The 42,911-nt window shown below is 34.9% G+C and carries 25 protein-coding genes; 3 read left to right on the forward strand and 22 right to left on the reverse strand.

The window, feature by feature from the left end; all coding sequences use genetic code 11:
- Positions 1-101: 101 nt before the first annotated feature.
- From GJV77_RS10845 to GJV77_RS10895, 11 genes are all read right to left on the reverse strand, one after another.
- Positions 102-1,076, reverse strand: coding sequence for a hypothetical protein (locus tag GJV77_RS10845; RefSeq protein ID WP_155036378.1), 975 nt, complete (start codon positions 1,074-1,076; stop codon positions 102-104).
- A 150-nt stretch (positions 1,077-1,226) separates the two neighbouring features.
- On the reverse strand, positions 1,227-3,143 hold the full coding sequence (locus tag GJV77_RS10850; protein ID WP_155036379.1) for a toxin-antitoxin system YwqK family antitoxin: 1,917 nt from the start codon (positions 3,141-3,143) through the stop codon (positions 1,227-1,229).
- Between the two features lie 180 nt (positions 3,144-3,323).
- The gene (locus tag GJV77_RS10855) at positions 3,324-7,262 is read right to left on the reverse strand and encodes a DUF3859 domain-containing protein (protein ID WP_155036380.1); all 3,939 of its coding nucleotides are present in this window, start codon (positions 7,260-7,262) and stop codon (positions 3,324-3,326) included.
- Between the two features lie 75 nt (positions 7,263-7,337).
- Positions 7,338-10,583, reverse strand: a complete 3,246-nt coding sequence (locus GJV77_RS10860; protein ID WP_155036381.1) for a hypothetical protein — start codon at positions 10,581-10,583, stop codon at positions 7,338-7,340.
- 217 nt (positions 10,584-10,800) lie between these two features.
- Positions 10,801-12,594 (reverse strand): cytochrome-c peroxidase, encoded by a 1,794-nt coding sequence (locus GJV77_RS10865; protein WP_155036382.1) that lies wholly within the window; start codon positions 12,592-12,594, stop codon positions 10,801-10,803.
- Positions 12,595-12,663: 69 nt separating this feature from the next.
- A complete protein-coding gene (locus GJV77_RS10870) occupies positions 12,664-14,148 on the reverse strand; it encodes a PhoX family protein (RefSeq protein ID WP_155036383.1) in 1,485 nt (494 codons plus the stop codon).
- A gap of 712 nt (positions 14,149-14,860) precedes the next feature.
- Positions 14,861-16,960: a tetratricopeptide repeat protein gene (locus GJV77_RS10875; RefSeq protein ID WP_155036384.1), complete on the reverse strand. Its 2,100-nt coding sequence runs from the start codon at positions 16,958-16,960 to the stop codon at positions 14,861-14,863.
- 13 nt (positions 16,961-16,973) lie between these two features.
- Positions 16,974-17,630, reverse strand: coding sequence for a DUF1266 domain-containing protein (locus tag GJV77_RS10880; RefSeq protein ID WP_155036385.1), 657 nt, complete (start codon positions 17,628-17,630; stop codon positions 16,974-16,976).
- Between the two features lie 2 nt (positions 17,631-17,632).
- Positions 17,633-21,496 carry a hypothetical protein gene (locus GJV77_RS10885; RefSeq protein WP_155036386.1) on the reverse strand — a complete coding sequence of 1,288 codons (3,864 nt, stop codon included), beginning with the start codon at positions 21,494-21,496 and terminating at the stop codon, positions 17,633-17,635.
- Positions 21,497-21,514: 18 nt separating this feature from the next.
- Positions 21,515-22,084, reverse strand: coding sequence for a hypothetical protein (locus GJV77_RS10890; RefSeq protein ID WP_155036387.1), 570 nt, complete (start codon positions 22,082-22,084; stop codon positions 21,515-21,517).
- 203 nt (positions 22,085-22,287) lie between these two features.
- Positions 22,288-22,683, reverse strand: coding sequence for a hypothetical protein (locus GJV77_RS10895; RefSeq protein ID WP_155036388.1), 396 nt, complete (start codon positions 22,681-22,683; stop codon positions 22,288-22,290).
- A 152-nt stretch (positions 22,684-22,835) separates the two neighbouring features.
- Between GJV77_RS10895 and GJV77_RS10900 the strand changes: the two genes are divergently transcribed.
- Positions 22,836-23,825, forward strand: coding sequence for a hypothetical protein (locus GJV77_RS10900; protein ID WP_155036389.1), 990 nt, complete (start codon positions 22,836-22,838; stop codon positions 23,823-23,825).
- Between the two features lie 7 nt (positions 23,826-23,832).
- Here GJV77_RS10900 and GJV77_RS10905 read toward each other — a convergent pair whose 3' ends face one another.
- The gene (locus tag GJV77_RS10905; RefSeq protein ID WP_155036390.1) at positions 23,833-24,468 is read right to left on the reverse strand and encodes a response regulator transcription factor; all 636 of its coding nucleotides are present in this window, start codon (positions 24,466-24,468) and stop codon (positions 23,833-23,835) included.
- Positions 24,469-24,471: 3 nt separating this feature from the next.
- Positions 24,472-26,388 carry a tetratricopeptide repeat-containing sensor histidine kinase gene (locus GJV77_RS10910; protein WP_240142857.1) on the reverse strand — a complete coding sequence of 639 codons (1,917 nt, stop codon included), beginning with the start codon at positions 26,386-26,388 and terminating at the stop codon, positions 24,472-24,474.
- 380 nt (positions 26,389-26,768) lie between these two features.
- On the opposite strand from GJV77_RS10910, the gene GJV77_RS10915 reads away from it, so the two are divergent.
- Positions 26,769-28,784, forward strand: a complete 2,016-nt coding sequence (locus tag GJV77_RS10915) for a BCCT family transporter (protein WP_155036391.1) — start codon at positions 26,769-26,771, stop codon at positions 28,782-28,784.
- Between the two features lie 77 nt (positions 28,785-28,861).
- Here GJV77_RS10915 and GJV77_RS10920 read toward each other — a convergent pair whose 3' ends face one another.
- From GJV77_RS10920 to GJV77_RS10935, 4 genes are all read right to left on the reverse strand, one after another.
- The gene (locus GJV77_RS10920) at positions 28,862-30,016 is read right to left on the reverse strand and encodes a DUF3179 domain-containing (seleno)protein (protein WP_155036392.1); all 1,155 of its coding nucleotides are present in this window, start codon (positions 30,014-30,016) and stop codon (positions 28,862-28,864) included.
- A gap of 128 nt (positions 30,017-30,144) precedes the next feature.
- Positions 30,145-31,467 carry a DUF389 domain-containing protein gene (locus GJV77_RS10925; RefSeq protein ID WP_155036393.1) on the reverse strand — a complete coding sequence of 441 codons (1,323 nt, stop codon included), beginning with the start codon at positions 31,465-31,467 and terminating at the stop codon, positions 30,145-30,147.
- 8 nt (positions 31,468-31,475) lie between these two features.
- Positions 31,476-32,798, reverse strand: a complete 1,323-nt coding sequence (nhaA, locus tag GJV77_RS10930) for a Na+/H+ antiporter NhaA (protein WP_155036394.1) — start codon at positions 32,796-32,798, stop codon at positions 31,476-31,478.
- A gap of 167 nt (positions 32,799-32,965) precedes the next feature.
- Positions 32,966-33,475 carry a lipocalin family protein gene (locus GJV77_RS10935; RefSeq protein ID WP_240142858.1) on the reverse strand — a complete coding sequence of 170 codons (510 nt, stop codon included), beginning with the start codon at positions 33,473-33,475 and terminating at the stop codon, positions 32,966-32,968.
- A 559-nt stretch (positions 33,476-34,034) separates the two neighbouring features.
- Between GJV77_RS10935 and chrA the strand changes: the two genes are divergently transcribed.
- Positions 34,035-35,159, forward strand: a complete 1,125-nt coding sequence (gene chrA, locus GJV77_RS10940) for a chromate efflux transporter (RefSeq protein ID WP_155036396.1) — start codon at positions 34,035-34,037, stop codon at positions 35,157-35,159.
- Between the two features lie 141 nt (positions 35,160-35,300).
- Here chrA and GJV77_RS10945 read toward each other — a convergent pair whose 3' ends face one another.
- The 5 genes from GJV77_RS10945 to GJV77_RS10965 are packed head-to-tail and all read right to left on the reverse strand — an operon-like array spanning position 35,301 to position 42,747.
- Positions 35,301-36,620, reverse strand: a complete 1,320-nt coding sequence (locus tag GJV77_RS10945) for an alkaline phosphatase family protein (RefSeq protein ID WP_155036397.1) — start codon at positions 36,618-36,620, stop codon at positions 35,301-35,303.
- Positions 36,620-38,032, reverse strand: coding sequence for a tetratricopeptide repeat protein (locus tag GJV77_RS10950; protein ID WP_155036398.1), 1,413 nt, complete (start codon positions 38,030-38,032; stop codon positions 36,620-36,622). The genes GJV77_RS10945 and GJV77_RS10950 overlap by 1 nt, the downstream gene beginning before the upstream one ends.
- A gap of 15 nt (positions 38,033-38,047) precedes the next feature.
- Entirely contained in the window at positions 38,048-41,194 is a 3,147-nt protein-coding gene (locus tag GJV77_RS10955; protein ID WP_155036399.1) for a TonB-dependent receptor domain-containing protein, read from the reverse strand.
- Between the two features lie 19 nt (positions 41,195-41,213).
- Positions 41,214-41,801, reverse strand: coding sequence for a sigma-70 family RNA polymerase sigma factor (locus GJV77_RS10960; protein ID WP_155036400.1), 588 nt, complete (start codon positions 41,799-41,801; stop codon positions 41,214-41,216).
- Complete coding sequence (locus GJV77_RS10965; RefSeq protein WP_155036401.1) at positions 41,788-42,747, reverse strand: FecR family protein; 960 nt, start codon at positions 42,745-42,747, stop codon at positions 41,788-41,790. The genes GJV77_RS10960 and GJV77_RS10965 overlap by 14 nt, the downstream gene beginning before the upstream one ends.
- Between the last annotated feature and the right edge of the window lie 164 nt (positions 42,748-42,911).

Here is a 42,911-nt window from a genome sequence, read left to right on the forward strand (position 1 = left end):
TCATTTAAATTCTTATTTTAACCCTGATACTATTTTAAGACTTTTTCAGTGCCCTCCATTTCTACTCGACCTTTTTGACTTTTTTCTTCTATTACTGACAACTAAAATTCTTCTGTATCTGTTTGGTCAGAAGAAAACATAATTCCTAATACTTTTGCACTAAATGCTAAATCGTCAATTTTGTAAACTGGTGTAGAAACTCTAGTCTCTAATTCGCTATCTACAATGACCTTCTCTTCTACTTGTTCAGGCTGAAAAACCATAAAAGGCTCTTCTATTCCATCTACATACATTTCAATTTTCAGAATACCACCATCTTCCGGAAGATAAGTAGAGTGAGTAAAGTTTATCGTCTTGTCAAATAGTTCAGAAGTATAAACCAACAGCTTGTTATATCCAAATGAAAACTCACTATTTGGGTCAGTAGGCGCTTTAATTAGTGTATATTCAATCACCTCACAAGCATAATTATTTACATAAGCTATCTTATCTAATTTTCTTCTATTAAACTTCTTATAATCGATAGAGCTACCTTCCGTATAAGTCTCTCCTTTCGAAGGTGTATATACCGCATAAGCTGTTTGATTTTCAACAGGCATATCAGCTGCAGGAGCCATCGCTTTTAAATAAACAGAAGCTTTATCCTGATCTTCACTGTGAAAGTGATCCATCTGCCAAGTTAAACCTTTCGCTTTAGCTAAGACTGTACTATTCTTCACATAGTAATCTGCCTTAGTCATACTCATCATTAATGCGAAAGCAGCCATAGGTTTCTTATCAAATAAATCCCCCCAGGCTAGAAAAGGATTTTCTTCTTTTGGTAAACTTGTCATTAATGCTTGAAATTGTCCGTATACGTTGCCTTTTGAATAATCAACTTTATCCAATAATCCCCCCACATTTATTCCTTTTGAATAAATACTCATGGTCATCTTTCCTTCTACAAAAGGAGTAGTTACCACTTCACCAGGTACTTCTGGTGTTTCTATATCACCAATTACAGCACTGTTGCTGTCCGAAGAAGAACATGAGGTCATAACAAATAAGGCACATAGACCTAAAAACATTTTTTTCATATAATACTTACTTTTTACTCTCAGGTAAAAATACGATATCCAAAAATAAATCTCAAAACATCAACTAGTTTAACTATATAAGTCTCAAAATTTATCTCTTAATACGAATAAGATTTGACTAACGAAACAATTGATATAAATTACTATCAATTAATCAGCAAATAAAAAACGATATTCTGAATCAAAATATAAAAACTGCGCATCAATAGGCATAGAAAGTACAGGTACATCAGAATCAACAAGGTCCTCTGTAACAACAGTTTCTTCACTTACCCATTGGTTTTGCTCAATATCTTTTAACTTGATTGTAACTTGATTTCCATCTCTTTTGACATAAATATAATGTAAATCATCTTGACCATCTTCCTCTATATAATTATACAACACCTCACCTGATACCAAATACCCCTTCTTAAATGTAGCACTGTACTTTTTCCCTTCATTATCTGTATAACTATAACTCCCCTCTAATCGCTCAAACTGTGCTGTATAAGAAACTACCTCACTACCCGATTCGTCATAAAAAATGCGTCTAACCTTTGAATCATCAAGAAAATACTCTTTAGCAAACACCAATCCATTGTATGCTTTATATATAGTTTCAATCCTTTTGCCTTTGCGATAAACATCTTCCTGTATGTGAGTCAGTTCTTCTGTTGATTCTATGCCTTGATACGGCAGTCCATCTTTATACATAATGTATTTTTTTCCACTGCTAATCATTTCTTCCACTACACTGGGGGTATCTTCAATAGCATATTCCACTTCTTGAACCAACTCACCTTGTTCGTACCACTTCTCAAAACGCAGTACGCCACCTTTGTATATATTTCGCTGACTGATTAACGGCTCTACTTGGTAGTTTAAGAAAGTTTTCTGTTCTCCCTCTATAACACCATTTGCATAAGGGCTTTCTACTAATTTTCCTTCGTCAAATACATAGGTGATCCCTTGCCAAGGAACACCATTTTTATAAGCAACCTTTGAGATCAACTTTCCTTTAGAATCATAAAATTTACCCACCCCACGAACATAATCAACTTCACTCAGTTTATAGTAAATAACATCTTCGTACCGTTTGCCATAATCCTTCAAAAAACTGGTCTTCTTTAGCATTACACCATGGTCGTAAGTAGTAATGTGCTTAATGACTAAACCTGGATACAGAGTCACTTCTGTACCGTCTTGTGCCTTATGATCAAAAGAGCCAATATACTTACCATCATCAGCATAATAATCACTTTTTACCAATTCATGACTATATTGATTCGGTATATAGTATTCTTTTACTCTCAAGGCTCCATTGTAGTAATACATTTTTTTTTCGCTGACTACCTCATCTGTATAAAACACCTCTCTTTTGAGCAGTTGCTTATCTTTCACCTTCGTGTCATAATTGGCTTGATAGATACGTTTTCCCTTTTTATATCGCTCCATTGTGCTTATTACCCCATCATCGTATTCAAAATGCTCTCCATCAATTGGGTGTATTTTCCCATCTACGAATGTATAAGTAAACTCCCCTACTTTATTTGCCTTTTGATCAAAATAAGTTACTTTGCCTTTAGTAGTTATAGAATTAACCTTATCTGTATTTTGAAAGAAAACAACGCGTTGTTGCTCTTGTCCATCTTTGTAAGTCACTACAGCACCCAAATCATAAATATCTCCAGAGTCTGGCTTATCATCCAAAAGCGATAAAGTATACACTTGACCACTGATAGGGTGATAGGAAGTTATACTTTGACACACTCCTGCTTCGTTATAGACATAACTTCCTTGTTTGTTTCCTTCGCGATTATAAAAAGAGCGCTCACCAGTATAAATGATTTGTTCTGTTTTCTTATGAGCTCTACCTCTTGCTATTAACTGATCATTTAGTAAATAATCTTCCACAAGTACTACTTTGTCTTGTTCAGTAGGTTGTATGACTTTATAAAACCTTGCTTCTTGCTTAGCTACACTTACTACATCATCTATAGATCTCACATATAGTGTATCTCTTTGTTGTCCCATAGCTATCATCGTGATACACAATACGCAACCCGTTATTCCCTTTTTAATCATCTGCAATTATTTAAATACACATTACTAATACTATTTACAAAAAAATCAACTATATCCTTAACTACCAAAACTATTAGTAATAAAATAGTATACTACTCCTATCCTTTTTTTATCATAATAAAAGAAAAACAAGCACCATAACAGCGCTTGTTTTAATTGGTTTATGTTTGTTTGAATCCTTTAAACATATACGATGAAACTCTTTCGAGCTAATTCAACGCCATTAAGATCTTTAGCCGTAATAACATATTGCCCAGGTACTAACTCTTGTTCATTTTCAAAGTGCCAACCTAAAAATATATCTGCAGCACTATAACCATTTTGTGTCCACTGCACGGTATTGGTAATATAGTGTTGCTTTTCTTCATCCCAAACAGGATGCAGTACAGTCACTTGGTGTGTACTCACTTTTGGCGCCAAATCAGGTAGGCACGATGTAAAGCGAAGACCAATATACATGCCCAATTCTACTGTCACCTCTATCGCCTGCTCTATACAGACAGGATCAGTTGCTACTTTTAGCTCAGTCCCTTCTATCGGTTCAGTATTACCTAACATTTTGTATATTCCATAATCAACAATCTTTGTTGGAATAAAATGAGGGCTAATCAATCTGCGCTTTTCCACCAATCGATAAACATGCTCTTTAACACGTGTATTCTCGCTCGTTCCGAAAGACAAGATTAAATCTTTAAAGCGAAGGTGTTCCGATAAACTATCAAGAATCTCTATCTGTTGTTTTACTTTCAATCGACTAATAGCCTCTCTCATATCAACAGCATCTACCAACTTCTTCAACAAGAACATATCTTCCTCTTCCAGCAACCAAAACATAATAGCAGTTGGGTCTACTTTGAAATTCAATAACATCGCAAAGTATTTAACCTCATGAATATCTAAGTGAAGTTTTAATCCTTCTCTAGGAGACACTAAAGCCAACATATTAAGTAAAGCACCTTGAGATTGTATCGGCATCTTTAACAAAACATCTTCAATACTGAAGTCATAAAAACCATCGTCTTGTAAAAATTCATAATAATAAATACCAAAGCGGAAAAAACGCTCTGTCTCTGGTGTTAATACACCTGTATTTAGATACTGATAAGCCAACTCCTTACCTCTACTTACATAGTCGGAAGTAGTCAGTATATCCATATCAAACTTATATTTCTCAGCAAGCTCTCCTTCTAAAACAATAACATTACACTTGGCTTGGTTAATATCTTCTCTTTCAATGTTTTCTTTGATATATACTAAAGTATCTAACCCATAAATTGGCTTATATACTCCTGCTATCTTCTCTACGACAATATAATTCCACTCTGTAATATCGTCAAAACACTTACTAAGATATTCTTTGACCTCTGGAGAACTATAAGTACCCACCTGCCCCTGCTTAACAAAGTCACACCACTCTGGGAAGTCATTCCATTTTGTCCACTCAATATATTGATATTCAATCTTGTCATAATCCAACCAATTCTTCAAATAATCCAAAGGATATTGAATCTTCAAACGTTGACTTAATTCATCTTGTAAACGCACTTGCATAAAATCAAGGAAATAAGAACTAAAGTCTTGATCTGGATAATAACTAGCTAAATCTTTAAAGAATACCACTTGTCGCTCCGTAGAAACTAAAACAAGACCTTCTTTAAAAGCATTGACCTTTTCTTCATCTTGGGTGTTCTGTGAATCATCACCGTTGCAAAAAAACGATGAACCAAATTCCTTAGCAATAGTTTGATAAAACGGTGTCTCTTCAATAGAACACTCTGCTGTCAAACGATCAATAATTGTTCCCCAATACCCTCTATCTGATAATCCTTGTGCTTTGAAAATAGCCAGTTTTTCTACTAACTGGTCCGTAGACATTTGCTCATATCTCTCTGGCTTATATCCTTTAAGCAACATACATGAAGTACGTATAGGTGCTAAATAAAACGCTAACTCTAAAAAACGTTTTAATTGACTAGCATAGACAGACTCCGCATCAATGAGTTGCTCCTTATATGCCACCCACAATAGTTTCTGTGTATGATCACTTCGATTAGCCAGCCACTCTATTTCGGGCTGATCTTTAGATACTGGTCTATCATCAACTGTTATATACTGATCTATTAATTTATAAATATAAACCTTACTCGCTACCTCATCGAATGCTATTCCATCGACGACAATAGTTCCCTTACTAAAGTAATCTTTCAATGCATTAACCTTAGGCAAAGCCTCTTGAATCTCTGCGATATTCTGCTTGTTTAAACTATTCTCAGTCTTGTTGACGACCATATTAATAAGATAGGTCTTCGGCAACTCTGTATTATCGTAAAAATCATGAAATAACAAGTCTAGTACACAAGTCTCAACATACTGCATACAAGCCTTAGTAAGCGTATCAGAACGATTATTTTGCTTGTCCAAATACACAATATGATTCGCTAAAACAGCCATTTCTGTTGCCCCAAATTTGCGCATATTTAATAGAAAATCGTCATCATCTTCATAGTCAGTATTAGGTAATACTAGAAACTTTTCGGGTATAACCTCTACAGCAAGTGCTCTATTAACCTCTATTAACTCCGCAATAGCATCTAATTGCTCTTGGTAGACATCATCATTATACCTTCCAAATGAAGCAAGGACATTTTCTAATTCCTTATCCCATGAAATGGCATAGCGTTCTCTAAACTCAAATACAGAACACAACTTGTATTTTTTAGCGCAAAGCTTCTCCACATCATCTTCAAAAGGATTACCATCATTTAAGACAAAAAATACATCTAAAAAGCGCAACAACATCTCAGCATCAAGCTCATTTTGACCATTTGCCTCTAAGTATTTCTTATACTTCTTGAATAATTTCTTCAAAACCTGAGCCAACTCCTCCCAAAGACTTTCCATATCATATATGAAATCAAAACCTTTTAGCAACTCTTGCTTGCTATACTGCAAATGTCTATATATGTTGACTTTTTCTATTTGCGGTAATTTGTCAATGCTCTGCTTACCGACAATATAATTCCATAATACCTCTCCATTAGTTAACTGATCTTTAAAAAAAGCTTCCCAACCAAGAAATGGATTCTTCAGCTCTTTACTTTTTGGTTTTTTGAATTGATTTAGCTTCTTATCCTTGCCAATAGCTACCAGAGCTTGTTCACCTACTTTTTCGCAGACATAAGTTGTTAACTGTTCTACCTCTTGATAGGCAGGTAAACTAACAAAGGTTTGTTCCATAAAAGCATATACATCAAAGTCATCATCCCAACTATTGTATGGGTGCTCACTAGCTAATATATCCATGACAAAATCCTGAATAGGATTACTTACCTGGTCATCTGGGTGATTTGAACGCTTCAGATAAGGCATATTTTCAAAGCGCTCAACCAAAGCGTCTTTAAACGCCTGATAATTAGATTCATTTTCTCTAATATATTTTAATAACTCGAAAGAGCGTCCTTCTATTTTTTCATACGTTCCGTATTCTGTAGAATATCCAAGCATTTGCTCACGTATCTCACCGTAATCACAATAGCAAAACGCCTTGAGCAAATACGTATAATTCTCCTGCTTTTGCGTCCAACTTCTCATCAATATACGAGCCTCTGGCATGTGCTCATCATCCCAATAAGGAACATAAAAACAACCCAACAAATAACCGTATTCAGGATAAGTGCGTACAGACAAATAAATTGGTTCAAGACCAAATGGTTGCTCACAAGTAATCCACATCTCTGACGAATCATTAAGCCTTCTAGCAAAAAGCCCTATGACCTCACAAGCTTTAAGTACCTCCTGCTTTAATTCAGCAAATGTATTGGCTATAGCAAAAAACAAAGTCTCCGTCAACAGTGACTCTACTAGATTAGTCTCTTCAGCGGGACGAAAACAAGAAATAATTTCTTTGGTCAATGCCTGCTCAATCATTGGATGATCGTTAAAAATAGCTAACTCAATAGTTTCTCTATTGGGTCTAAACTGAATCACACAATAGTTTTGCACAAAACCTTTGTTATCAATCAGTAATTCACAGTATTGATTCAAAGCTTGCTTTATAGAAGCAGGATCATCAATTACGTAATCTATAATGTATTTAGGTGGAAATTCTTCGTATGCCATCTCTTTATTTTTGAAAGAAACTTATCGACTCACAATATCAAAATTGTAAACCTATAATAACTTATTTTTATTTTATTAATTTAAATATGCTCTAACTTTTCTTGATTGATCATCAGCAAAAAGCGCTAAATAAGAAGCTAATTCTTCGTGCTTTTTAATCAGAACAACAAGTTTTATGCGTTGCTTTACTCCTGAGTTCGGAAGAAATGCAGGTAATGCCCCTTGCTTGATAAACTCAACCACTTGATCTTGATACACTTCGATATCTTCATATCTCAATAAGAAACTCAACCAATGGTTCGTATCTGTCTCAAATGGCAATAAGTTCTCTAACAACATTCTAGGGGCATTTTCTTCGGCTAAGTCCATTAAGCGACTATTCATCTCATCAGAAAAAGCTAAGTAATCTTCTATACGCTCTTGCTTTGACTCAACCAAACTTCTAACGTAAGCATAGTTGAGATACTCTTCTGCTATTTCAAAACCATCAGGGCTATGATTAAGCAATAACTTCATCAAGTGCTCTTGCTTTTCTTTGTCTAACAACCAATAGTGCTGACCGATACTTGTCATTTTGTATTTAGGAGATCCTGTATCTAAGTCAAATACAGGAATATCTTTTTTCATAAGTACCAACATGTCCGCTAAAGCGAAAGTACCACTCATATAATCTGTAAATCGCTGTATCAACTCGTCAATGATCACTTGATCTCGACTACTTGAATTAATAGAGAAAAAAGTTTTCATACATCGATCAAAAGACTCCGGCTGATCAAAGGTAAAACGCGGGTGTCTCAGTGCTAGATTGACAAAAAACTTAATGCGTTCATGTTCATGAATATAATACATTCCCTTATCTAACGCAATTGCTTTTCTCTTTCTTGCCCCACCAATCATACCTCCATCTTCATCATCTATCTCATCATACAAATCTAACCAGGTTAGATACTCTGCTACATCACACGGATCAGCAATACTATGTTTTGATTGTGCTTGTGTCATTTGAAAAGCATACAGCTGGTCTACAGGTACTTTAGCTCTTTTTAAGTCCTCATAGAAGCGTTCTCCTGCTTGATAATCGTCAAAAGCTATAACCGACATATCATCTGAATATACTTTCCCTATCAGCTTAAAAATACGTTGAGGAGCTAAAGCAACCAATACTTTAAATATTCTATCTGCATGTGAGCTAATTGGAGGCATCAGACCACGCATCCAATAAGCACATAAAACAAAAGACTGAAAACTATCTCCTCTTTTAAACAAGCTATAACTCTTCTGGTGCTCAGAAATTGCATTAAATACAAACGGACCTCTATAACACTCTTCTCTATAAAGTGATTTTTCTAAAAGGGCAACTACTTGCTCTTGACTAGCCTCAGGGGTATTGGGGTTGACAAAGTAATCTTTAATAAGTTTCTTTTGTTCTTTCGTAATTCGATCAGTATCTAACGAATCCTTTAATTTTTCATACGCTTTCTCCCAAGGCCCTTCTTTCACAAACTCTAATAGAGCGCCTGTATAATCGTCGAAGTGCATACTGGCTCTATCTAATGACAAAAGATAAGCTGCTAAAGTAATAGCTCCAACCTTGTCTCTCTTCCAATCTGAGCAGTCATAAGCCTCTCTTCCTCTCTGCTTAATAACTTTGTTAATATACTTTAAAGCATCATTATCATTGGTATAACCTGTAATCCCAAAACTAGTTAACTTTAGCTTCTTTTCCTTTTTCTTATCTCCTTTAATACCTTTTTTACTATATCGCGCATAGAATTCATCTTTCGTTAATAGCACATTGTCCTCTTGATCTTCTTCTCCTGTCAAAACCACTTCTATACCCTTGCCTAGTTTTTTTACTCCTAACAATCGGAAAAAGACATCTAGTATACGTAAGAACATTTCTTCATTAGTAGTAAAACTAGTCTGTAAAGTTGCTTTTTCATTGTCTTTTTTACTAAAAATTCGAGAGATGAAGTTTCCAGTATATTGTATATCCTCTTGCTGCTGCTCATCATTTAATAAATCATAAATTACGCTATTTAAGATAGAGTCTAATGAATCATTAATCTCAGACTCTGGATCTATTTTATTGAGGTAATAAAACATCTGATAGTAGAAGTTTCTAGCGTGCTGCTTAGCGATAGGCAACAATTCTGTCTTAACGATATCCTCTAATATTTCAGGATTATCGCCTTGTTCAATAAAGTTCCAAAGCTGCTCACCACAATCCAAGGCTAAGATAAACTCTTTCAAATCTCTTACTCCATCTCCTTTATACGAGTCTTTTTTAAAGAACTCACTCATATCAATTTCTAATTGAGCACTTTCATCATATCTAACAAGTAGCCTACCTACTTTCACTTCTACATACTCCTGCAAGTCCATTGCTTCATTCTCCAAAGTATCCGTAATAAAGAAGGTCTGTAAATCTTGTTGATATTCATCTTCTTCTTCATTATAATCCTCTGAAGCCAGTAAGGTGATATACAAGTCAAGAACAGGGTTTTGTTCCTCTATACGCTCCTCACGAGAATACATCAAAACCGGCTCTTGTTTAAAGCGTTCTAAAACTTCTTCTTTGAACCATTCATATTCAGCTGGATTAGCCTTTAAGTGGCTTAATAAGCTAGGTAAGCTTGTATCCAATAATGCTGTATAATCTTCATTCCACTGATCAACAAGCGTATCCATATATATTCTGAAATGCTGGTTATCACACCATATATATGCCTTAATCATATCTCTACTCCACCCATACTTCTCAACTAAAGTATATAAAAACTTCTCATAACCTGATAGGTGCTCACTGTCCCAATATGGAATCATGTATTGCCCCACTAAGTAGGCATACTCAGGATAAGTATAAGCTACCATAAAAAGTGCCTCGACACCAAATATATTCATATCATCTACCCAAACTGCATCTGTATCATTTCGCCCTCTCATCAAAGCTACCATCGCCTTTGCCGTCTCAACTATTGAAGATTTAAGTTCTGGGTGCTCTAAAACCGAAGCGAAAAAGATAGCTTCCGAAATATATACTTCTGTCTGGTCTGTAATCTCATCTGTAAAATAAGTATCTTCTGAACCAAAACTAAGTGCCAATTTCAACAGCTCTTGATTCGCTACGTCCCATACCTGTAATCGCCTTAATCCCTCTTTAGTTTTTGCTTGAAACTCTACATCAAACATACCAAACAAACCATGGGTAAATGCAAGATTGTCATCTAACAACTGTCTATATGCATTCAATGCGATTTTCATTGATTCAACATTTGCTAATTCAAAAGGGATAATTTTACTCTTATCAAATTGATTCATCTACTTAATTTTCTTTTGAGATTTACGATTCCTTTATTAATATTATCAAAGATAAAGAAACCATTTTTTTAACACTTGGCTTACATTTGGTACTATACAATATCCCCGAATTCAGTGATAGACACTTAACAGACTATATAACAAATTATTAAACAAAAAAAGAAGAACTGCTAATAGCAATTCTCCTTCTTGTTTTAATACAACTTTAATATTTAATTTACTTATCGCTTAATGCACGCATAAAGGCTATAATATCTTGTATCTCTTGATCAGTCAAGTTCAACGGGTCTTCTGGCAGTGTCTGACTATCTACTTGTAAACCTAAGCCTAGACCTCCACCTTTGTTATAAAAGTCCATAACTTCTTCTAATGTCGCATAAACTCCATTATGCATATACGGGCCACTCTCTCCTATATTTCTTACTGTCGGAGTCTTAAAAGAATGTTTCAGTTGATCCAATTCAGGGTTTTGTACATATCTACCTAAGTCATCATCTAAGATCGTCCCCTCTTTATCCTTTGGAACACCAAGCACTTCTTGTTCTGAATTGACAAAATGAGGAGGCACAGTTCCATTAAACACTGGCATAAAGTGACATGTAGCACATTGAGCCTTACCTACAAACAAATTAAACCCTTGCTTTTCTTGAGCAGTAAGTGCTGATTTATCACCTCTCATATACCAATCAAATCGAGAATTAAAGGTTGATAGTGAACGAATATAAGTTGACAGAGCATTTTCTAATTGCCAAACCTGAATTGGCTCATCATTGTTATATACCTTTTTAAACTGTTCTCTATACTTTTCAGATTCATTCAAGTGTTCGACAATTTCATCTAAATTACCGTGCATTTCATCTTTATTGGTAATTACATCTGAAGATTGACTTTCAAGAGTTAAACTACGCATATCCCAAAACTGCCCGTGATAATAAGCCGCATAGTTTAACGAAGGCGTATTTCTTTCTAGGGGGGTTCCTCTTAAATCTAACGACGCCTTCAATCCATCTGTGAAAGCTTTGTCTTTATGATGACAATCTGCACAACTTCTAAAATTGTCTTTTGACAACTTCTTTTCAAAGAATAACTCTTTCCCTAAAGCAATCTTTTTAGTCGATGAGTAATACGTAGAATCAGGCATAAAAGCATTTAGATCAATTAAATCTTTGTCGAATAAAGACGACGCAGTCGCCTTAACAGGCTGTGTTTGTTTATTAAAAGGAATATTTAATTCGTTTTGTAGAGCAACTATTCCTTTCGTCAATGGTTCTAGATAGTCCGTAATAAACGATAAATAGTCAAAAGTAAACTTATTAGGATTCTTCTCACAGATAGCAATCGCTTTGTCAAAAAGCGGAAGTAGCTTTTGATATTCTGCTGCCTGACTCCACTGTTTATGTGTAGCAATTGCCTCTCTCACTCCATGTAGACTCACTGCCGCTTCTACAAACTGTAGTTTGCTAGCTGGAGTATCAAACCCTGTAATCCCCAAAGTAGTAATCTGAAACATCTCCATCTTTAACGCTTCTAACACCATCTGATCAGATAAAACAATCACTTCGAAATTCTTGCGCATACTATATGTAAAATTCTTAATACGCTTAGCTTGTAACAACATTGGGTCTGAGCCTTCACTATCAAATGTTGGGTATAAATACTCTTCTAGTACCTGAAACCCTTCAGCAGGAATATATTGATTTTCATTTAAGTCCAATTGATCCAAAGCAGGTCCGTTGATTGCTCTGGTAGTGTGTGGTAAAAAATACGAAACTGCCCATTCGATTTCTTTATAAGCCAGTCGGCTATCGACAAATGCCTGACGAACAGTAGTACTGTCTTTTTTACTAGAGACTACATCAACCAAGTGATTAATACGAGCATCCAATGAATCGACCTTCGTCAATAAAACGGAGTTAAAGGTAATATCTTGATAGTCTGCTTTATTGTCCTTACAACTGATCAGTAATAGAACAAATAATAGTGATAGTGCGGTTTTGATTGTGTGTTGCATAATTGATATAAAAAACCTCAAGTAGCAATAGAAACTATTGTACTTGAGGCAATTAACTTAAATTTCTATTTAATTTTGTACGTTGCGAATAAGTACTACTTGTCCACCTTCTTTGTTTGTGTTTACTCCTGCTTTGTCAGCATCTACAAACGCATCATCTTGCCAAGTATGTGAGTGGATATTTACAGAGAATGTATTTGGAATACCTACTAAATCAGACACATCTTCCATAGCTCCAAATTCCCAAGAACCGAACTTATCTAAGTTACCTGATTGATTGTATTTTGCATGCCACTCAGCATCACCTCTTTTGTGTTGCATATTCAACCACGGCTTATAAGTACCATCAGCCATTTTGTATTGCCAGATATAAGAATCGTGCTTAGACTCGTTGTAATAAGAATCTCCATCTTCTTGAATATAAACGTAGTTCTCTGTCACACATAAGTTATCAGGGTTGATTAAGTTATTTCCTGGATCACTATCACCTTCTGCCGCAACTGATAACTTACCTGTCATCATGTTATCTTTATCTAAAACTAACTTATATACACGTCCCCACATCGTAAATCCATCAACTGGAGTGGTTCTTCCTGAAGCTTGTCCTGTAGCTGTGAAATAAATCTCATTACCATTACCAGCACCTTTTCTATAATCTACATCTTCTACGCGAGAAAAACGAATAACGCCTAAATCCATGTTTGCTTGATTAATTTGAGCTCCTGTCATGTTTTTAGCTCCATCAATCTCTACGAATTCTACATCATATTCATTTCCTTTAGACATATCCATTTCTGTATATCCACCAGATTTACGTTTTAAAGCATATAACTTACCATTTTCTAAATCTCCACGCTCACCAACGTACATAACTAATTGACCAGCACTTTGGTGATTAGATCCATATCCTTGATCCTCTCCAATCATAATAATAGTCTTACCATTAGAAACATCCGTAGGTAGTGGCACAGCATTCTCCATACTTGCTTTACCTAAGGCTGGTAAAACTCTATCAGTTCTTGATTTTTCAGCAGTAGATCCCATTGGATCAATTGCATGTACCATACTTTCTTGTCCTGACTCACCCGCTGTTAAAAACATTGGTCCAAATCCATGAACTTCTGGTTTAGCTAATGTAGCAGAACACAATCTTGTAATACCACCAATACCATCAACGATATATTCTCCCTTTACAGGCTTGAATGTCTTGTCTAAATACACACGAGACACAGATTGCATCTTCTCATGGTTTGTGATCATTAAATAACCATCTGAATTAGGATCTTTCATAAATCCAGCACCGTCAGGCTGTCCACCAAATACAAACTCTGGTGACTCTTCTAATTTATCCTCACTTGAAATAAGGGTGAAAATTTCTAAATTTTCAAATCCTGGCATTGCATAAACAAATGCAGGTGTTTTAGAGTGATCTTTTAATTCCACAGCAGTCTCTTTTGGAGTTTCTCCTGTAGAGTCGTCATTGTTGCAGCTAGCCGAAACAGCTGATAATACTAAGCTTAATGCCCAAATAGATAGTTTGTTGTTAATTCTCATCGCTTTTTGAGTTATTTATTTTTAACAAACATACCACCTAGCATTAACAAGAATATTAACACCTAGTTAATTAAACGTTATCAAACTATTTCAATTCATTGACATAATCAAGAAGTAGATGATTTTAACATTAACGCATTGTTATGTAAGTATATATCTTCATAAAAACCTTAGTCAAAAAAATTCATTAACAAATACAATACATTTATAACCAACAATTTAACCCTAATAAAAAAGATCAATAAGCAACATTAACACCTTATCTTCCTTTTTCAAAAAAAAATAAAAACAATCAAGGCTATATGTACTACTAATCGCTTTATACGCTTTCTTCTTCCCTGCTTTCTTGACCTATACCTGCAGTATCGTGCACTATCCTTGCCAAGAATGTACTTCTGGGCTGGTAAACTGCAGGAATACTGCACGTATAGCAGAAGCTTGGCAACAAAAACTCTTATTTAAACATTTCGATGAGTCAAAATAGATTGTTTGGTTTTAAAAAAAGCATCCGTTCTGTTTCATTTCACATTAGTGATCATTCTTACTTTTATTATATAAGACAGATATTTATCAAAAAACACTGGTATGCGGCATCTTGCTATATAGCCTATTCTCCATCACATTGTTTTCACAAATGAAATACAATAAAAAAAGTACAACCTCCCCATTGGGAAGCTGTACTTTCTATTTAAAAAAACAACAAATCATTTAATTAGCTTGGACGAAATACACTATTGTGCATTTTTAAGTATCGGTCACATTCCGATTCATTGCCCAATTTTTCTGTATTTATTTTTTGACGTATTGCATAGTGACTTGCGCTCATGTCTTTCCGCATTGTTGTCAAAGGAAACTTCATAATTAGCTCCCTAAAACTATCATAGGCTGGCTGAGCTAGATCATTTCTAAAATAAATATTTTGTTGCCAATACAACATTTGATAATCAATACTTGCTACGGCTTCATTTTTTAACCTTTCCATTAAAGCTAATGAATACTCATACAAAGACGTATCATAAGTCGTACGCCAATACGCTCTGGCTAGATAAAAACCCTTTTCATAGCTTAAATCAGCTGCTGCTTCGAAAGCCTTAGCCGACTCTAAATTGTCACCCATAATCCAATAATACAACGCATTGGCACGATAATCTTCTATACTCTGTGGATCTTGAACAATCAATGCTTCTGTAACCTTAGGTAGTTGTATCTCAGAACTGCTTAAATACTCTGCATCCACCAAATAATACAAGATCGCTTCATTGCTTTTGGATAATTGATTAATCTGATGTAATTGAACGATTAATTTAGCACACTGTTCATATGCTTTCATTTCATAAAGAAATACCACATAATAATTACGCGTCTCCCAATGCTCTGGTCTTGAAACATGAAAACAAGAAAGTCTATATTGCAAAGCTTCAATAAACTTTTGGGTATCATTCAAATACTTATACGACGTCATTAAAAGAGAATTAACACTCAAACGGTATGGACTATCCTCCTTTAGATTCATAGCTGACTCTAATGGCTTTAAGGCTTGACCATATTGACCTAAACCAAAGTATCCTTTTCCTTGAAGATATAAAGATTCTCCTGTCGGGAGTGTGTAAGCATGATACGAATTCACTAAACTAAGAACATCGTGATAACTTCCCAACATATCATAATAATGAGCCACTTCTAAAAGGTAGTTAGGCAAACTAGCTCCTTTATAAGCTGCATCCATCAAGGTATCTAATGCTGTCTCATCTTCAGGGTTAAGCATCATCGTCAAAATACTCCCTTCTGTCAATAATATACTAGGATGTTCTTCTACAACTATCTTTGCTACATTGACATATTTTAAAGCTAACTCTAACTCATATTGATGCTTGTAATAAAGTGCTTTATAATTGTAATAACTCACAACCAACTCTCTGTCTTCACGATTATAAGATTGAAAAAACTCTTCAACATAATCCTCTGTCAGTTCTCGCATATCAACAGGTATCTCCTCTTTAAAAGCTATAGTTTCTATAACTTCCATCATCTGAGCTAACATGCCACAACTATAAAAACAATCAACTAGGTATATACCTGATTGAACACTCAATAATGTCTTACTCCACTTTTGCTCCCATAAAGAGATACACTCCTGTAAATCGAAAGAGTCTTTGGATACATACTGGGCTATCGACAATTCATTTCTTTGTTGATCAGATAAATTGCAACGATCATGATTTAGTAAATCTTCTATGACAGTATGTACCTGTGTACGTACAGCATAATCTACTAGAACATCAATTTCTCCTTCTTCAAGAATATCTTTATTTAATAGTTGTTTGCTATAATTCACCTGTAAATCCCACAAGCGAAGACGAAGATTATTTGCCTCTGGGTAGACAGATAAAGCGTGATGCAAGCATCCAATAGCTACATCATACTTTCGTATCTCTTCCATCTTATTAGCATACCCTAAAAGAAGAGCCATGCTATTAGGGTGATAATCTAAAGCACGCTCATAAAAAGCAATGTCACAATATTGTTCTAAACCTCCGATAAGCTCAAACTCTCTTACTTGATCTGCCCCATAATACTCTAAAACGGAAAGGGCAGTAATTACTTTATCATAGTCGAAATTGTCCGAACCAATAAATCGGGTAAAAAACACAATATAAAGACGGTAAAAAGAGACTTCCTCTACGCTATCTACCAATGGTTTATCTTCCTGATTAAGATATTCATATCCTTCAACCAAAGCTTGTTCACAGGATTGATAATCTCTATCACTAATACTCTGAGCAATAAAAGTAACTAACTCATTAAAATTCATTTCTCTTTTACCTTTAACTATGATTACTATTCAACTGATCGTTTTGTAACTCGCGTACTATATTCCAATAACTTCCTTTTCGAGAAAAACTAGTAGGGCAAGCTTGTAAAGAAGCCTCATAAAATTGAATCCCCAACATTATATTTTCTTGTAATTCTCTTCCATTTACAAATGCACGTGAGATATATTCAAATAACTCACAATGCCTCGTGTGCACTTCCTTCTCGGTAATATATCCCAACACCCCACCTATTCTACAAACCAAGCTATAAAGTGCATAATTAAACCCTAAAATACCATAACCTACTATAGCATAGCGCTGTGGGTATAACAAACGATATCTATTTCTGAGATAAGCCCCTTTTTGTTGCTCTACATGCTCTGTAAAAGCAACCTCATCTAAGTGATATATCTCATCGACAATATCTTTCACGTGAACATGAAAATAATCACCTTTTTTTAAATTATGTAAAAAAACACGAAACGACTTACTATTCTTAATTTTATGCATTTGCATAAACCTTTGTGCATCAAAAACATGTTCTTCATTATTGGGGTCTAAACCAAAAGGCGTGTCTAATAAAACATCTTGAAAATAATACAACAATAGTCCATTAGATATAGATTTTGGATTATCAAGAAAACTACTTAATGCTATACATTCACTCATAATTACGCTTTTAATTGATTCACTAATACATTTAATGCTTGAGAATAATCGGCTGTATAAACACCAGACTGAACCATTGCTTCTATTCCTATAGCATAAGCTCCACTATACATCGTACCGTGCAACAATTGAGCAAATACCATACGAGCCATCGCACCTACCGAAGGATAAATACCTGATGGTGCTGTCTGTGGATCTAATACAATCATATATAGTTTTTGATAAAACTCTATAGCTTGATCAACATTAGCAGCCAAAAACTCCTTCACACCAACCATATTAGTCAATATCGGAGAAAAGACAATTGGATTATCAATAGCACTACGAGTGTAATCATTAAAATGACTACTAATCATTAATAAATTTTCTTTGTCAATCGAAAAACTCATCATTAGCCCCGCTATTTCCACATCTGACAACACGGTAGATTCTCCTTGTTCTTCCTCGTCAGAAAAATACTGTTCACCTTCATCTACTACTTCATTACCGATCTCATCAATTTGCTCTTGCTGATCATCATAAAACCATTCCTCTTCCTTTTCTGCTTCTTCAAAATGATACTTCTTCAACTCTCTAACAGCCACCTGTAGACGGTCTAAATAATTAGACCAATAACTATTTTTTTGAATAAAACTATCGATGTAAATAACAAAGTCAGGATCAAATCTCTCTGGTGGTAACTCTTCTAGCATATCGCCAAGATTATCTACAACCAATCTAAATACTTTTTCTGTTTGATAACTTATATCAACCATCCAATGCTCCTTACCTAGACATCGCAATAATAAGTCTGCTAAAACACTAACTTGCTCTGAGGTCAGCTCATTGCTTTTCATTACTCTGAAGGCATCTTTTCTATAGTCTTTTAATAGTTTGCCCACCCAACGTTCATGCTCTGCTTCACTTAGCAAATAATCTTCCAATGCCATATATCCAGTATGTAAGGTAAACCAATTTATTGTTGATTTATCAATGCGCAACGCAATCTCCACTTGATCACACTCGTCATTTAAATCATCGCAACTATCATTCACTAAGGTTACGATATCAATACAATCCTCTAAATTATCCTCATAGTAAAAATCTTCTACAATCTTTAATATCTTCTTGGCGTATAATGACCTAAATTTGACTTCTTCGATAGTATCTAATGTAGATACCATTTGTTTTAAATAACCAAATAAAATACTTCTATTTTCTTTATGTTGCTCTTCAGTAGGTATTTCCAAATCTTCAGTTGTAATTCTTGGCGCTTGAATAAACGCCTCTAAATCACTTCCAAAATCAAGTAATACCAACAACATAAATTGATGAATAGGTTCACTTAAACTTCCCGTTGATGTGCGATTATCTAACCAATCTAACCATTGATCTGTATTGCGAAAAACAGTTTGTAATACTTCTCGTCCTTCTACTTCTTTGTTTGCTCCTTTAGCCGTCAATAACTTAGGTAGCTTGCGTTCGTAAGGCCCTATTTCAATACCTTTAAACATCAACTCAACTAGCTGAATTACAAAAGGCTTATATACTATGTGATCACTATAAGTAAACCATAGAGTCAACAGACATAAAGGCAATTGTCCACTTGGCTTTTGTTGAAACTGAACAATGATATTTTTTTGAAACAATTCAGACAACAACTTTTCCTCTATATCTACAGATAACCACGACACAAGTGCTGCATGCATTTTATACTCCAATGCTAAAGGTAGATTAGCTGGACGGCGACTATAATAATACGCTTGTTGATAGTTCCATTGATCATAAAAAAGAACTTCCAATAAAGGATATTTTTTATAACTATCATGAAGACCTAACAACTCCTGTCCTTGGTCTAACGCAATAAGACTCTCTAGTAGCACATCAGAAATATAGCGCGTTAACATCATATCTCCCGTTAACACATCTGCAAAATGATTACCTGATTCACGAATCCAAAGTAGGAAGATATTATAAGGTGAGCAATCATATCGATTAGCAATACCCAAACTAGTATTTAACGCTGTTATAAATACATGCCAATCTCCTTTAAAAAAATCATTGATAAAAACATTTGTTGCCGCGAAAGATCTTCTCTCAAAAGAATCATTACCTAAACGAACACAATAATGACTATTTAAAACACTATTTTTAAGCTCCTCGTTAGGCAACCATGTATTTGACGTGTCTTCATTAACCAACAACAGCTCCATAAGCTTATGAGTTACTTTAAAAGAATGCTTTGGACTCTCTTGGACTAATACGCTCAATACATTAATAACCATCAAACGTATGGCATTCTCTTCCTCACTGCTTGTATAATTTTTATAATTATCACCTATAAAAATAAGCATGTGATCTACCGCATCTACACTAGGGAAATAACCCAACTCACAGACTTTACTCCAACCTGCAATAAGGTTAAATCCGTCTAAAGTACTGTCAAACTCATTACCTATATGATATAACTCTTTGGCAAGTTCGTCTGAAAACACTAAATGGGTTGGTGCCTCTTCTAATAACTTAATTAGAGAATGACGCAGATTACGACTAATCAATAAACTTACAAAACCTGAGTAATCCAACTCCACTTCATGATTATCATAAAGACTAACAAAATCAACCCATGAACGAATTTCATTGTCAGAAAAAGTATCTGTATAACGCTCAAATACGATGTGCGAATTAAATTTTTTAAGCAATAAGCCGATGGCTTCATTTAAGACTATTTGTCCTGTATATACATCTGTATTTCCTTGGTCTTGCAAATATTTGTTATACGCTACAAATTGAAGTAAACCTTTAAATTGATAGTAATTTAAATTACTCTCTCTCAAACTTCGAAGCATCAAGTGCTCCTCACCATAATAAAGCAAATAGTGATAGCCTGTAGTAGCTGCACCTTTATTCTTAGCTGTCAATGAAGCTAAACTATCTTGATCATCAACGATTAGTGCACTACTCATAGCTAAATCGTAATCTGTATGAATCGCATAAGCTGGTATCACATCAAAAAGACGAGTCGGCTCCTCTTCTTCTATTCGATTTAGGAAAGAGTATAAATGAAGACGAGCTACATCTAAATAAGGCTTAAGTCTATTTATATCCTTAATTCGATCAGTTAACTTATCAAAAACTTCAACTAAGTCTTTCTCCGGAGTACATTGAATAAGGTGTTCAAAGGCCTGGTCCACATTAAAGTTTCCAAGGAAACTATTAGGGTGAGCAAACCATAAAAAGCCCTCTATACGAACAAATTCATATTCAAACACAGTAGTCAAATCTGTCCATTTCAAATGAATATTTCTATTGACCTGCTCATCGAGGGGATATTGTTTTAACTGAACTAGATTTACTAACTGCCTAACAATACGATGGATACCGTAAGTTTCCTCCTTTAACAAAGAATCCAGTGAAGCTGGCTCAGCTAGTAAATCTTCATATTCTTCCAGTACCTGCTTTGAATAAGGAATAAAATGTAGAAGATCAGTTTCCATAGCCATTACAGCCTCATTTATAGGTAATAACAAATAAGGTTCTAACAACTGCAACTGTTCCTTTGCATACTGTATAACACGATAGTTTTTATAAAACTCATCATTATACTTTGTAATTTCTGCCTCAGAAAGCTGTTGTATTTTTTCAGGTATTTGCTCCTGGTTATATCCTAAACTCTTTAAAATTCTTGCTACTCCAAAGTGTTTTTCTTCTACTACCTTACTTCCACATCCTCTACAAAAATTCCCCTGAGCAGGAGTAAGAGAAGCACACCATCCACAGCGTACATCTACACGAACACTACCTGCACAAGCCACACATATATCCCCTGGCTGATAATCGCCTGGTTGTGGTGTAGAGCACGATTCACAATAAGTGATAACTGCCATACTATACGAACTATTTTCCTATCTACCTTTTCTAATTTTCGCCCAAATATTTTCTTTTTGAACTGCTGTCATTTCTTTAACTAACTTACCAATAGCCGACTTAGACTCTCCTTCCAGCTTTAACTGTAAAGCTACCTCATAATCGGAAGAAGCGACAAACTCAGCTCCACAAGAACGACAAAACTGACCTGGTCCTGTACTTAAGCACCAATAACAATTGTGAACTGGTTCTGCTTGAAGTCCACAAGATAAACACAAATCACCAACTTTATAATCCTTCGGCTGCTTAGCTTGACAATGTGCACATTTTACAACATCTGCACTCTCTACGACCACTGCTTCTTGCTTAACCACTGTTTCAGTAACAGCCAAGCTTGCTGCTTGTGTACCTAAAGCCCACTGCATAATTACATGTGCTATTTCGATATCCATATCTGTAACCTCTATCAAAGTTCTCGTATCACCAATCATAACGAAATCTTCTTTAGATTGAATTCCAGCATCTGCTAATGCCTCAATATCTTCTGTCGTTGCTCCTTTTTTACGTAATATACTTTCAAGTAGCTTTGGAAAATTATCTATACTCATACTTCTAAACTATATTTATAGAACTAATTAAATACAACTATATTTAATTAGTTATTAGGTTTTACTGACTAAGATCGCAATGATTAAGAAATAAAAAGGGAGACTCATCTAATTATGAACTCCCTTTATTATCTAGTTGATATTAACTAAAGCAAAATTAAAAGTCAGACTAAAAATTTTATATAAGGACTCTGTTTATATTCCTATAACTTGCTCTCTAAATACTCTCTAATCACTAAGTCAGTAAAGAAACCACTGTGGTGTCCTCCCCAACAAGCTGTCATTGTAAAAGTTTTGCCTGTAAGGTCTAACTTCTTATTTTCCTCAGCTCCTTCATTTGGAATACAGTTTACTTCAATCTTATCAATTGACTCTTGTACTGCTTCTTTCCCAAAATTATCTTTACACACTTCTTTCATTGCATCCATTAAACGTTGAAGACATACACTTGGTACAAACTTAATATGCTCTAATTCGAAAGTATCCCAGTTGATTTGGATAGGTAATTCTTTACCTACAATCGCATTCAATTCTTTTTGATACTCAGTTACATATTGCTCCTCTATTGCTGTATAAGCTCTTTTTTCTTGTAATCCCATGATTTATATTCTTAATATTATTATTACATTTCAAAGATCTTACATCTAATAATGATTTAATAGACCTAAATTTGGTAATTATACATATCACGGAATTCCGTGATATGAAAATTCTCGAAAGTACCATACCTTGTATTCAAACTTTTCAAAAAATGCTAAAAACACTTTTAATAATTGGTCTTTGCTTTCTATCACTAGCCTTAGCTGCGAATAACTTATCTATCATTATGGGAGGGATGAGTAAGCAAAAAGCAAAGCACTTAATACAAGAATATCTTGAACGTGAATTCAACGGTCAATTAAAAACAGTTGAAATTAGACGATTTTTTAATGCCTCGAATATGAATCCTAATATGTTTTCGGTAATTGTCTATGATCACCAATTAGAAGAAGTAAGGTGGATTCTATTCTTTGACGCTAAAATATTAAAAAATGAAAATAGGATTGAACAAGGTGTTTCTTATGCTAAACCATTAAAAGCACAGTACCAAGACGCATTAGCTGATTATTATGCTAAACAAGAGATAAACCTAAAAATGAATGAGTTAGATTGTCGTGTTGACTTTAATTATAATTCATTAACCATGACATATCTTTTTAACCCAAATCCTAATGAATTTAAAACGAGAATTAAAAACCTTTTATTCTTACTCAATCAACAAAAGGATATACTAAAACTCAACAGTATTTTCACGATTACAAACCACCTTCCAACTTATAGTGAAGACATCTTCTTGATTGCTATACACAGCATAGAGAACTCATGGCAGGTAAATGAATGCTTAATAAAACAAGAAACTAATTACTTTGATACTTTAGAAAAAAAAATACTCCAAGAGCGAATGGATTATTTAAAAGGATTAAATCATCCCTATAGCTCCCATGACTTTTCTTTATTATATGTGGATACCGATTCCTTCACTAAAGGTGTGTGGGTACATCTGTTAGTAGATACAAAAGAAATAGAACAAGAAAAAAACAGCTATCACAATACGCCTGTAACAGCTGTTTTATTAGAAACAGTAAGTCTTACCAACAAGGTAGTCACTCATCGAGAAATCATACCTATTAGTGAACCAAATTCGTTTATGTCTATCTTAGAACAGATTAAGCCTCAATTAGCAATAAAATACACCTTTTAACCTCCGACTAATCAAATAATCCCGATTCTATAGCAAACTTTACTGCTCCTGTAGTTGTCTTAGACCCTGTTTTCAACAAGATATTCTTGCGATGCGTCTCTACAGTATTGACAGATATAAAGAGTTTCTCTGAGATCTCCTTAGAGGTCATTTCTTCTGCTAAAAGTTCTAAGACTTCTTTCTCTCGCTGAGTCAATTCGATATCCTCATACTTCTTCTTGTCAAATACACTTTCCATATAGCGCTGTTTGATAACTTCTGAGAAATATTGTTTATCATTAAGCAATTCTCTTACAGCTAATTGCAATTCTTCTTTATTAGTAAATTTAGGAACAAAGCCATCTGCTCCTTTTTGGATCACTTTGTGGACTACACGTGGGTTATCCAGCATACTTAACACTAATATCTTTACACCGTTCTGATCTTTTTTTACTTTAGTAAGCAACTCTACACCATCCATCTTCGGCATATTCAAATCAGTAATGACCAGTTGTATTTCAAATTGCTCTAATAACCGCAATACTTGTGTTCCCTCTGTTGCTAAATGCACTTGTTTTACTTCTTCCATATCAAGTAATATGGTATTCAACCCTTCTAAGAACATCAGGTGATCGTCTGCTATAATTATATTTACTCCACTCATTACTTATTTATTTAAAGGTATATTAATTGTTATAGAAGTTCCATATTTAGCATTACTATCTATTTCTATACTTCCTTTTAGTTTTTCTAAACGCTCTCTAATATTGCGCAACCCTATTCCTTGCTTCTTAACGCTGGTAAAACCAACGCCATTATCATTAATAACGATATTCAGATGGTCATCGTGTTTGGTCAACTGAACCTCAGCATTTGAAGCCTTAGCATGCTTAACGATATTATTGGTTAACTCTTGAACAATGCGATATACCCCTGCTAACAAATCATCTGATAATTTATTAATCTCTGTCTCTGGAAAAAAATATGCTTTGATTGTTAAGTTATTCTTCTGACTCACTGTATCGACATATTCCTTCAAAAAACTACTAAATCCAATAGAGGAAAATGCTAATGGGTGCAATTGATGTGATAGCGAACGTAGATCCTTACACGCATTGTTTATTGCCTCTTGCAAACGCTTTGTTTGCACACCTGTTTCTTGTCGAGAAAAATAATGTTCAAAGGCAATTTTAATTCCCGCTAAGTCACTTCCTATTCCGTCGTGCAATTCTCGCGCTAATCGACCTCTTTCTTCCTCTTGTCCTTTTTGATACCTCTCTATCATAGAAATTTTATGATCTTTGACCATCTCGCTAATCTTGTGATCAGCATTTTTCTCTACCTCAACCTGCAGCGCCTTTTGTACTTTCAGACGTTGTAGATAAAAATATCTCACAATAATAAGGAGAATTGACACTAAAATAAATCCAATGATAAAAGTATTTCTAAGTTGTTTCTGACGAATTACTGCTTGCTCTACTTCTCGAAGTTCTGCTTCTTTTAACCCTTGCTCCTTTTCTAACAGTTCTATCTTAGTCTGTTTTAATTCCGTTTCATATTGTTGTTGCAGGTCTGCTAAATGCTTTTCTTTCTCAATAGTGTTAAACTCTGTATTAGCGATAATACTTCGATACAAATAATTGTATGCTTTTTCATATTGCTTTTGATCTGCATAAAGGGATCCAAGATTTAAAAAAAAGTTAGCATTATAAGCTAATATAGAACGCTCTTCTGTAATACTCAATGCTTTCTCAAAGTAATTAATCGCTTTAGTTGTATTTCCCACTCTACTCTCACACACCCCTAGATCATTTAGCACAATCGCCATATCTGTGACATAATTCAATTCTTCTAGAAGCTTATAAGTACTCTCCAAATGAGGTATAGCTTCTTTAAATTTATGTTCCTCTACTAATATTTGAGCAAGATTAATCTTGACATAAACCTCAACTGTTTTGTTTCCTTCTTGTTGACGAAACTTTAAAACGGTCATATAATGCTCCCTTGCCTGATCAAACTTACGCTGTTCTTTCAATATATTCGCATAGTTAAACAATGTAGTTAATACCCCATCGGTATCCTCAATAGATTTATACAAATCATTAGCTCTTTTCAAGCTCTCTATAGCCTTATCATGTGTACCCTTTTGTATGTACAGTGTAGCGACATTCTGATACGCATTTGCCTCCTGAAGTACATCGCCTACAGCTCTAGCTTTTTCAATACATATCATAAAACTCTCCATCGCTTTAGAGTATAGCGATAGGTTCTTGTAACTCAGTGCTAATAGATTGTAAGCAGCAGGTAAACCTTGCTCCATTTTTAGCTTCTCTAAAGATTCAATAGTCTTCAATGCATATTCTACAGACTCTTTATAGTCACCATTAATAGAGTTCAAATTTCCTAAAGAATAATACGCGCGGGCTTTTTCCTTTTCTAGATTGTGCTCCTCACTTAAAGCTAACCAAGCAAACGCAGCCTTTCTAGCTTCAAGAGGTTTAGAATATACATTCTTGGAATACACTTTCGACAGTGAATCAATTACTTGTGAAACCTGTTGCTGAGCTTTAACTTGTATAAGCATAAAAAACAACATGAAACTTAATAATACACGTGTTTTGGTATAAAAGTTGATAAATCTCAAATTAGCTAATTTTTCTTTTTTATTTATTTTGACCATTGATATTTAAACGAAAAAACGGAAAAAACACACTTGTAAAAAACAAAAAATTATACGTCTGTGGTCTTTCTGAAGGGCAAAACTACGATTTTTAACTTTGAAGAACATTAATCATATTTATAATTTAAACCCTAAAATAAAAATAATTTTTCAAGACACAAACACTCAAATAAACAACAAATCATGATATAAAATTATAAAAACAACTAAATTTTACGTATATTCGCAACAAAATAAGTGTTTTCACTCAGAAAACCACATTTTAAATAATTAAAACAAAAATCATGTCTAAATTTCCTAGAATACGTACAACCTTGAGTAAAGGTGTTATTCTACCAAGTTTAATCTTTATTGTTGGGGTCAGTTTGCTTGCTGCAATCTTCCCTCAAACGACCAATGAACTATTAAATGTAATCAAAAACTTTATCTTCGTCAACCTCAATTGGATATATGTATGGTCTGTGACTATATTTATTATCTTCTTGATTTATTTAATGGCTAGCAAATACGGTAACATTCGCTTAGGAAGAAATAACAGTAAACCTGACTACTCTTTCTTTTCATGGATATCAATGTTATTTGCAGCTGGTATGGGGATTGGGTTAATGTACTTCAGTGTTGCTGAACCTATCCAACACTATTCAAATGAAGTTTTCAGTGACAATACCGCATTACAGCGCGCACAAGATGCACAAATGTATACCTTCTTTCACTGGGGGATCCACGCTTGGGCAATTTATGCTATTGTCGGTCTAGCACTATCTTATTTTGCTTATAGATACCGTTTACCTCTATCTTTAAGAAGTTGTTTTTATCCGCTTTTAAAAGATAAGATTAAAGGAAAATGGGGGAATATGATTGACGTATTCGCCCTATGTAGTACTTTCTTTGGTATTACAACAACATTAGGTTTTGGTGTTGTACAGATTAACTCTGGACTACAGACCTTAAACATTTTACCTGAAAACAGTTTCATTTATCAAGTACTTATTGTAGCTGTATTAGTTTCTCTATCTATTATTTCTGCCGTTAGTGGATTAGACAAAGGTGTAAAACTACTTAGTAGTATTAATATCATTGCTGTAGTCGTATTACTTGTTTTCGTACTTGCTTTAGGCCCTACGGTTTATTTAATTGGAAGTTTCACAGAAGGTATTGGTAATTATATATCAAACTTCTTTACTTTAACTTTTAGTACACACTCCTTTGATGATAAAACACAACCATGGTTCTATGACTGGACTATCCTGTACTGGGCATGGTGGATATCATGGTCTCCATACGTAGGATTGTTTATCGCTAAGATCTCTAAAGGACGTACTATCCGTGAGTATATTGCTGCTGTATTATTACTACCGACACTTTTCAACTTTATTTGGATGTCCGTATTTGGTAATAGCGCTATATGGTTTGATATGAACGTAGCTGACGGTGCATTGAGTGCTATTGCTAGCAACCCAGACGCTTTGATGTTTGAGTTTTTAGAGTACTTACCGCTTAGCTCTATTACTAGTTTCTTAACTATATCAATTATCATCATATTCTTTGTTACTTCAGCTGACTCAGGAATGTTTGTTATGAACAGTATCTCAACTAAGAACGCTAAAGTATCTCCTAAATGGCAAACTATCGGATGGGGGGTTTTACTAGCTGTCTTAGCTTTATTATTACTAAATGCAGGTGGATTAGGTGCTTTACAGAGTATGACCTTAATTACTGCTCTTCCATTCTCTATTATCATGTTATTGTTTATAGTCAGTCTTATCAAAGCATTGGTTATTGATAAAAATTATTATGAAACTGACTTTTCAACTACAACAGTTACTTGGACAGGAGATACATGGAAAGAACGATTGAAACAAATTGTATCCTTTGACGATAAAAAGTCTGTACACGAATTCATTGATACGACAGTCAAAGATGCCTTTGAAGAACTAGAGACCGAATTTGCTAAAAACAATATTGATGCGGTTATCAATACCTATGAAGGTCCTTATCGTTTAGAGATTGAGATCAAACACGACTTGGTAAATAACTTTATTTACGGTGTCAGAACAGAATCTAAAGTAGTTTCTGATTACTTATTATCAGAAGAAAACCTACCTGATATTGACGATAACAAAACCTTTTACCCGAAAGCTTATTTTGGCGATTATAGACAAGGTTATGATGTCCATATCTTCACTAAAAACGAATTAATTTCTGACGTATTGAAACACTACGAAAGATTCCTTGAAATTATCTCTGAAGAGAAAAATGAAATGTTTATCAGTAGTGATTCAAATCACCGTTTAAGATAATATACCACTAGTCAGCTTGTCTGTCTAGTACCCAAAAAAAGAGCCTTATTAGTTTTGAACTAATAAGGCTCTCTTTATTATAACAAATCAATAACCTCTGTAGTAGGATGAAAGCGCTTCCACGAAAACCAATACTCATCTGACAAACGAATGAGTTCTAAATCCTGCTTATCTTCTCCCGATTGATACTTTCCATTCAAGTCCCAACGTTGAGCTCCTCCTTCTGCTGTAATATATCTAGCTGATAAATCTAACGCTAATTCTTTTCTATGATCCCATCGAAAACCAATCACATTGTTTTGGTGAGCTACTAAAAAGAAATTAGCAGTTTGGTTCACAACCAATCCTTGAGCCAAAATAGCTTGTTTTAAATAAACAACACTTTTGTTATTTACTTTATCTACAATACCTATCACTTGTGTTCTAGCAGGAAAGGTCTTATCCTTATTTTTACTAGATAATCCTGGCGTCAGCTCAGAAGCTACAATCCTCTTCCACAATCCTTTAATTGGAAGTTCAAAAGGGGTTAAATCTTCTTTTTTCAATACTGGCATAACAGGTTTTTTAATCATTTTCTTTACTTCTTCCCAAGTCGCTATCTGAAAAGGGATAGCCATTAATTCACTAGGGTGTAGTTTCCCTATAAGTGACTGGAAGTTAGCCTGCTGATAAAAAGTTCCTGTCTTACGATCAGAAACTATCATATTGGCATGTTTAAACGAGCTAACATATAAAGGCCCTATATCGGTAACATCAAAGGGAATAATACTTCTACACATTGCACAATAGGTCAACGACACGGTCTTAGAGCCAAACTGATCATTGATAATGTGGTGATGGATGACATAATCTAAAGGATAGCACTTTGTCACTCCATTGTACTCTATCACGGCTAGCTCACTGTCATCAAGCAGTAAACCATCTGTTGTAACTGCTTCCACTTCTGGGAAGTCTACTGCAGCAAACATGCGCTCCTGTGTTAATCGATAAGCCAAGAACACACCCAAAACTGTTAATACAAAAGCAATACAACTCAACCAATACCTGTGGTAAGACCAATAAAATGTCAATCCCCCTGCAATTAATAAAATTATAATTGCCCATGGTAAGCGTACCCTGTTCATATAATATACCCAGCGAATCGGTACAAACTCTAACATCGTCATATAAACACCTGACAAACCTATCAATATAGATAAAACACTCAAGCAAACTAAAACTACTATTTCCATCTTTTTCCTTTTTTACAAAGGACAATTTACTTCATTTTAACAATATATTTACAGCATCTATACCAAAAAAAATAAAGCCCCCTACTCATAAATGAATAGAGGGCTTTTGATATATTTTGATTAATAAGTTACTCCTTAACGGGTACAATTGGTTGATAGGTATTTACGACCAATACAGTATCTACTTGTAAACGAGCCTTTAGCCATGTACTAATACGCAGCTTTTCAGCATTAATAGGTACTACACTATCTTTATACATCAACAACCAATCTACACGTGACTGATCCACTGCTGTATTTCGTTCTACTTTTCCTAAGGTTACTTCTTCCAGTGAAGGAAACAATACGCCAATTTCTTTCACTAGACCTGGCTCTGTAACTTTATACTTTGCCAATTCATGTTTGAGTTCATTGATGATTACATCTTTCTCTGATAGACTACTATTTTGTTTATTAATTTCCTTCATGATTTCAGACTTGATGTCTTGTTCATCTTGCTTGAAAGTCAAAGAAACATTATCTACTCCTTTATCCTGAAGTAAACGATTATACATCTCTATATTCTCCTTTGTCAACTTCTTATCTAAGAAAGCTAATTCCACCTTACGTGGTGTAGAATTATAATTAATCTTTTTGTAGATAACAGTAACCCCTCTAGCAGTAAACTCAGTATTGATAAACTCCTCAACAGTCTTCGTAAATTTTTTCTCATTAAATAAGTTATATGCCAAGTAGAAACTTGGTATAATCAATACAAGAATCAACAAACTAATACCATATCGTATGCGCTTTTCCTTTTCTGTATCTAATGTAGTTGCTGTAGGGTACTTCAAATATTTAATCACTAAGAATGTAGCTATACAAATAAAGAAACAGTTAATCATATATAGATAAAATGCTCCTAAAAAGTAGCTGAAATTGAAAGTAGCTAAACCATATCCTGCTGTACACAGAGGAGGCATCAAGGCTGTAGCAATCGCTACTCCTGGAATAGGGTTTCCTTTCTCTACACGAGTAATTGAAATCACTCCCACTAATCCACCAAAAAAGGCAATCAACACGTCATAAATCGTCGGAGCAGTACGAGCAAGTAATTCTGATTGTACATCTTTAAATGGGCTTAAATAAAAATAAACTGAAGAGACAACTAAACTTACAATTGTCGCTACTACCAAATTTTTAATAGAAATCTTCAATAATAGAAAGTTATAGGTGCCAAGTGCAAAACCTGCTCCTACAATAGGCCCCATCAATGGAGAAATCAACATGGCTCCAATTACCACCGCTGTGGAATTGACATTTAACCCTATCGATGCAATAATAATTGCACATGCCAAAATCCAAAGATTTGCCCCTTTAAAAGCTATATTAGCTCTTATACTTTCAAGGACTTTCTCCCCCTTCTCCTCTCCTTTGTGAAGATTGATGTAATCAAAAAACTTATTAGTCATTTAAATTATTATTTCGTCGACTTACTCAAAACCATATAGCCTAGTACACCACCAATGATGGATGCTACAAAAATACCTATCTTTGCTTGAGTCATGTACTCTTCATTAGTGAATGCTAGTGAAGTTACAAACAAAGACATTGTGAATCCTATAGAAGCTAGTAAACCTAGTCCTAATAGATTTTTCACATTCATTCCTTCAGGGAAAGGAGCTACTTTTAATTTTACTAAAAGCACTGTAAATCCTACTACCCCTACTACTTTTCCTACTAATAAACCAAGGGCTACACCGATAGCTACATTAGTGCTAAACAAGTGATCCATATCAATATCCAAAGATACCCCCGCATTAGCTAAAGCAAATATAGGAATAATTAAATAGGTAACCATCGGGTGCATCATATGCTCCAAACGTTGCAATGGTGGCGTAGCAGCACTACTTGTATGCTCTATTTCTTCTAAGATATGCAACTGTTCGTTTGTCAATGTAGGAATTTTGTCATTCGGATCAATCCCTCTAAACTTATCTAGCAAACTCTGCATTTTATCACCATATACTTTCTCGCTAATTCTCACATTTGCAGGAATTGTAAAGGCTGCTAATACTGCTGCAATTGTCGCGTGTACTCCTGAAAGCAAAAATGCTGTCCAAACTCCACCAATACCTAAAATTGCATAAAACAAGATATTTCTAACTCCCATTTTATTCCCTAAGTACATCACTAATAAAATAGCTGCACCTATGATTAAATGTAACGTAGAAATCTCTGATGTATAGAAGAAAGCTATCACTAGTACCGCTCCTAAATCATCTACAATTGCCAATGCTGTTAAGAAAACTTTTAATGTCAATGGAATACGACTTCCTAATAAATACAAAACTCCCAATGCAAAGGCAATATCTGTTGCCATAGGAATTCCCCATCCGCTAGAAGCCTCTCCCGAAGTGTTTAATATCACATATATTAATGCAGGAACTATCATTCCTCCCAATGCCGCTCCAATTGGAAGCATTGCTTTGCGTGGGTTTGATAATTCTCCAGCTACAATCTCTCTTTTTAATTCTAGTCCTACGACAAAGAAAAAGATAGCCATTAACCCGTCATTAATCCAGTGGTGAATGCTATATTCAAAGAAGCTATTGCCTGCCCATTGAAATCCAAATTTATACTCTAGTATGTGATGGTACTGTTCTTTAAATGATGTGTTTGCTAATATTAACGCTATAATCACACTAATACCAAGAACGATACCTCCAGATTTTTCTTGTTGCATAAATCGCTGTATCGGTGATACCATCCTCTCAATAGGTGTTTTGTCCAATTGCCTCATAGATAATTAATTTCTTTTTAAAATGTTATAATTTACTTCGTTTGCCAAAAATAAAAATTTAATTTAATTACCAAAGAAAAGTCTAGCCTTCACTTGGTTTATTAAGAAGTTTTAACAATCGCAAAATTGTGATATTCATAGTTTTGCAACGATATTAATCTTTTTTACTATTTTTCTTCATCGTGTTTTACCCACAATAATCGAGAAGTATCATATCCAACTTGTTTTGCTAAAGCTAAATATTGTTCCTTTATAGCTTCTGGAATGGTTGTCTCTCTTGACAATATCCACAAGTAGTCTAAATTTTTTCCTGCTACTAGAGCATACCTATAGTCTTCGTCTAAAGCTATCACATTGTATCCCGAATAAAAGGGACCAAAGAAACTCACCTTTAGGGCTGCAGTCTTTTGATCGTCTCTAAACTTAGCTGTTCCTTCCGCTTGTTTCCACTGTTTTGTTACATAATTATACCCTCGATTAATGACTTGAATATTCCCACTTTTGTCCAAGCTATAGGTAGCCGTCGTATTGTCTAAATCCTTTTCAAACTTAAAATCAAAACGTGCTACCTCATACCACTTTCCTAGATAACGGTCAACATCAAAGTTGGTCACCGGAACTGCTTTCTCTGGTATAACTTCTTTATTACATCCTGCAAACACAAGTGTTAAAATCATTGCTAAACCTAATTGTAAAATTGAATTGAATCTCATACTTTTTCTTGTTTGGGATCAAATATAAACAACTTTACTGCTACAATACATCTTATATAGAATTATTTTAAATAACATTTTATTTTCTACTAATAAATTCTCAATTGACTACGCTTTGGTTAATTACTCAAAAATTTACGTCTCGAATTTTATTCTCCTTTAGGTTATTTGTTGCCAACGTTGCAGAAATAGTGCAGTATACCTCCAGAATACCTCCCAAAAACGCTTCTCTTGGCAAGAAAAGGTCAAGAATACTGCACGTATACCTCAACCATCCCCCCATAAAAGAAGGAAAAAGAAACTATGTGAATATATCAAACGAAAAAAGAAAAAGAGTTACCCTCCACTTTACATATTTAATACTCCCTATTTAAAAGCGTTTGCTATTGAGATTATTCACTTATTCTTAATATTCATTCTTCGTCCTACTAAAAATACTTTAGTATCTTGCCTTGCGAAACAATAAAACAATCGCTGAGGCCTTAGTTAATCTTATTTGAAGGCTAAGCAATTCAACAGATTTATGAAAGAAACCATTTCGTTAAGAGAATTAGCCGCTGTATTTTTCAAACTGGGAGTTATTGGCTTTGGAGGACCTGCTGCTCACATAGCCATGATGCAAAGAGAAGTTGTAGAAAAACGCAATTGGATGGATCAACAAGAGTTTCTCGACTTAATCGGAATCACAAACCTTATACCTGGTCCAAATAGTACTGAACTTGCTATACATATCGGATATACGGCTAGAGGGTGGAAAGGACTATTAATAGCAGGACTCTGTTTTATATTACCTGCAGTTGGGATTACAGGAACGCTTGCTTACTTCTACACCTTATATGGAAAACTACCACAAGTCGAACTTTTCATCTATGGTTTAAAACCAGCTATTATTGTAATTATCGGACTTTTAGTATACAAACTAAGTGTCAAATTATTCACCAACATATGGCTGACTATCCTAGGAATAAGTATATTTTTTCTTTCACTATTTGGATTATCAGAGCTCACATTACTAATCACAGCTGCAGCTATAGCAGCCACTTATCACTTCATTAAAAAGAGAAAAAGCACTAATTTATACAGCCTAGTTCCTTTTGCCCTATTGACTAGCGATAGTATCAACATCAAGTTATTTTTTACTTTTCTCAAGATTGGGAGTATTTTATATGGTAGTGGGTATGTCTTATTTTCTTTTATAGAAACAGAACTAGTATCTAAAGGATTTTTGACAACTAATCAGCTCATTGATGCCATTACAGTTGGTCAAATCACACCAGGCCCTGTATTTTCCTCTGTGACTTTTGTTGGCTATCAAATAAATGGCTGGCCAGGAGCAATCTATTCTACCATTGCTATTTTCTTGCCGTCATTTCTCTTTGTCATACTTATCAAACCACTGGTTCATCGATTAAAAAATTCTGATTTGTTTCAACTTATTCTAAAAAGTGTGAATGTAGCTGCTGTTGCTTTAATTGCTACAACTTGTATTTCATTAATCAAAGAATCAATAACTGATGGTCCTAATCTATTAATAGCTTTAATCATTTTGGGTATAATGCTACTACACAAAAATATCAATACAGGATTAGTATTAGTGATCAGTATGCTTTTGGGATTTGGTATTAAACTATTTAGTGCGTTTGGATAAAAAAGTCAATGCTTCGAATAAATCCAAAGCATTGACTATCAAAATAAATAAACGATAAAATTGGTTTCCCATTTAGATTCACCTACTAAACTAGTAAATAAATGAGGAGGTTAGCGTACAAAGCAATTAAAAAGAGTTACTCTATTTTATAACACCACCCAAAACACTTGTACCATCAGCTTGAGGCAAGGCTAACTTTAAAACCTTAGCTATGCTTGGTGCTATATCTTCTAAGTGAATAATCTCTAATTGTTTGCTCTGCTTCATCACAGGAGAAAAAGCAATAAAACCTGTAAATATCTCAGGATTATTTGGGTAGTGACCGTGTTTTCCTCCCTTTGTAGCAGAAAGTATTTCCCCTTCTTTCTTGTTTGAAAAAGAATAACCTGCTCGTGCAGAAATAGCTAGAGACACCCCTTGTTTGCTTCCTCTAGCCCTTAACTGATCTTCTTCTATTAACTCAAACATATCTTGATAGCGCATAGGCAAGTCAAGCAACATTTGCTTAACCTTTCTAACAGTGTGTTTATCAGCCTTGTCTTTTAGTTCTAAAAACGCACTTCCACCTGTACTGAAGAAATACGCTTGCTCAGCTAACCCTGCATCTTCAAGCCATACATTAGGAGAAATACTCATACTAGTATTCACAAAACCGTGATCTCCTGTGATAACAATCAAGGATTGCTCATATATTTCACTGCGTTTCAAGGCATCAATTATAGAACCAATGACAAAATCAGCTCCTGCGATAGCTCGTTTAACCTCTATACCTTCCCTACCTACCGCATGTTGAGCTCCATCTGTATTTGGCAAATGAACCGTCAATAGATTAGGTTTGTATTCTTCTAAGATAAAAACTGCTGCCCGACCAAGGTTTTGATCCATAGCCAAACTACTTAAATTATACTTATCCTGATCAACCTCTCCGATAGCCTTTGTCAGAATCTCTTCAAATAAACCTTGAGGATGAGCGTATTTTAATGTAGCAGACAGACGATCCATTGGTTGCTTAAAATTCCAAATTTCAGGAATATTATAGTCAATAAAATCATTGTGTAGCGATATCGGCCACGATACAGCAGCTGTAGTTAAACCCTGCTGTTTTGCGGCTTGCCAAAGCGTTGGTGCTTTGACAGACTTGCTATCATAAATCCATTGTCCAGGATTGCCATCTTCCCCAATAGTCGTGTTGTAATATACCTTATGCTGATAAGGCAAAGTTCCTGTAATCAAAGTCGTATGTGAAGGATAAGTCACCGAAGGGAAAATAGTTTTTACACCTTTAGCATTAACTCCTTGTTCGGCTAACCATTGAATATTAGGAGTAGGCATTGTATTATCCTTATAAAACTCAGGTCTAAAACCATCAATACTGACTAAGACAACATGTTCTATTTGCTGTGCTGTAGCCGAAGCTACAGACAAGCAAATAGTGGTTATAAAATAAATAATTCTCTTCATTATTTTAAAATTGGCATTACATACGGACTTGTCTTATTAGTCACTAACACGCGATTCATATCATACGCCATAGTTACCTCTTGGGTAACAGGATCAACACTAAAATCATCCAAACCGTAATCCAAAGGAATAAAAGCAGGAATTAAAGCCTTTGTATATTCAGCTGTTACATGTGTATTATTACCTGCTTCAATTTGAGAAATGGGGTATTTAATTCCTAAATCTGCTAAACGTCTTCCTTCACTGATAAACACTTCTTGTCTCATCAAATATACTAAGTACAATACCTCATCTATTGAACTAGCCTTTGCTATTTGGTCAGTTGTTATGCTCGTGCCTGAAACAGTATATACCTTAACTTTTCCTTGTTGTCTGTCCAATACCAAACCTTCGCGAACAGGCGCCTCCGCGTCAAACTTTACACCAACAGCTGTCAATGGATAATCATCTCGCTTACCACCATTTCTCTTTTCACGACTATCATCAACCATCATTGTTGGGCGAGTTTGAATAATTTGAAGTACTTTATAGAGTTCTTCTTTAGCCAAATCCACTATTCCATCAGCAATAGCTAACTCAGCTAAAATCAAATGAGCTTCTTCAACTTTAGCTAAAGCCACAGCTTTTTGATCACTAGCTGGTACTCCTACAGAGAAAAACTTAGGATCCAAAAAATCCAAACGCGGCAAAGGAGCTAATCGATTAGGTAAGGCATCAAAGGTTGCATTTTGCATTTCATTTGCTACCCCATTTTCACCGTCAAAAGTCACTTTATAAAGCAATTGATTATTAGCACTTGCCAGTTGAGCATATTGTTTTGCTTGTTCGCGATTACCTAATCGATAATTAGCACGAGCTAATAGTAGAGCATACGCTTGTTTGTTTTCGACTTCTTCACTAAGTGCATAAGCAGTCTCAAGACTTGATACACTCAACTTCAACAATTCTTGTGAAGAAGCAACTGGACCTAGACTAGTTGTTGGTAAACCAACAAATAACTCTCCTGCTAATAAAAAAGAATACCCTTTGCAAAAATGCATAAAAGCAATTTCTGATTGCGTCAGCTTTTCATCTTTAGGCAAAACCGTTTCTAATCCATAAACAGCCATTTCACGCAAAGCTTGAATACTCGCCTGTAGGCGATCAACATCAGGATCGAAATAGTCAATTTGAGGAATATCGAAGACCTTAGTATATTGAGAGTAATTGTTGTAATAATTATCAGAAGTAATTTCTGTATTAATTACAACCGAGTTGGTCGTCAGTGCTAATTGCTTTTTTAGACCGACAATCCAGCTCTTGCCAGCGTAAGGTCTATCTAAATAATTATCTTCAGTCACATAAGGATTATCTACACAGCCCGTTAGAGAAAAACTAAAAGCTAAGACTGCTAGGCATATTATTTTTTTCATCGATGTAATCATAGTTTAAAAGTTAACTTTAATAGATCCTAAAAATTGACGAGGAGCAGAATAAGTTGCATAAGCAATCCCCCCTGTAGAAGCACCACCTTGTCCTTGTGCAGCACCACTAATGGTTGCCTCTGGATCAAAAGAAGACGAGGTAAAGTTGAATGGATTACTCACTGTTAATCCAAATGTTACACTTTTATAAAATTGCTTGTCGGCAGGGCGATATGCATAAGTAAGACCAATAGTACGTATTTTCAAATAATCTGTCTTTTCAACAAAGCGATTGGTCATATTTAACCAGTTTTTTCGACCATTAGCTTCGATTTCCCCAGCAGGAATAAAGTCTTCGGAAGCGCCATAATAGTATCTAAACTGTGCATCCCAATTTGCTGCATAAGCACCTGTTTGATAATTGGCATTGGCAAATAAATTAAAATCTTTATACCTTAAATTCAAACCTAAATTACCAAACATCTTAGGAATAGTTGTACCTAAATACGACTGAGGCGTTGTACTTTCCAATACGCCGTTCTCATCGAACACTCCGTAATTTCCACGAATAAATCCAACTGGCTGACCTTCTTCTACGACCGTTTGCAACGTACGTGAACTAAAGCCATTGATATTAAATGCTGGAGCACCACCAGTACTCAACACTTGATTACTCAAAGTATTCAACGATCCATTAACCATCAAAGTCCAATCAGCTTTATCAATAGCAACAACGGATAAGTTTAACTCAAAACCTTTGTTTTCAATCTCACCAATATTATACAATTGACTCTTTGTGTATCCCGAAGACGGTGCTGGTGGTACATAAAATAAAGCATCTTTTGTTTTAGAATAATAGTATCCTACCCCTAGCGTTACGCGATTATTCCAAACAGAGAAATCTACACCACCTTCCCATGTATGGGTTTTTTCTGGTCTAAGATCATCATTACCTGGTTGTGCAAACTGAGCTGCTTGATCCCCTTCAAAGCCATCAAAAGAGATTGTTTTTTCATTGGCATAAGCAGGAGGTAAATTTCCTGCTACTCCATAACTACCTCTAAGACGTACTGAATTAAATAACGCTGTTGGAAACCACTGCTCTTGAGATAATAAATAAGACACTCCTGCTTTAGGATAATACTGTGTACCTATGTTCTTACCAAATGACGGATTACGATCTCCTCTAACCCCTAAATCTAAAAAAAGCTTATCCTTATAACCAATATTCTCTTGTATATAAAAACCGTAGTTCAATACCTCAGCAATATACTCTTCGCTAGTACGAATGGCAGCCTCAGAGATAGAATGTGCTCCATCGCGTATATTCGTACCCTTGATCAAAGTCTGTTTATCAGAATTTCTAAACAATTGTCCACCTACAGTTGTAATGAAAGAAAAATCGTTTAACTTTAATGTATGCTGCCCATTGAATTCAAGAGTCAGACCGATGTATTTACGCTGTGTTTTAGTAATATTTCCTTGATCCGTAATCTCTTGTCCTTTTGTTAGTGACAGATATTCATTGGTTTGGATATCGTTTTGATCTTGAATGCGATAGTCTAGTCCTCCTACAAGTTTAAAGCTCAAATTCTCAAGTGGATTATATTTGAATTGCTGAGAAGTGGTAAATCGATTGACATTAATACTATTGTCCTGTAAACGCTCTGCATTACTCACAAAGTCTTTCATTAGATCGAATTCAGCAGTGTCCATTTCGTCAAGTCTATTATTAAATCCAGGACCTGTAAACTTAGAAGCACCATCTTCTGCAAACCATAACCCTGTATAACCACCTTGATTACCGTTTCTATTTCTCTTGTACTTATTATAAACGTAAAGGAAAGAACTTTCATAAGCAACCGTTTCTGAAAGCTTTGCTCTAAATCCAGAACTTAAATCAAAGCGTTGGTTCTCATTTTGGTTATGGATTTGAACCCCTGAAGAGTTTTTAAAACTCGTAGCAAAGTTATAACCAAATCCACTATCTGACTCTCCGTTTAAGTTCAAGCGGTATTTTTGATAAAAGCCATTTTGAAACAACAAATCCTTTGTACGCTCAAAATACAAGAAGTCTGTTGTTGGTGTTTCTACCCCCATCTCTGTATGTATATTCACATACGTACCTGGCATTCCTCTCTTTTTAGTAAAGATTTGGATTACACCGTTGGCAGCATCGGATCCATACATCGTCGTAGCAGCACCACCATTGATAAATTCAATCTTCTCAATATTATCCACTGGAATATCAGCTATTGAACTCATTGAAGAGCCTTGAACACTTCCTCCTAAAGCAGTTCTAGTATTATTATTATCTAAACGAACTCCATCGATATAAATAATTGGTGTACTACTTAAAAAAGCAGAGTTTACACCTCTTGAGCGTATCAAAGAAGTAGAACCACTCTGTCCACCTGTCAAATTAATCTGTGCATTAGGCAATTGAGTTGCCAATAACTGATCTACTCGTTGAGAAGGTAATTTATCAATATCGGTAGCCTTAATCACTGTCACATTATTAGCCAATCGCTTACGCTGCATATCTGCTCCTTGACCAGTTACTACAATTTCATTTAGCATCTCCGTAAACTCGTGGAGTTGCAAATGAATTTTACTTGTACTCCTAGAGAATGTCTGAGTTATCGTTTTATACCCTGTATAAGAAAAGATAACGGTCACCGGAGCCTCTTTAGTCTTTAATTCAAAGTTTCCATTAATATCCGTAGTGGCAACATATCTATTAGCCGTATCTCTAATATCAACTCCAATAAGTGGCTGTTGCTGTTCATCAAAAATACGTCCACGTAGAACTAAATCTTTCTGCTGCTGTTGAGATTCACGCACTAAAATCTTCTTCCCCTCATGTTTGAATTCTAGATTAGAAGACTGTGCCATTAAATCTAACAAGTGATTTACTTCAAACTCCCCAGATAAATCGAATGGTTGGTTTAATCCGATTGAATCTGAAAGGTATACAAAGCGATTATCGGTTGTTTTCTCCACTACTTTAATAATGTCTCGCAAAGTAGTTGGTGCATTAATCTTTACTTTGTCTATCGCTAAGAGTGTCTCAAGATGACCGTCGTTATCTGTAGTATGAGACCACCTATCAGCTGCTTGTGTAGTAAGTGCAGCAAAGCACACACAAGCGAGTAAATACTTTTTTTTCATCGTGTTGAGTTGTTTGTTTCTATAGTTTATTTTTAGTTAAATACCTTTCAATAATGCGCATAGCATTATACATATGACTTTCCACTGTCTTGACTGAGATTCCTAAAATCTCGGCTACTTGCTTATATTTCATTCCATCAATTCGACACATTTCAAAGACACGCAACGACTGAGGAGGAATATGTGATAGAACATTGAGCATATACTTTTTAGTATGTGCCTCTTGTTCTCTACCAATGATCTTATCTTCTATATTCCCTTCTGGAAGAGCATACTCATGCTCATCAGTATTGATCTGCAATAACCCTAAACGTGTACGAGCAGTATCCTTGAGCAACATATTTTTAACCATGGTAAAAACATAGACCTTAGGAGATTTGACTTCTGTTAACTTCTCTCTGTTAATCCACAGATAATAAAAAGCATCTGAGATTTTCTCTTCAATGGTGTAAAAGTCTTTTTCATAGCTTCTAGCGAATCGACACAAATAATCATAATACTTTGTATAAAACAACTCAAGAGCTTTCTCATCACCTAAAGTAATTCGATCAAACAGCAAACAATCTTCTTGTTCAGCTGTCTGTTTGGACTTATTATTTAAAATCATGAGGGGTTAATTTATAGACATTATTGGGGTTAGTTTGGATACTTGTATGGGTAATAAAGCTCAAAGAAGTCAATAATTCTTCTAAAGAAAGATGAGTAAAACTTCCTGTTACTTTTAATTTCTTTAAAGCTTGATCCTCGACAATAATTGTGCATTGATAATATCGCTCTATCTTGTCTAGTGCGTCAATTAAAGGATCTTGATTAAAAGTTAAATCAACATCACTAAGCCAGTTCAATTGTGTACTCACTTCCAGCTTTGTCTTTTTTAATTCACCTACCTTTGGTTTCCACAAAAGCTTTTCATTAGGTGCCAGCTCTATAGTTGTTCCGTTATTTAGTTTAGCAACTACCTTTCCTGAAATAAGTGCAATTTCTTTTGTACGTGTATTTGTATTAACCGAGAAGACAGTTCCCAATACCTCAACGTCAAAATCAAGATGACGAACAATAAACTTACGTTGAGCTTCATGAGCTACTTCAAAATAAGCCTCGCCTTCCAAACACAATAGACGCTTATCATCGTTAAAATAGGTCGTGATTTCCGTGTCAGGACGCAATACTACAAGACTTCCATCTTCTAATCGAATGCGCTTATTCACAGGCGTATAATTTGTAAAGGTTTGTTTAAGTACAGTCTCACTCGTAGTAGCCGAACTGCTATAAGAAAACAAAAACAGTAAACCAACAACCATAAAAACAGCTATACTCGCTACATATAAATATGGTTTTGAAAAAGATAATGCGAACCTCTTTTTTTGATAAGAGCTAGCTAATACCTCGCTATTAGTAGGATAATTTCCCCAAATCTTGTGATAGCGTGTATACAACTTATTCAACTCTTGATCAAAGAGCATATCTATTTCAAAACTTATCCCTTGCTCTTCACTCAATTCTTGATTTAAATATTGAATACACCTTTTGATCTTTTCCTCTTCTGTCTGCATAAAGTAATTTTAATGTGCTTTCTAATAAGTGTCAAAAAAGTACAAAAACACTGATACTATAAGGTTATGTGATTGTAAAGTAATGGTTAAGTACTACTCAAATTAAAGACACATAAAAAGGACTAAAAATCGAGTAGGAGGCTGAAGATTATTTCTTCAGCCGA

Source organism: Myroides pelagicus (assembly GCF_009711055.1).
In the GTDB taxonomy this organism is placed as follows: Bacteria; Bacteroidota; Bacteroidia; order Flavobacteriales; family Flavobacteriaceae; genus Flavobacterium; species Flavobacterium pelagicum.

Bases quoted from the DNA above. Each gene is read 5' to 3' on its own strand.
- GJV77_RS10845 (WP_155036378.1), bottom strand. From the start codon at position 1,076: ATGAAAAAAATGTTTTTAGGTCTATGTGCCTTATTTGTTATGACCTCA.
- nhaA (WP_155036394.1), bottom strand. From the start codon at position 32,798: ATGAGGCAATTGGACAAAACACCTATTGAGAGGATGGTATCACCGATA.
- GJV77_RS10965 (WP_155036401.1), bottom strand. From the start codon at position 42,747: ATGCAGACAGAAGAGGAAAAGATCAAAAGGTGTATTCAATATTTAAAT.
- GJV77_RS10860 (WP_155036381.1), bottom strand. From the start codon at position 10,583: ATGAATCAATTTGATAAGAGTAAAATTATCCCTTTTGAATTAGCAAAT.
- GJV77_RS10895 (WP_155036388.1), bottom strand. From the start codon at position 22,683: ATGGGATTACAAGAAAAAAGAGCTTATACAGCAATAGAGGAGCAATAT.
- GJV77_RS10915 (WP_155036391.1), top strand. From the start codon at position 26,769: ATGTCTAAATTTCCTAGAATACGTACAACCTTGAGTAAAGGTGTTATT.
- chrA (WP_155036396.1), top strand. From the start codon at position 34,035: ATGAAAGAAACCATTTCGTTAAGAGAATTAGCCGCTGTATTTTTCAAA.
- GJV77_RS10875 (WP_155036384.1), bottom strand. From the start codon at position 16,960: ATGAATTTTAATGAGTTAGTTACTTTTATTGCTCAGAGTATTAGTGAT.
- GJV77_RS10955 (WP_155036399.1), bottom strand. From the start codon at position 41,194: ATGAAAAAAAAGTATTTACTCGCTTGTGTGTGCTTTGCTGCACTTACT.
- GJV77_RS10880 (WP_155036385.1), bottom strand. From the start codon at position 17,630: ATGAGTGAATGTATAGCATTAAGTAGTTTTCTTGATAATCCAAAATCT.
- GJV77_RS10865 (WP_155036382.1), bottom strand. From the start codon at position 12,594: ATGCAACACACAATCAAAACCGCACTATCACTATTATTTGTTCTATTA.
- GJV77_RS10855 (WP_155036380.1), bottom strand. From the start codon at position 7,262: ATGGCATACGAAGAATTTCCACCTAAATACATTATAGATTACGTAATT.
- GJV77_RS10925 (WP_155036393.1), bottom strand. From the start codon at position 31,467: ATGACTAATAAGTTTTTTGATTACATCAATCTTCACAAAGGAGAGGAG.
- GJV77_RS10905 (WP_155036390.1), bottom strand. From the start codon at position 24,468: ATGAGTGGAGTAAATATAATTATAGCAGACGATCACCTGATGTTCTTA.
- GJV77_RS10870 (WP_155036383.1), bottom strand. From the start codon at position 14,148: ATGAGAATTAACAACAAACTATCTATTTGGGCATTAAGCTTAGTATTA.
- GJV77_RS10900 (WP_155036389.1), top strand. From the start codon at position 22,836: ATGCTAAAAACACTTTTAATAATTGGTCTTTGCTTTCTATCACTAGCC.
- GJV77_RS10885 (WP_155036386.1), bottom strand. From the start codon at position 21,496: ATGGCAGTTATCACTTATTGTGAATCGTGCTCTACACCACAACCAGGC.
- GJV77_RS10920 (WP_155036392.1), bottom strand. From the start codon at position 30,016: ATGGAAATAGTAGTTTTAGTTTGCTTGAGTGTTTTATCTATATTGATA.
- GJV77_RS10910 (WP_240142857.1), bottom strand. From the start codon at position 26,388: ATGCTTATACAAGTTAAAGCTCAGCAACAGGTTTCACAAGTAATTGAT.
- GJV77_RS10945 (WP_155036397.1), bottom strand. From the start codon at position 36,620: ATGAAGAGAATTATTTATTTTATAACCACTATTTGCTTGTCTGTAGCT.
- GJV77_RS10960 (WP_155036400.1), bottom strand. From the start codon at position 41,801: ATGATTTTAAATAATAAGTCCAAACAGACAGCTGAACAAGAAGATTGT.
- GJV77_RS10935 (WP_240142858.1), bottom strand. From the start codon at position 33,475: ATGATTTTAACACTTGTGTTTGCAGGATGTAATAAAGAAGTTATACCA.
- GJV77_RS10950 (WP_155036398.1), bottom strand. From the start codon at position 38,032: ATGAAAAAAATAATATGCCTAGCAGTCTTAGCTTTTAGTTTTTCTCTA.
- GJV77_RS10890 (WP_155036387.1), bottom strand. From the start codon at position 22,084: ATGAGTATAGATAATTTTCCAAAGCTACTTGAAAGTATATTACGTAAA.
- GJV77_RS10850 (WP_155036379.1), bottom strand. From the start codon at position 3,143: ATGATTAAAAAGGGAATAACGGGTTGCGTATTGTGTATCACGATGATA.